Source organism: Caulobacter sp. GW821-FHT09B08, from assembly GCF_059418225.1.
In genome coordinates, this window is the sequence record NZ_JBWKPL010000005.1 from 340401 (window position 1) to 392378 (window position 51978).

52 protein-coding genes (1 of these 52 cut by a window edge) are annotated in these 51978 nt (G+C 69.5%); 25 read left to right on the forward strand and 27 right to left on the reverse strand.

The window, feature by feature from the left end:
- The 6 genes in view from AC07OA_RS16705 to AC07OA_RS16730 are tightly spaced (at most 15 nt apart) and all read left to right on the forward strand, a layout consistent with a single transcriptional unit that may run on beyond the window.
- On the forward strand, nucleotides 1–696 hold the 3' portion of the coding sequence (locus tag AC07OA_RS16705; protein ID WP_494664933.1) for an LLM class flavin-dependent oxidoreductase. It extends 369 nt beyond the left edge of the window; only the last 696 of its 1065 coding nucleotides appear in the window; its start codon lies beyond the left edge, outside the window; it ends in the stop codon at nucleotides 694–696.
- Nucleotides 693–1352 (forward strand): cysteine hydrolase family protein, encoded by a 660-nt coding sequence (locus AC07OA_RS16710; RefSeq protein ID WP_494664934.1) that lies wholly within the window; start codon nucleotides 693–695, stop codon nucleotides 1350–1352. The genes AC07OA_RS16705 and AC07OA_RS16710 overlap by 4 nt, the downstream gene beginning before the upstream one ends.
- A gap of 2 nt (nucleotides 1353–1354) precedes the next feature.
- Nucleotides 1355–2740, forward strand: a complete 1386-nt coding sequence (locus AC07OA_RS16715) for a zinc-binding metallopeptidase family protein (protein ID WP_494664935.1) — start codon at nucleotides 1355–1357, stop codon at nucleotides 2738–2740.
- A 2-nt stretch (nucleotides 2741–2742) separates the two neighbouring features.
- A complete protein-coding gene (locus tag AC07OA_RS16720) occupies nucleotides 2743–3237 on the forward strand; it encodes a flavin reductase family protein (RefSeq protein ID WP_494664936.1) in 495 nt (164 codons plus the stop codon).
- 15 nt (nucleotides 3238–3252) lie between these two features.
- Entirely contained in the window at nucleotides 3253–4065 is an 813-nt protein-coding gene (locus AC07OA_RS16725) for a TauD/TfdA dioxygenase family protein (protein WP_494664937.1), read from the forward strand.
- A 2-nt stretch (nucleotides 4066–4067) separates the two neighbouring features.
- Nucleotides 4068–4874 carry an NAD-dependent epimerase/dehydratase family protein gene (locus AC07OA_RS16730; protein WP_494664938.1) on the forward strand — a complete coding sequence of 269 codons (807 nt, stop codon included), beginning with the start codon at nucleotides 4068–4070 and terminating at the stop codon, nucleotides 4872–4874.
- A 146-nt stretch (nucleotides 4875–5020) separates the two neighbouring features.
- Here AC07OA_RS16730 and AC07OA_RS16735 read toward each other — a convergent pair whose 3' ends face one another.
- The 3 genes from AC07OA_RS16735 to AC07OA_RS16745 form a co-directional block, all read right to left on the reverse strand.
- On the reverse strand, nucleotides 5021–5506 hold the full coding sequence (locus AC07OA_RS16735; RefSeq protein ID WP_494664939.1) for a VOC family protein: 486 nt from the start codon (nucleotides 5504–5506) through the stop codon (nucleotides 5021–5023).
- Nucleotides 5503–6357: an oxidoreductase gene (locus tag AC07OA_RS16740; protein ID WP_494664940.1), complete on the reverse strand. Its 855-nt coding sequence runs from the start codon at nucleotides 6355–6357 to the stop codon at nucleotides 5503–5505. Before AC07OA_RS16740 ends, AC07OA_RS16735 begins: the two co-directional genes overlap by 4 nt.
- A 137-nt stretch (nucleotides 6358–6494) precedes the next feature.
- The gene (locus AC07OA_RS16745; RefSeq protein WP_494664991.1) at nucleotides 6495–7352 is read right to left on the reverse strand and encodes a TauD/TfdA dioxygenase family protein; all 858 of its coding nucleotides are present in this window, start codon (nucleotides 7350–7352) and stop codon (nucleotides 6495–6497) included.
- A gap of 276 nt (nucleotides 7353–7628) precedes the next feature.
- Between AC07OA_RS16745 and AC07OA_RS16750 the strand changes: the two genes are divergently transcribed.
- Genes AC07OA_RS16750 through AC07OA_RS16765 form a run of 4 tightly spaced genes read left to right on the forward strand, consistent with a single transcriptional unit; the run spans nucleotide 7629 to nucleotide 11690 of the window.
- Nucleotides 7629–8852: an aromatic ring-hydroxylating oxygenase subunit alpha gene (locus tag AC07OA_RS16750; RefSeq protein WP_494664941.1), complete on the forward strand. Its 1224-nt coding sequence runs from the start codon at nucleotides 7629–7631 to the stop codon at nucleotides 8850–8852.
- Nucleotides 8849–9640 (forward strand): 4,5-DOPA-extradiol-dioxygenase, encoded by a 792-nt coding sequence (gene ygiD, locus AC07OA_RS16755; RefSeq protein WP_494664942.1) that lies wholly within the window; start codon nucleotides 8849–8851, stop codon nucleotides 9638–9640. The genes AC07OA_RS16750 and ygiD overlap by 4 nt, the downstream gene beginning before the upstream one ends.
- Nucleotides 9641–9652: 12 nt before the next feature.
- Nucleotides 9653–10729 (forward strand): acetamidase/formamidase family protein, encoded by a 1077-nt coding sequence (locus tag AC07OA_RS16760; protein ID WP_494664943.1) that lies wholly within the window; start codon nucleotides 9653–9655, stop codon nucleotides 10727–10729.
- A 10-nt stretch (nucleotides 10730–10739) separates the two neighbouring features.
- Nucleotides 10740–11690: a helix-turn-helix domain-containing protein gene (locus AC07OA_RS16765; protein WP_494664944.1), complete on the forward strand. Its 951-nt coding sequence runs from the start codon at nucleotides 10740–10742 to the stop codon at nucleotides 11688–11690.
- Here the strand turns inward: AC07OA_RS16765 and AC07OA_RS16770 are convergent.
- The 3 genes from AC07OA_RS16770 to AC07OA_RS16780 form a co-directional block, all read right to left on the reverse strand.
- Nucleotides 11687–11875 carry a hypothetical protein gene (locus AC07OA_RS16770; RefSeq protein WP_494664945.1) on the reverse strand — a complete coding sequence of 63 codons (189 nt, stop codon included), beginning with the start codon at nucleotides 11873–11875 and terminating at the stop codon, nucleotides 11687–11689. The genes AC07OA_RS16765 and AC07OA_RS16770 overlap by 4 nt on opposite strands.
- Before the next feature lie 65 nt (nucleotides 11876–11940).
- Nucleotides 11941–13068, reverse strand: coding sequence for an aldose epimerase family protein (locus AC07OA_RS16775; RefSeq protein WP_494664946.1), 1128 nt, complete (start codon nucleotides 13066–13068; stop codon nucleotides 11941–11943).
- A gap of 262 nt (nucleotides 13069–13330) precedes the next feature.
- A complete protein-coding gene (locus AC07OA_RS16780) occupies nucleotides 13331–14080 on the reverse strand; it encodes an SDR family oxidoreductase (protein ID WP_494664947.1) in 750 nt (249 codons plus the stop codon).
- Between the two features lie 134 nt (nucleotides 14081–14214).
- Here AC07OA_RS16780 and AC07OA_RS16785 point away from each other — a divergent pair, with 134 nt between their 5' ends.
- Nucleotides 14215–15132 carry a LysR family transcriptional regulator gene (locus AC07OA_RS16785; protein WP_494664948.1) on the forward strand — a complete coding sequence of 306 codons (918 nt, stop codon included), beginning with the start codon at nucleotides 14215–14217 and terminating at the stop codon, nucleotides 15130–15132.
- 161 nt (nucleotides 15133–15293) lie between these two features.
- Here the strand turns inward: AC07OA_RS16785 and AC07OA_RS16790 are convergent, their stop codons facing one another.
- The 4 genes from AC07OA_RS16790 to AC07OA_RS16805 all read right to left on the reverse strand — a co-directional run bounded on the left by AC07OA_RS16790 (nucleotide 15294) and on the right by AC07OA_RS16805 (nucleotide 20610).
- Nucleotides 15294–15572: an HU family DNA-binding protein gene (locus AC07OA_RS16790; RefSeq protein ID WP_494664949.1), complete on the reverse strand. Its 279-nt coding sequence runs from the start codon at nucleotides 15570–15572 to the stop codon at nucleotides 15294–15296.
- A 258-nt stretch (nucleotides 15573–15830) separates the two neighbouring features.
- Nucleotides 15831–16034 carry a hypothetical protein gene (locus AC07OA_RS16795; RefSeq protein WP_494664950.1) on the reverse strand — a complete coding sequence of 68 codons (204 nt, stop codon included), beginning with the start codon at nucleotides 16032–16034 and terminating at the stop codon, nucleotides 15831–15833.
- A gap of 11 nt (nucleotides 16035–16045) precedes the next feature.
- Complete coding sequence (locus AC07OA_RS16800; protein WP_494664951.1) at nucleotides 16046–19822, reverse strand: LamG-like jellyroll fold domain-containing protein; 3777 nt, start codon at nucleotides 19820–19822, stop codon at nucleotides 16046–16048.
- A 152-nt stretch (nucleotides 19823–19974) separates the two neighbouring features.
- Complete coding sequence (locus AC07OA_RS16805) at nucleotides 19975–20610, reverse strand: DJ-1/PfpI family protein (RefSeq protein WP_494664952.1); 636 nt, start codon at nucleotides 20608–20610, stop codon at nucleotides 19975–19977.
- A gap of 150 nt (nucleotides 20611–20760) precedes the next feature.
- On the opposite strand from AC07OA_RS16805, the gene AC07OA_RS16810 reads away from it, so the two are divergent.
- Nucleotides 20761–21717, forward strand: a complete 957-nt coding sequence (locus AC07OA_RS16810; protein WP_494664953.1) for a polysaccharide deacetylase family protein — start codon at nucleotides 20761–20763, stop codon at nucleotides 21715–21717.
- A gap of 52 nt (nucleotides 21718–21769) precedes the next feature.
- On the opposite strand, the gene aceB is transcribed toward AC07OA_RS16810, so the two are convergent.
- The 3 genes from aceB to AC07OA_RS16825 form a co-directional block, all read right to left on the reverse strand.
- Nucleotides 21770–23350, reverse strand: coding sequence for a malate synthase A (gene aceB, locus AC07OA_RS16815; RefSeq protein WP_494664954.1), 1581 nt, complete (start codon nucleotides 23348–23350; stop codon nucleotides 21770–21772).
- Between the two features lie 79 nt (nucleotides 23351–23429).
- Entirely contained in the window at nucleotides 23430–23663 is a 234-nt protein-coding gene (locus AC07OA_RS16820) for a hypothetical protein (protein ID WP_425483867.1), read from the reverse strand.
- A gap of 52 nt (nucleotides 23664–23715) precedes the next feature.
- A complete protein-coding gene (locus AC07OA_RS16825) occupies nucleotides 23716–25338 on the reverse strand; it encodes an isocitrate lyase (protein ID WP_494664955.1) in 1623 nt (540 codons plus the stop codon).
- 184 nt (nucleotides 25339–25522) lie between these two features.
- Here AC07OA_RS16825 and AC07OA_RS16830 point away from each other — a divergent pair, with 184 nt between their 5' ends.
- The gene (locus tag AC07OA_RS16830; RefSeq protein ID WP_494664956.1) at nucleotides 25523–26947 is read left to right on the forward strand and encodes a helix-turn-helix domain-containing protein; all 1425 of its coding nucleotides are present in this window, start codon (nucleotides 25523–25525) and stop codon (nucleotides 26945–26947) included.
- A gap of 9 nt (nucleotides 26948–26956) precedes the next feature.
- Here AC07OA_RS16830 and AC07OA_RS16835 read toward each other — a convergent pair whose 3' ends face one another.
- Together AC07OA_RS16835 and AC07OA_RS16840 are read right to left on the reverse strand one after the other, a co-directional pair.
- A complete protein-coding gene (locus AC07OA_RS16835; RefSeq protein WP_494664957.1) occupies nucleotides 26957–28348 on the reverse strand; it encodes an MFS transporter in 1392 nt (463 codons plus the stop codon).
- A gap of 3 nt (nucleotides 28349–28351) precedes the next feature.
- Nucleotides 28352–29098 carry a siderophore-interacting protein gene (locus AC07OA_RS16840; protein WP_494664958.1) on the reverse strand — a complete coding sequence of 249 codons (747 nt, stop codon included), beginning with the start codon at nucleotides 29096–29098 and terminating at the stop codon, nucleotides 28352–28354.
- Nucleotides 29099–29342: 244 nt separating this feature from the next.
- Between AC07OA_RS16840 and AC07OA_RS16845 the strand changes: the two genes are divergently transcribed.
- Complete coding sequence (locus AC07OA_RS16845) at nucleotides 29343–29963, forward strand: TetR/AcrR family transcriptional regulator (protein WP_494664959.1); 621 nt, start codon at nucleotides 29343–29345, stop codon at nucleotides 29961–29963.
- Between the two features lie 19 nt (nucleotides 29964–29982).
- Here the strand turns inward: AC07OA_RS16845 and AC07OA_RS16850 are convergent, their stop codons facing one another.
- Nucleotides 29983–30600, reverse strand: coding sequence for a TetR/AcrR family transcriptional regulator (locus AC07OA_RS16850; protein WP_494664960.1), 618 nt, complete (start codon nucleotides 30598–30600; stop codon nucleotides 29983–29985).
- Nucleotides 30601–30841: 241 nt separating this feature from the next.
- Between AC07OA_RS16850 and AC07OA_RS16855 the strand changes: the two genes are divergently transcribed.
- The 3 genes from AC07OA_RS16855 (at nucleotide 30842) to AC07OA_RS16865 (ending at nucleotide 34010) form a co-directional block, all read left to right on the forward strand.
- Nucleotides 30842–31663 (forward strand): enoyl-CoA hydratase/isomerase family protein, encoded by an 822-nt coding sequence (locus AC07OA_RS16855; protein WP_494664961.1) that lies wholly within the window; start codon nucleotides 30842–30844, stop codon nucleotides 31661–31663.
- Between the two features lie 69 nt (nucleotides 31664–31732).
- Nucleotides 31733–33181, forward strand: coding sequence for an NAD-dependent succinate-semialdehyde dehydrogenase (locus tag AC07OA_RS16860; RefSeq protein WP_494664962.1), 1449 nt, complete (start codon nucleotides 31733–31735; stop codon nucleotides 33179–33181).
- 16 nt (nucleotides 33182–33197) lie between these two features.
- Entirely contained in the window at nucleotides 33198–34010 is an 813-nt protein-coding gene (locus AC07OA_RS16865) for an enoyl-CoA hydratase/isomerase family protein (protein WP_494664963.1), read from the forward strand.
- Here AC07OA_RS16865 and AC07OA_RS16870 read toward each other — a convergent pair.
- From AC07OA_RS16870 to AC07OA_RS16885, 4 genes are all read right to left on the reverse strand, one after another.
- On the reverse strand, nucleotides 33951–35348 hold the full coding sequence (locus AC07OA_RS16870; protein WP_494664964.1) for an amidohydrolase family protein: 1398 nt from the start codon (nucleotides 35346–35348) through the stop codon (nucleotides 33951–33953). The two genes, AC07OA_RS16865 and AC07OA_RS16870, sit on opposite strands and share 60 nt — an antisense overlap.
- A complete protein-coding gene (locus AC07OA_RS16875; RefSeq protein WP_494664965.1) occupies nucleotides 35342–36439 on the reverse strand; it encodes a CoA transferase in 1098 nt (365 codons plus the stop codon). The genes AC07OA_RS16870 and AC07OA_RS16875 overlap by 7 nt, the downstream gene beginning before the upstream one ends.
- 83 nt (nucleotides 36440–36522) lie before the next feature.
- On the reverse strand, nucleotides 36523–38025 hold the full coding sequence (locus AC07OA_RS16880) for a class I adenylate-forming enzyme family protein (protein WP_494664966.1): 1503 nt from the start codon (nucleotides 38023–38025) through the stop codon (nucleotides 36523–36525).
- An 11-nt stretch (nucleotides 38026–38036) separates the two neighbouring features.
- The gene (locus AC07OA_RS16885; protein ID WP_494664967.1) at nucleotides 38037–38315 is read right to left on the reverse strand and encodes a hypothetical protein; all 279 of its coding nucleotides are present in this window, start codon (nucleotides 38313–38315) and stop codon (nucleotides 38037–38039) included.
- Nucleotides 38316–38629: 314 nt separating this feature from the next.
- Here AC07OA_RS16885 and AC07OA_RS16890 point away from each other — a divergent pair, with 314 nt between their 5' ends.
- From AC07OA_RS16890 to AC07OA_RS16900, 3 genes are all read left to right on the forward strand, one after another.
- Nucleotides 38630–39301: an SDR family oxidoreductase gene (locus AC07OA_RS16890; RefSeq protein WP_494664968.1), complete on the forward strand. Its 672-nt coding sequence runs from the start codon at nucleotides 38630–38632 to the stop codon at nucleotides 39299–39301.
- A 163-nt stretch (nucleotides 39302–39464) separates the two neighbouring features.
- Complete coding sequence (locus tag AC07OA_RS16895; RefSeq protein WP_494664969.1) at nucleotides 39465–39782, forward strand: 2Fe-2S iron-sulfur cluster-binding protein; 318 nt, start codon at nucleotides 39465–39467, stop codon at nucleotides 39780–39782.
- 40 nt (nucleotides 39783–39822) lie between these two features.
- Nucleotides 39823–41055, forward strand: coding sequence for an NAD(P)/FAD-dependent oxidoreductase (locus tag AC07OA_RS16900; protein WP_494664970.1), 1233 nt, complete (start codon nucleotides 39823–39825; stop codon nucleotides 41053–41055).
- Here the strand turns inward: AC07OA_RS16900 and AC07OA_RS16905 are convergent.
- From AC07OA_RS16905 to AC07OA_RS16915, 3 genes are read right to left on the reverse strand one after another with little or no spacing between them, the layout of a single operon-like run.
- A complete protein-coding gene (locus tag AC07OA_RS16905; protein WP_494664971.1) occupies nucleotides 41052–42131 on the reverse strand; it encodes a CaiB/BaiF CoA transferase family protein in 1080 nt (359 codons plus the stop codon). The genes AC07OA_RS16900 and AC07OA_RS16905 overlap by 4 nt on opposite strands.
- Nucleotides 42128–42904 carry an enoyl-CoA hydratase-related protein gene (locus AC07OA_RS16910; RefSeq protein ID WP_494664972.1) on the reverse strand — a complete coding sequence of 259 codons (777 nt, stop codon included), beginning with the start codon at nucleotides 42902–42904 and terminating at the stop codon, nucleotides 42128–42130. Before AC07OA_RS16910 ends, AC07OA_RS16905 begins: the two co-directional genes overlap by 4 nt.
- A complete protein-coding gene (locus AC07OA_RS16915; RefSeq protein ID WP_494664973.1) occupies nucleotides 42904–43881 on the reverse strand; it encodes an NAD(P)H-dependent flavin oxidoreductase in 978 nt (325 codons plus the stop codon). The genes AC07OA_RS16910 and AC07OA_RS16915 overlap by 1 nt, the downstream gene beginning before the upstream one ends.
- Nucleotides 43882–44064: 183 nt before the next feature.
- On the opposite strand from AC07OA_RS16915, the gene AC07OA_RS16920 reads away from it, so the two are divergent.
- From AC07OA_RS16920 to AC07OA_RS16940, 5 genes are all read left to right on the forward strand, one after another.
- Complete coding sequence (locus AC07OA_RS16920; RefSeq protein ID WP_494664974.1) at nucleotides 44065–45192, forward strand: acyl-CoA dehydrogenase family protein; 1128 nt, start codon at nucleotides 44065–44067, stop codon at nucleotides 45190–45192.
- Between the two features lie 10 nt (nucleotides 45193–45202).
- Nucleotides 45203–46402 (forward strand): acetyl-CoA C-acyltransferase, encoded by a 1200-nt coding sequence (locus tag AC07OA_RS16925; protein ID WP_494664975.1) that lies wholly within the window; start codon nucleotides 45203–45205, stop codon nucleotides 46400–46402.
- 202 nt (nucleotides 46403–46604) lie between these two features.
- On the forward strand, nucleotides 46605–47366 hold the full coding sequence (locus tag AC07OA_RS16930) for an SDR family NAD(P)-dependent oxidoreductase (protein ID WP_494664976.1): 762 nt from the start codon (nucleotides 46605–46607) through the stop codon (nucleotides 47364–47366).
- A gap of 4 nt (nucleotides 47367–47370) precedes the next feature.
- A complete protein-coding gene (locus AC07OA_RS16935) occupies nucleotides 47371–48153 on the forward strand; it encodes an enoyl-CoA hydratase/isomerase family protein (RefSeq protein WP_494664977.1) in 783 nt (260 codons plus the stop codon).
- Between the two features lie 2 nt (nucleotides 48154–48155).
- Entirely contained in the window at nucleotides 48156–49316 is a 1161-nt protein-coding gene (locus AC07OA_RS16940) for an acetyl-CoA C-acetyltransferase (RefSeq protein WP_494664978.1), read from the forward strand.
- 729 nt (nucleotides 49317–50045) lie between these two features.
- On the opposite strand, the gene AC07OA_RS16945 is transcribed toward AC07OA_RS16940, so the two are convergent.
- The 4 genes from AC07OA_RS16945 to AC07OA_RS16960 all read right to left on the reverse strand — a co-directional run.
- On the reverse strand, nucleotides 50046–50588 hold the full coding sequence (locus AC07OA_RS16945) for a GNAT family N-acetyltransferase (protein WP_494664992.1): 543 nt from the start codon (nucleotides 50586–50588) through the stop codon (nucleotides 50046–50048).
- Between the two features lie 38 nt (nucleotides 50589–50626).
- Nucleotides 50627–50893: a hypothetical protein gene (locus AC07OA_RS16950; protein WP_494664979.1), complete on the reverse strand. Its 267-nt coding sequence runs from the start codon at nucleotides 50891–50893 to the stop codon at nucleotides 50627–50629.
- 1 nt (nucleotide 50894) lies between these two features.
- Nucleotides 50895–51590, reverse strand: a complete 696-nt coding sequence (locus tag AC07OA_RS16955; protein ID WP_494664980.1) for an enoyl-CoA hydratase/isomerase family protein — start codon at nucleotides 51588–51590, stop codon at nucleotides 50895–50897.
- A 181-nt stretch (nucleotides 51591–51771) separates the two neighbouring features.
- A partial coding sequence (locus AC07OA_RS16960; RefSeq protein WP_494664981.1) for an aldehyde dehydrogenase family protein occupies nucleotides 51772–51978 on the reverse strand: 207 nt, incomplete at its 5' end.

Here is a 51978-nt window from a genome sequence, read left to right on the forward strand (position 1 = left end):
ATCGTGGCCGGCGCCTACAAAGGCGAGTTCGACCAGATGGGCGCGTGGGACGACAGCCTGTCCCACGACGACCGCTACGCCCTGACCGAGGAATGGACGACCATCGTCAAGCGCCTGTGGTCGGAAGACAGCGTCGATTTCGACGGCAAGTTCTTCAACATGAAGGACTGCCAGTCCAAGCCCAAGCCGCTGGCTAAGCCGCGTCCGGAGATCGTCTGCGCCGGCATGAGCGACCGGGGCTTCCAGTTCTCGGTGCGCGAGGCCGACGTCTGCTTCATCGGCGGCCGCACGCCCGATGAGCGCCGCGACGCCTCGCTGCGCGCCAAGAAGGTGGCCGAGTCCATGGGCAAGACCATCAAGACCTACGCCATGTGCACCGTGGTCCACGGCGACACCGACGCCAAGGCCGCGGCCATGGTCGAGCACTACAAGGACGGCGCCGACATGGGCGCGATCCTGGCCATGCTGGCCAGCTGGGGCGTGCCGGCCGACAAGCTAGATACCGTGGCCAAGCAGCAGGGCGCCTTCATGACCCACACCGTGGTCGGCTCGCCCAAGACCTGCGGCGATCAGATCAAGGAATATATCGACTACTGCCAGCTGGACGGCCTGATGCTGATCTTCCCCGACTATGTCGAGGGGCTGACCATGTTCGGCGCCGAGATCCTGCCGGACCTGCGGGCGGTCTATTCGTGAACGCCGTGAGCCCCGTTTCCGAGGTTGCCAACGGCCTGGCCGGCTGGATCGCGCCGGGCCGCACGGCGGTGCTGGTCATCGACATGCAGGTGGACTTCGCCTCGCCCGACGGTGCGCTGGGCGCCTTCATCGACATGGATGTGGTCAAGCCCGCCCTGGCGGCGGCCGAAAAACTGGTCGCCGACGCCCGCGCGGCCGGCGTGCCGGTGGTGTTCATCGGTCTGTCGACCACGCCCGAGACCGACTCCGCGGCCTGGAATGAGCGCATGCGCCGGCGGGGCGGCGACCCGGACACCGACGCGGCCCTGTGCCGGGCCGGTCAGGTCGGGTCGGAGTTCTATGGGCCCAAACCCCTGCCGGACGAGCTGGTGGTGCTGAAGAGCCGCTACAGCGGCTTCGTCGGCACGGATCTGGACATGCAGCTGACCAAGATGGGCGTCGACACCCTGGTGGTGGCCGGCCTGACCACCGAATGCTGCGTGGGCGGCACCGTCCAGGACGCCTTCCACCTCGACTACCACGTCTTCGTCGCCGCCGACGCCTGCGCCGCCTACGAGGCGGATATCCACGAGGCCTCGCTGAAGGTGATGGAGCTGAACAGCGCGATCTTGACCGACACGACGGCGATCGCGAACGCCTGGAAAGGGGCTGCTTGAGTATGGCCGACGGATTTCCGCCCATGGGCGCCGCCGCGCCCTACACCGTCACCGACGAGGATCGCGCGGCCATCGCCGCCGCCATCAGCCAGGACGAGATCGTCGAACTGGCCCTGACTCTCGGCAACATCCCCGCGCCCTCGGGCAAGGAGCTTGAGGTCGCCAACTACGTCTACGACTGGATGGCGCGCGAGGGCTTCTCGCCGCGCAAGGTCGGGGCGACGCCCGAGCGGCCCAACATCATCGGCACCCACGGCGGCAAGGGCGTGGGCAAGAACCTGCTCTTCACCGCCCACCTCGACACCGAGGCGCCGACCTGGAACCCGGACCTGGACGCCTACAAGTACAGCCCCGAGACCATCGCCAATCCCGAGTGGGAGAAGTGCTGGCTGGAGGACGGCAAGCTGTACGGATATCCGATCGCCAACGATCGTGGCCCGATGAGCTGCTTCATGATCGCCGCCAAGGCGCTCAAGAAGGCCGGCTACGAACTGGCGGGCAAGATGTACCTGACCGCCTGTCCCGGCGAGATCGGCCCAGAGCCGATCGAGGAGCACCGGGGCGTGGCCTATATGGGCAAGGACATCGGGGCCCACTACCTGTTCCACCACGGCGGCGTCGCGCCCGACTACGCCATCGCCGCCGAGGGCTGCGACTTCGGCCTGACCTGGGTGGGCTGTGGCTATGCGGTGTTCCGCTTCCAGGTGTGGGGGGAGGGGGTGTTCACCCCGCTGCTCGACCATCCCGAAACGGCCGCCAAGCACCCCAACCCGATCTACAAGATCGGCAAGCTGACCGAGGCGATCCACGCCTGGAGCGGCGAGTACGAAAAGAACAGCCGCTACGAGAGCGTCGGCGGCGTGGCCCAGCCCAAGTCGCAGATCGCCTCGGTGCGTGGCGGCATCCCCTTCGCCTTCGGGGCGGGGACCGAGCTGGTGAACCTCTATCTCGAGGTCGGGCTGACCCCTAAGCAGCGCGTGGCCGAGGTCCAGCACTCGCTGGAGGCCATGGTGCGCGAAGCGGGCCTGGGCCGCATCGACATCGAGCCGGTCGTGGTGCGCCACGGCTTCGAGGCCGACGCCCGCGAGGTGGCCCCGCTGGTCGCCGCCGTGGACGACGCCACCAAGCTCAGCCTGGGTCACCCGGTGGCCCTGGCCAACCCGGTCTATTCCAGCATGTGGCGCGACCAGAACGTCTTCAACATGCACCGCATCCCGGCCATCACCACCGGCTTCCGCCGCTGGCGGCCCACGCCCCAGGACCTGGTCGACAGCGCCCTGGTCTACGCCCTGACCGCCTTGGCGGTCTGCGGCCGAGCCAGCCCCGACGAGAGCGCCAAGCGCCCGGCGTCGGCGGTCTATCCCGACAACCCGTTCGGGAACGAATAGGCATGGGCGCCGCAGTCAGAGAACTCGCGCCCGAGCCGAGCGACTTCCGCAAAGCCATGGGCAGCTTCGCGGCGGGGGTGACCGTGGTCACCGTCTGTCACGACGGCCGGCTGGTCGGCACCACGGTCAGCGCCTTCAGCTCGGTGTCGATGGATCCGCCGCTGATGATGGTCTGCCTCAAGCGCGACAGCCGCACCCTGGCGGCGCTGAGCGAGGCGAAGAGCTTCTGCGTCAACATCCTGGCCAGCGACCAGGGCGACCTGGCCTACCGCTTCGCCAAGAGCGGGGCCGACGACCGTTTCGCCCTGACCGCCGTCGAGGCCGGGGTCTGCGGCGCGCCGCTGCTGGCCGGCGCCGTGGCGGCCGTCGAATGCGAACTGCACGCCGCCCATGACGGCGGCGATCACGAAATCCTTGTCGGCCGCGTCCTGCGCGTCGTGGTCGACGAAGCCAAGGCCCCGCTCGTCTATGTGCGCGGCGGCTTCCTGAACGCTTAGTGGAGTAGAGCCGCGATGGCTTACGACGTTCTCGATGTGAAGCCGATGACGCGCCGGATCGGCGCGGAGATCTTCGGCGTCGACCTGGGCAAGCCGCTCTCGAACCGCCAGTTCGAGGAGGTCCACCAGGCTCTGACCCAGTACCAGGTGATCTTCTTCCGCGACCAGGAGATGGACCACGACGCCCACAAGGACTTCGGCCGCAAGTTCGGGCACCTGGCCATCCACTCGGGCGTCCCGGGCCTGGCCGAACATCCCGAGATCGTGGCCATCCACGCCGACGCCAATTCCAAGTTCGTGGCCGGCGAGAACTGGCATTCGGATCTGACCTGCGATCCCGAGCCGCCCCTGGGCAGCATCCTCTACATGAAGGTCCTGCCCGACGACGGCGGCGACACCTGCTTCGCCAGCATGTACGCGGCCTATGAGACCCTGTCGGACAAGATGAAGGCCTATCTGGAAGGGCTGTCGGCCGAGCACGACGCCAATCCGGTCTACAAGGCGATCTTTCCGGACATCGACCGCAAGTACAATTGCTCGGTCCATCCGATCGTCCGCACCCATCCGGTCAGCGGTCGCAAGAGCCTGTTCGTGAACCCGTCCTACACGACGCGGATCATGGGCCTGTCCAAGGCCGAGAGCGCGGCGATCCTGAACTTCCTCTACCAGCATGCGTCCAACCCGGACTTCCAGGTGCGCTTCCGCTGGAAGAAGAACTCGGTGGCCTTCTGGGACAACCGCTGCACCTGGCACCAGGCAATCTGGGACTACTTCCCCGACACGCGCACCGGCTACCGGGTGACGGTGGCGGGCGACAAGCCGTTCTGACCATGACGCCGTCCCAGCGCCGGGTGCTCCTTCTCGGCGCGGCCGGCGGGATCGGCTCGGCGATCCGCGAGGGCCTGCGCGGCCGCTACGGCCTGATGCGCCTGGCCGATGTCGCGCCGCTGGCGCCGGCGGGGCAGGGCGAGGAAACGCTCCGCGTCGACTTGCTCGATCTCGACGGCCTGGTCGCCGCCATGACCGGCATCGACTGCGTGGTCCACATGGCCGGCGTGCCGGTCGAGCCCGAGACCAACGCCTGGGAACAGGTGCTGCCGGCCAACATCGTCGGGGTCCACAACCTGTTCGAGGCCGCGCGGCGGGCCGGGGTGAAGCGGGTGCTGTTCGCCTCGTCGCACCATGCGGCCGGCTTCCATCGGCGCGACACGCCGACGGCCGAGACCCTGGTCCCGCGCCCCGACAGCTACTACGGCGTCAGCAAGGTGTTCGGCGAGGCCATGGGCCGGATGTACGCCGACAAGTTCGGCCTGCAGGTGCTGAGCCTGCGCATCGGCGCCTATCGCGACCGGCCTTCGGACCCGCGCCAGCTGGCCGTCTGGATTAGCCCGCGCGACATGGTCGAACTGGTGAGATGCGGGATCGAGGCGCTGGATTTCGACTATGCGACCGTGTACGGAGTTTCGGACAACACGCGGAGTTTCTGGGACAATTCGGCGGCGGGGTTTCTGGGGTATGAGCCCGTGGACAACGCCGAGGACTGGGCCGACGAGGTGCTGGCGGGGCCGCCGGAGGATTCGGTAGCGGCGCGGTTCCAGGGTGGTTGGTACTGCGCGAAGGATTTCGTGGAGCGGTAGGATGGAGCGCACCCACTTGCCCCCACCTGGCGACTGCGTCGCCTGTCCGCCCCCATAGGGGGCGGAGGACGCGCGTTCTTCAGCCTCCGCCCCCTACGGGGGCGGACAGACCGCGAAGCGGTCAGGTGGGGCAAGTGAGGGCCAAACTACTCCCGCGTATAGCTCTCCGGAATCTGCGGGTTCGCCCCCGCCTTGCCCCACAGCAGGATCTCGTTCCCCCACGGGTCGCGGAAGGCGTGGTTGTAGCCATTGAACTCGGCCCAATAGTGGTCGCGCCACAGCTCGGTCGCGCCCAGCTTCACGGCGGTGTCCAGGATGCGCTCGGGGGTGTCGTCGTCGCCAATCAGCACCCAGACGCGCGGCTTGCGGCCGTCGGTCGACAGATGGCGGGGCTCGACGCCCGACGGCTCGGGGTGGGGGCGGACATTGGCGGCCTTGAAGATGCCGATGTGCAGGTTGCCGATCTCGCTGTCGGTCCCGTCGCCCTTCTTGAAGAAGCCGCCCGGCACCATGCGGTGGTACTCGCCCTCGGGGCGGGCATCGTTCTGCCAGCCGAACACCTCGGCGTAGAACTTGCCGGCGGCCGACGGGTCTTCGGAAGCCAGGTCGACGAAGATCAGGGTGTTGGTCACGGGTGGTCCTCTTGGACAGAAAAGGGGCCGTCGGCGTAGCCGATCGACAGGGTGAGATCTTTCCAGGCGTCGATGTCGGCCTGCAGGCCGGCGGCAGCGTAGCCGGCGTATTTCAGCGCGTCCTCGCCCAGCAGCAGGTGCAGGGGCGGGGCCTCCTCGTCGGCGATGGTCAGGATGGCCTGTGCCGCCTTGGCCGGGTCGCCTGGCTCGGCACCGGCGTGGTCGGCCATGATCCGTTCGGCGTCGCGGGCCAGGCCGTCATAGTCGGCGATCTTGGTCGCGACGATGGCCTTGGAACCGGTGGAGAAGCTGGTGCGCAGCCCGCCCGGGGCGACGTTGGTGACCTTGATCCCCAACTCCGCGACCTCGGCCGCCAGGGTCTGGGTCAGGCCCTCCAGCGCCCACTTGCTGGCGCAATAGACGCCGGTGCCGGCCCAGACGGCCAGGCCCGACACCGAGGTGACGTTGATGATCCGCCCGCCGCGCCGCGCGCGCATGGCCGGCAGCACGGCCTTCAGCAGGGCCAGCGGGCCGATGACATTGGTCTCGAACTGGACCCGGACCTCGTCCAGCGAGGCCTCCTCGACCGCGCCCACCAGGCCGTAGCCGGCGTTGTTGACCAGAATGTCGATCGCTCCCGCGGCCTTCTCGGCCTGGGCGACGCCGGCTTTCACCGCCGCCTCGTCGGTGACGTCCAGCACCAGCGCGTGGCCGCCCAGCAGTTCGAAGGCGTCGGCGTCCGCCGCCTTGCGCACCGTGCCGAACACGGTGTCGCCGCGCGCTATGGCCGCCAGGGCGATCTCGCGCCCGAGCCCGCCGGAGACGCCGGTGATCAGCCAGGTTTTGGTCATGGAAACTCCAACACTCTCAAACTTGTCATCCCGGACCAGGCCCGTAGGGCCGCCGATCCGGGACCGCCGGAAGCTCGGCGCTCAGGCGTCGGTCCCGGATCTTCGCTGCGCTACGTCCGGGATGACAACCGTGGTGGTTAGTAGGGCTTGTCGCCCTTCACCCACAGGCGGTGCATGGTCCGGAAGTACTTGGTGTCGTCGTACAGCGTGCCGGTGTGCAGGGTGCAGCGGTTGTCCCACATCAGAAGGTCGCCCTTCGACCACTTGTGGGCATAGACGAACTCTTCGCCGGTCATGAACTCCACCAGCTCGTCCAGCATCGCCAGGCCTTCGGGGCCGGGCTTGCCGATCACCTCGGTCACCGTACCGGTCGAGGGCCACAGCGCCTTGCGGCCGTCGGCGGGGTGGGTGCGGATCAGCGGGTGCTCGACGTCCGGATTGGCGGCTTCCAGCTCCGGTGACAGGTTCTGCTGTTGGCCGAACTGGCGGGTGGCCATGAAGTGCTTGTAGCTGTGGTGCAGGCTCAGCGGCAGCAACTCGGCCTGCTTTTCGGGCGAAAGAGCGTTCCAGGCGGCGCAGCCGTCGGCCAGCAGGGTGTCGGAGCCCTCGTCGGGCACCTCCACCGCATAGAGCATGGTCAGCATCACCGGCTCGGGCTTGTAGCTGTAGTCGGTGTGCCAGCCGACGCCGTCGTTATGGGCGCCGATCGGCTTGCCGTCGACCACCCGGTTGCTGAGGATGAAGATCTTCGGATAGCCGGGCAGGGTGAAGCGGGTCTGGGTGTGGTCCTCGGCGTCGCCGAACCGGCCGATGAAGCGCATCAGGTCGTCGGGCGTCATGTCCTGGCCCGGCACCACGACCGCGCCGTGGCGGTGGAAGGCGGCCACCACCTTGTCGATCTCGGCGTCGCTCGCGGCGGTCAGATCGAGGTCGTGGATGCGGGCGCCGAAGCCGGGCTTCAGTTCCGAGATCGTCAGGTCGTCGGCGAGCGTCATGTCCACGGGCGCGGTCCTTTGAAAGCGTTCTGAATCCAACCCTAGGCGGGGTCTTAAGCCGCGTCTTGCCCATACGCGCCCGACCGCTTTCCGTGCGCCTGCTGCAAAGTCGCCGGGCGCCGCAAGCTTGCGCGACTTTTGCTCATTTCCGCCCGAGAACCCGGCGACGCCGCCCGCCGCCCGGGCGACGACCAACTTATCGTGCGCGCTGGTGCAAGACCCTGGGGCGCGCCGAGCCTAGCCTTCGTATCGATCTTGCGAAGGAGCGCAGCCGCCATGGGCCTCACGCCCGCCCCCCATCTCGACGACGCCTTCTTCGACGGCCTGTCGCGCTCGATGCTCGACGTCGGCGCGGCCGAAACCCTGCCGCCGGCCTGCTATACCGACGCGGCCTTCTACGAGTTCGAGAAGGAAGCGCTGTTCAATCACGAATGGCTGTGCGTGGGGCGCACCGACTGGGTGAAGGAGCAGGGCGACTACTTCACCACCACGATCATCGGCGAGCCGATCATCGTCACCAAGAACCGCTCCGACGAGATCAAGGCCATGTCGGCCGTCTGCCAGCACCGCGCCATGCTGGTGGCCGAGGGGCGCGGCAACACCCGCGGCTTCGTCTGCCCCTATCACCACTGGGTCTATTCGCTGAACGGCGACCTGGTGAACGCGCCGGCCATGGAGCGCACCTGCGACTTCAACAAGAAGGCCATCAAGCTGCCGACCTTCAAGGTCGAGGTCTGGCTGGGTTTCATCTTCATCAATTTCGACGCCGACGCGCCACCCCTGGCCCCGCGCCTGACGGCCGTCGAGGGCGCCATCGCCAACTACGACCTGAGCAACGCCCACGGCCTGACCCCGCCGATGACCGGCCAGTTCGCCTGGAACTGGAAGGTGATGTTCGAGAACAACAACGACGGCTACCACGCCAACAAGCTGCACCGCGGCCCACTGCATGACTTCATCCCCAGCGAGCTGTGCAGCTTCCCCGAGGCGGGCGAGGGAGACGCCGGTTTCCTGCGCTACAACGGCACCACCCATCCGGACGTCAGCTTCAACCCGACGCAGAAGGCGGTGCTGCCGATCTTCCCGGGCCTGACCGACGAGGACCGCAACCGCGCCACCTTCGCCAATATCCCACCGACGCTGTCGCTGGTGATGACCAGCGACATGGTCATCTACCTGATCCTGCGGCCCACGGGCCCCGAGACCATGGAGCAGGACACCGGCCTGCTGGTCGCGCCCGGCGCCACGGAGGTGGACGGCTTCGAGGAGCGGCTGGAGATGATCATGACCTCGGCGGGCAAGATCATCGCCCAGGACATGCATGTCGACGAACTGGTCCAGGTGGGCCTGCGCTCGCGCTTCGCCGTGCGCGGCCGCTATTCCTGGCAGGAGGGGGCGCAGGTGCAGTTCAACCGTTGGCTCACGCCGCGCTACCAGAAGACCTGGGCGGCCCAGAAAACCGCCCAAGAGAAGGTTTCGAAAGCTGAGGTTGCCGCATGAGCCGGATGCCCGTCGTCTTCTTCGGTCACGGCAGCCCGATGATCGCCCTGGAGACCAACGACACCACCAAGACCTGGAAGGCCATGGGGGACGCGTTCGGCAAGCCCAAGGCCATCCTCTGCATATCGGCCCACTGGCTGACCCGGGGCGTGGGCGTCACGGCCATGACCGCCCCGCGCACCATCCACGACTTCGGCGCCTCGTTCCCGCAGGCCCTGTTCGACGTGCAGTATCCCGCGCCCGGTTCGCCCGAGTTGGCGGCGCGGGTGCGCGACCTGCTGGCTCCCCAGCCGGTGGCGCTGGACCAGCAGGCCTGGGGCTTGGACCACGGGACCTGGTCGGTGCTGAGCAAGGTCTATCCCGACGCCGACGTGCCGGTGGTCCAACTCAGCATGGACGCCTCCAAGCCGCCGGAATGGCACTTCGAGCTGGCCAAGCGCCTGGCGCCGTTGCGGGACGAGGGCGTGCTGATCGTCGGCACCGGCAACATCGTCCACAACCTGCCGGCCATGAACTGGGGCGAGCGCCACTGCGCGCCGTACGACTGGTCGCTGCGGTTCAACGACTACATCAAGCAGGCCGTCGTCGACGACGCGCCCGAGCGGGCCGTGAATTTCGCCGCCCTGGGCCAGGACGCCGCCAAGTCGGTGCCGACGCCCGACCACTACTGGCCGCTGCTCTACGTGCTGGGCGCGCGCCTGCCGGGCGACGTGGCCAGCTTCGCCCCCGACCATATCGAGCACGGCTCGCTGAGCATGACCTCGGTCACGCTCGCCGCCGCCCACTGACCGGAGACACCGATGCCCTTCATCTGCGAACCCGGCCAGACCCGCCCGGACGTCCTGCCCACCGCCCTGCACACGCTGAAGGCCACGCCGCAGACCATTCACTGGGGCTACTTCGATCCTTCGATCAAGCCGTCGCTGCGCATCAAGAGCGGCGACCTGGTCAGCGCCGAAGCCATCACCCACCACGCCGGCGACGCGCCCGACCTGATGATGGACGAGGCGGTCACCCGCATCTTCACCGAGGTGCCCGAGGACGACCGCAATCCCGGCGTCCACATCATGACCGGGCCGATCTATGTCGAGGACGCCAAGCCTGGCGACGTGCTGGAGGTGCGCTACCTGCGCATGGTCCCGCGCAACAACTACGGCTCCAACCTCGCGGCCAACTGGGGCTATCTCTACAAGGAGTTCGGCGAGAAGGAGCGGGTGACGATCTACGAGCTGGATCAGAACACCAACACCGCCAGCGCCCTCTACGCCTACGACTTCGAAGGCAAGTACCTGATCCCGGGCACGATCACCAACTGCCCCGAGTGCGACCGCCAGCCGGCCCTAGGCGGCGTGCGGGTTCCGGCCCGGCCGCACCTGGGCACGGCGGGCGTGGCCCCGGCCGTCGACGGCCGCGTCAGCACCATCCCGCCCGGCGCCCACGGCGGCAACATCGACAACTGGCGGATCGGCGCAGGGGCGACGATGTACTACCCCGTCCAGGTCGAGGGCGGTCTGTTTTCGATCGGCGACCCCCACGTCAGCCAAGGCGACGGCGAGCTGTCAGGCACGGCCATCGAGAGCTCGCTGAACGTCCTGATGCAGATCGTCCTGCGCAAGGATTTCGTCGCGCCCGGACCTCTGCTGGAGACCCCGAAGTGGTGGATCGTCCATGGCTTCCACGAAGATCTTAACGTGGCCATGAAAGACGCCTCGCTGAACATGCTGACCCTTCTGTCCGACCACGTCGGATTGTCGAAGAACGACGCCTATTCGCTGATGAGCGTCGCGTCCGACTTCGGCGTCACCCAGGTGGTCGACGGCAAGCAGGGCTGCCACGTGCGCATCCCGCGCGACATCTTTCCGAAGATGAAGGGATAGGAGCCTGTCGATGAAGGCCTGGTCGTTCAGCACCGACAGCCATCCCCGCGCCGAACGGGCCGAGGCCTGGCGCGAGGCGATGAGCCGGCTGGGCCTGCCGATCGAAGGACTGCCCGACGCCGAGCCGGCCAGCGCCTCGGTGGTGTGCCTGACATCGCCCCTGGGCATAGAGTTCGCCCTGGTCGAGGCCGGGGCGCAGGCGATCACCGGACGCCTGTCGGGTCAGCCGGCGGCCGTCTGGCTGGCGGTGCTGCTGAGCGGCGAGGCCACCCTGGTCACGGACGACCTGGCCGACGAACTGGCCCCCGGCGACATCGCCTACGGCCCCACCGGCCAGGCCGCCGCCCTGCGCCTAGAGACCCGCTGCCGGCTGATGTTCGTCCGCGCCCCGCGCGTGGCCTTGGACCATCGGCTGATCGCGCCGGTCAATCTGCGGGTCGGGCGGCTGGAGTGCGCCAGCGGCGTGCCCCACATCCTGTCGGGCCTGCTGCGGGCCACGGCCGACGGCCTGGAGGACCTGACCGTCGACCAACTGCGGCCGGTGGAACTGGCCCTGACCGAGTTCCTGTCCATCTGCCTGGTCGAAGGCGGGGCGGCGACCGACATCCTGGCGGCCGGCGGCGGCGCGCCCACGGCCCACCTGCAGCGCCTCTGCCAGACCATCGAGACTCTGCTGCCGGACCCGGACCTGTCGCTGCGCCGAGTGGCCGACGAGGAGGGGGTCTCGCCCCGCTACGTCCAGAAGCTGTTCGCCAGCGCCGACGAGACCTTCAGCCACTATCTGCGCACGCGCAGGCTGGAGCGCTGCCGCACCGACCTGTCCAGTCCACAGCACGCGCGGCTGTCGATTTCCGAGATCTGCTTCCGCTGGGGCTTCAACGGCTCGGCCCATTTCAGCCGGGCGTTCCGCGACCAGTACGGCGTCTCGCCCCGCGAGTTCCGGCAGAGCGCGGCGGCCTAGGGGCGGTCCGGCAGCGCCTCTTCGTCGTTCCGGAAGCGGGGCAGGCCGGCGGCGGCCCGCTCGGCGATCGCCGTACCGCCCGCGTCGTCCGCGGCGATGTCGCCCTGATCGTTCAGGTCAGGCTGGGGTTGGCTCTTGAGCGCCTCGACAAGTCTTTCGGCGTCTCGGGTCGCGGCGTTGGGCATGGCGATCTCCTTCCGACTGGATAGGAAATAGAGCGCGACCGGCGGCGTCGGGTTGCAAGAAACGCCTATTTCGCCACGCCGAACCGGAACTCGGTCGTTTGCCGGAACACCTGTCCCGGCCGCAGCACGGTCGAGGGGAAGTTGTCGTGGTTGGGGCTGTCGGCGAAGTGCTGGGTCTCGATGGCCAAGCCCGCGCCCTTGTCCAGCGGACGCCCCTGGGCGTCCTTCAGCGTACCGTTCAGGCTGTTGGCGGTGAACAGCTGGACGCCCGGCTGGGTGGTGGCGACCTCCAGGGTGCGGCCGCTGGCCGGGGCGGCCATCCGCACTGCGCGGACCAGCTTGCCGCGTCCGCCCCCGTCGACGACGAAGTTGTGGTCCAGGCCATTGGCGAACTTGATCTGCGGATCGTCGCGCGCGACCGCCTCGCCCAGGCGTGTGGGCCGGCGCAGGTCCAGTCCCGTGCCCGCCACAGGCGCGATCTGGCCGGTCGCCAGCTTGCGCGCGTCGATGGGGGTGAAGGCCTTGGCCCGCACCTGGACGGTTTGGTCGTAGACCGTGCCGCCGCCGGCCAGGTTGAAATAGACATGGTGGCTGAGATTGACGACGGTCGGCTTGTCGGTGGTGGCGCGGTAGTCGACCCGCAGGACGTTCTTGCGCGTCACCGTATAGGTCACCTCGACCTTCAGGGCGCCGGGATAGCCGCCTTCGCCGTCGGCGGCCGTATAGGCCAGGGTCACGCCGGCCTCGCCGTGGCGCTGGAACGGGGTGCCGGCCCAGATCCGCGTGGCGAAGCCGGTGGCGCCGCCATGCGAGGAGACGCCTTCGGCGCTGCTGGGCAGGTCGTGGCGCACGCCGTCCAGGGTGAAGCCGCCGTGCGAGATGCGGTTGGCGTAGCGGCCCAGCAGGGCGCTGAAATTGGGCTTGGCCTCGTAGGTCTTCAGGTCCGGCAGCTCCAACGCCACGTTGGCGAGCGCGCCCCGGCGGTCGGGAACCACGACCTGGGCGATGATCCCGCCATAGGACAGGACCTTGACCGCCATGCCGTGATCGTTGGCCAGGGTGAACGCCTCGACGGGCGTCCCGGCGGCGGTGACGCCGTAGGGCGCGCGCGTGGCCTGGGCGGCGAGGGCAGGGCCCGCGGAGGTGATCAGCAAGGCCAGGGCGGCGGCGATCCCGCGAGCTGCGATGGCCATGGCTTCCTCCCGTTCGCCCTTGTCGGGCCTGTTCGTGGAAACCGGTGTCAGCCAAACGGCGGGCGAGATCAAGAGCGCTATGCCGGGCGGTCGCTGGGGAACCGCGCCGAACGTGCAAAACGGGGTCTTCAGCGACAATCGTCCGGCGGCGATCCAGGGCAGGATGGCGGCGGATCGGACCCCGCACCGCCTCCCCGACCCCTGGTCCGGTCGAGAGGCCGCTTTCCGCCCCGCATCGGGAAGCGGCCTCGATTTTTGCCGGCTAGAGCGTGCTCATGCCGCCGTCGATGACCAGCTCGGCGCCGACCGTGAAGGCCGACTCGTCGGAGGCCAGGAACACCACGGCCTTGGCCACCTCGCTGGGCGTGCCGAACCGACCGGTCGGGATCTGGCCTTGGATCGAGCCCGCCACTTCCTTCAGCTGTTCGTCCGAGAAGCCCAGCTTGCCGTAGAGCGGCGTCTGGATCGGGCCGGGGCTGACGGTGTTGACCCGCACGCCGCGCGAGACCAGTTCGCCCGACAGGGTCTTGCCCAGGCTGATCAGGGCGGCCTTGCTCGCGGCGTAGACGCTGGAATTGGGCATGCCGATATGGGCGTTGATCGAGCCGTTCAGGACGATCGAGGCCGGATTGGCCAGGATCGGCGTCAGGGCCTGGATCAGGAACAGCGGACCTTTGACGTTGATGTCGAACACGCGATCGACGCCCGCCTCGTCCCAGGCGTCCAACGGCTTAAGCTCGGCGACGCCCGCATTGATGAAGACGGCGTCGATCTGACCGAAGGCGTCCTTCAGCTTGGCGGCCAGGGCCTTCTGGTCGGCCACGTCGCCGGCGTTAGAGCGCAGGACGATGGCGTCGGGACCTAGGGCCAGGCGGGCCTCTTCCAGGGTGGCGGGGTTCGTGCCGGTGACGGCGACGCGCGCGCCTTCGGCGATGAATTGCTTGGCGGTTTCCAGGCCGATGCCGCTGGTGCCGCCGGTGATCAGGGCGCGTTTGCCGGTAAGACGGGTCATTGCTCTCGAGCTCCAAAATGATCGCCGCAGAAGGGCCGCGATCCGATGAAGCACAGATAGGCCTCAGGGAAATTGGATAAACCGGCCAGGATGTGACAAGATCATTCAGCTTTTGAGAATGATGAGGTCGCGACGTGGATCGTCTGCGCGCTTTTGAGATGTTCGCCGCCGTTGTGGCCAAGGGCGGCTTCGCCCGCGCGGCCGAGGCGCTGGACACCTCGCCGGCCAATGTCACCCGCTATGTCAACGAACTGGAGGCGCATCTGGGCGCGAGGCTCTTGAACCGCACCTCGCGCAAGCTGTCGCTAACGGAAAGCGGCGAGGCGCTGTACGAGCGCTGCCGGTCGATCCTGGAGGAGGTGGCCGAGGCCGAGGCGATCGCCGCATCATCGGCGGTCCAGCCCAAGGGGCGACTGCGGGTCAACGCGCCGCTCAGCTTCGGCGTCCGGCATCTGGCGCCGCTGTGGCCTGTCTTCCTGGAGCGTTATCCGCAGGTCGAGCTGGACATCGCTCTGATCGACCGGGTCGTCGACATCGTCGAGGAGGGTTACGACCTGGCGATCCGCATCTCGCGCGCCGGATCGGCCAATCACGTGGGGCGCAAGCTGGCGACCTCGCGCAACATCGTCTGCGCCTCGCCGGCCTATGTCGCCGCCCACGGCGCGCCCGCCACGCCGGCCGAGCTGAAGGATCACGCCTGCATCGGCTACGCCTATTCGGCCTCGGCCGACGCCTGGAGCTTCACCGACGCGGCGGGGCGGCCCCACATGGTCAAGGTCGAGCCTCGGGTCCACACCAACAACGGCGACACCGCCCAGGCCCTGGCTCTGGCCGGGCAGGGGATCACTTGGCAGCCGACCTTCCTGATCGGCGACGACCTGCGCGACGGGCGGTTGGTGCGGGTGATGCCGGACTACGAAATGGCGCCCATCGATATCCTGGCTGTCTACCCCAGCCGCCGGCACGTGCCGGCCAAGGTGCGGGCGATGATCGACTTCCTGGCCCAGGCCTTCCGAGGAGACGCGGTCTGGGATCGAGGCCTGCCGGCCTGAGCGTCGCGACGAGGCGCTGAAAGGGATCGTGGCGGCAAGGCCGCCGTGCGGACGCCCGAGAGGCTCGAGGGCGATCCGAAAGGCCGCGTCGGCGAGGCGACGGGCGGGCGCTGAGGAGCGCCGGATGAGCGGCCGGCCGAGACCGGCCGCTCGCCGAGGGATTAGCCGTTGACGGCGTCCTTCAGTTGCTTGGCCGGCGTGAAGGCGACCTTCTTGCTGGCGGCGATTTCGATGGTCTCGCCGGTCGAGGGGTTACGGCCGGTGCGGGCCGGCTTGGCCTGGACCTTGAACTTGCCGAAGCCCGGGATCGAGACTTCTTCGCCCTTCACGGCGGCGGTCGTCAGCGACTTGAAGACGCCGTCGATGATGGCCTTGGCTTGAGCCTTGGTCAGCTTGTCGTCGGCGGCTACGGCGGCGTCGACCAGATCCGAAACGTTCATAAATCAGCTCATCTGCTGGGAATCAAAAGAGAACCAACCCTGCCGGGCCAAACGCGCTTTGTCACCTCATGATGAGGGCAGGGGTTAAAGCGTCGTCCGAGCGGGGCGAGTGCGCCTTTGCTGGTCAGAAAAGCCCGCTGCGTCAATAGTTTGTGCGACCTTCGCGCGGTTTTTCGAAGTTCGCGAGAACGTCTCGCCGGCGCGAACGGAAAATTGTGCGGCGCAGCATGTCGCCCGAAACTGCCGGAATCGGTCCGATCAGGCCGCGCGGGCCACCAGTCGCTCGTAGCGCTGCAGGATGCGCTCCAGCGTCGAGCGCTTGATCGGCCGGCCGTCGCGCAGCTTGGTCCAGGTGGTCTCGCTGATCGCGTAGCAGTCGAAAAGATGCTCGCGCGTCAGGGCCGGCAGGCGGGCGCGCAGGCGCTGGACGAGGTCGTGCGGGACGGTGAGGGTTTCGGCCATGGTCGGATCAATCAGGGGGCGATGACGGTGTTGTTGAGCTGGGTGATTTCCAACGCGCCGGCGGGCGGCAGGATGCGGACGCGGTAGCCGCTTTTCCAGCCGGCCTTCAGCGTGACCCGGGCGGTCTTGGGCTTCAGGTCCAGCGGCGCGGGCAGGACGGGCGTCGTGGCGCGGGCCAGTTCCTTGCCCGAGGCGTCCTCGACCACCACCACCGAGGCCGGCGCCGGCTTGGCGCCCAGGCTGTGGACGGTGACGGTCAGGCCCGACTTGCCTGCCTGGACGTCGTCGCGGCCGATCCCGAGGTCGGCGCGTTCGGTCACCGGTATGGCGGCGGGCGTCTTCAGGGTGAACTCCCAGGTCGTGGTCTTGCTAGGCGCGAAGATCATGTCCACGCCGGTGGTGCGTTCGAAGGCCACGGAGGCCTCCGGATCGGCGGCGCCGTCGACGGCGCGCGTCACGCTCCATTGGCCGGCCGCGACATCCCAGCCCGTCATCACGGCATGCAGCGGCTGGTCGGTCAGGTTGTAGCCGGTGACTTTGAAGCTTTTCTGTCCGCCGGTGACCAGTATGCCGACGTCCTCGGCCGCCGTGGGCGTGTCGAAGCGCCAGCTGACCAGATGGCCGGGGAACATCTGGTTCCGCCGCAGAGCCATGCCGCCCAGGCGCGAGCGCTGCAGGATGTCGCTGAACAGCTCCACCCGGTCCGACCACCAGTGGGCCTCGGTGACCATCCACATCCGCTGCTCGGCGGTGGTGATCTCGTCGGCATAGACCTTTTCCAGCCAAGCGGTGTCGCCGGTCGAGCGCCAGGCCTGGTAAAGCAGGAAGGGATCGTCCGAGCCCTTGTCGGCCATCGACTTGATCAGCGGCGTGGCCTGGGCGCGCAGGCCCAGCATGTCGAGGACGTCGCTGTTGAGCTCGTCCAGGCCCCGGCCGGGCTGGCGGGTGATCTGGCCCATGAGGGGGCGCAGGTACTTGTCGTCGCCGGTCCAGCGCCAGGCGGCCCAGAACAGCTGCATGACGGCCACATTGCCCCGACCCTTGCCGGTCAACTCGCCGCGCGCCTCGCCGGTGGCGGCGTTGATGTCTTCCGGATAGCGCCAGGTCCCGTCCGGATCCTGCTTGCCGTGGGCCAGATGCCCGTCGGCCAGGTCGATCACCAGCTTGCGCATGGTGGGATCGCCGTTGAAGTCGCCCAGCAGCAGGCCCGGATGCAGGATCAAGTAGGAATAGGGATGCGACCAGCCCCACGGCCCGTCGCGCGACACGTCGGTGGCCGAGAAGTAGCGGCTGAGCACATGGACGTGACCGTCCTCGCCCTTGTTCATGACGATGGGGTAGGCCCGGGCCGTCTCCATCATCCGCTCGACGACCTTGGGATCGCCGTAGCTTGTGTACATCGCCTCGGCCTTGAGGTTGATCGCCTCCTCGTACGAGTGCAGCTCGTCGGTCTTGATGGCCGACAGGCCGTTGGGGATCATGCCGTTGCGATAGGCCGCGTCGAGCAGGGCGCTCAGCGAGGCGGTGGTCTTGTCGGGGATGTCGCCCATCAGGGCCAGGGGCGGCCACTGGGCGGTCAGGTCGTCGTCGTCCGAGATGCCGCCGCCGAAGTCACCGTAGCTGTCCTGGCGGTTGTCGATCCACCACTCGATGTACTTACGCACCCGCTTGAGGTCCTCGACCTGCAGGAAGGCCCACTTGGGAACCCCCGCCGGTGCGACCGGCAGGGTAACGGGCACGCCCGGCTGTTCGGGATTGAGCTCGGCCCACATCTCGCGGCCGTGTTGGTTTGTGGGATCGACCCGCAACAGGTCCGACAGCTCCAGGTCCAGCCGCGCATAGCGGGCCAGGCGCTTGGTGACGTCCTTTTCCTCGACCAGGAAGGCCAGGTTGTCGCGCGCCTGGGCCAGGCGGTCGGCGACGTGCTCGGCCCTGGCGTCGGCCGAGGGCTTGAACTTCAGGCGCACGGCCATGCCGTCCAGCGCCTTGGCGTCGAAATCCGCGCCGGCCCCGGCGATGGTCAGATAGAGGCTGCGGCCCTCCGGCAGCATCCGGTCGCGGGTGTCGAGGAAGACCGTGCGCGCCTCGCCCGGCTTGACCGAGACATTGACGTCCAGCAGGTCGCGGCCCGGCCACAGCGGGTCCTTGACCTTGATGTTCAGCGGGAACAGCCCGCCGTGGGTTGGCTTGACCTTCAGGGCCGGGATGTCGATGGCCACGCCGTCGAGCCCCGCGTCCATGCCCTGCCAGCCGTACTGGAACTTGCCCACCGGACCGCCGGGACGGGCCAGGCGGAAGTCGGCGGGGATCAGCACGTGCACGATGGGTTGGGCCGGACCGGCGGCGGCCGAGCGGGGCTTGCTGGGGGCGGAGGCGGGGAGGGCGGCCACGACGGTGCGCTCGCCGGGCGCGTAGCGTCCTCTCACATAGGTCGAGAGCTCGTCCAGCGTCGGATAGGCGGCCGGGTCGGCGCCCGCGCGGACCGTGTAGCTCAGCGTGAACTCGTCCGGCTCGGCGGCAGCCGTGACGTTGTAGGCGCCCAGCTCCTGGATCGGGGTCTCTTGCACGACGTTGTCGAACCGCAGCTTGCCGCCCTTTACGGCGGCGAACTGGTTGAAGGTGCGCAGTTCGCCCTTGGCCCGCTTGGCCAGTGGCGTTTCCTTGCCGGCGGCGTCGATGGTGGTCAGTGAGCCGTAGGCCGCGCCCTGGAACTCCAGGCGGTTATAGGGTTCATCGGGCAGGGTGAAGGTGACGGCCTTGCCGCCCTCCACATAGACGTTCCAGTCGGGCAGCTCGAAATAGTCGTGGCGGCCGGGGAGCTTCGAACGATTGTAGACGCCGGGCCAGGTGGTCTCGGGGATGCCGTCCGAGCCCAGGCTCATGCGCTGCCCGCGATCGAACTGGTCGGTGAATTCGACCTTGCGGATCGTGGTCCTGGCGTCGGCCAGGTAGGGCGGCGGATCGGCGGGACGGTTCCAGCCGTAGCGGTAGAGCCAGGTCTTGGCGTCGGTCGCGGCCGGAGCCGGGGCGGGCTCCTGGCCTGCCGCCAGGCCCGCGACCGCTGTGGCGTCCAGGGCGTGGTCGTAGACGCGGATGTCGTCGACATCGCCGCCGCGCACGAACTGGAAGGCGCTCTGCACCTGGTGGGGCGAGATCACCCGGCTGTGCGGGCCGAACTGGTCCAGCCCCGCGTCGAGGGCGGCGGCCTGGACCTTGGAGGCCACCGGCCTGCCGTCGACATAGAGAGCGATCCCCTTGGCCTCGTCCCAGGTGAAGGTGACCAGGATCCACTGGTCGGGCCGGGGCGCGTCGGCCTTGGCGCTGACCCGGACCCGCGAGAGGTTGTCGTCGGTGACGAAGGCGTCGAAGCCCTTGCCGTTCCAGTCGATGCGCAGCCAGGTCATGTCCCAGCTGGTATGGTCGGCATAGCCGACGCGGAACAGCGGGAAGGCCGTGGGACCGACCGGGTCGCGGGCCCGCCAGTAGAAGCTGAGCGTGCCGCGCTGGGCGTAGATGTTGCCCGGCGCCATCCAGCTGAGCGTCTCTTCGCCGGCCGCCTCGATATAGGCGCCGCGCGCGGGGTCGGTCTTGATCTTGACCTTGTCGGCGAAGTTGGGCGCGGCCACGCCGCCGGCGAGGTCGGCGGTCAGGCCCTTGTCGCCGGTCAGATGGAACAGCAGGCCGTTGTCGGCGGCGGGTTGGATAGGGGTCTGGGCGAGGGCGGGCGCGGCGTACAGCGCGGCCGACAGCAGCAGCGCGGCCTTGAGGGTCTGTCTTGCGCGGGCCATGCGCCCTCCCGTCTTCGCTCGTACCGAGTCTGTTATGGAAACCGGTGTCATTCAAAGCGGCGCCAAAATCAAGGCGCCGACGACCTGGGCGGTCGCGACACGATCGCGCAAGCATGGAGCGCATGTGGGGCGCTCGCCCCAGGTGGCGTCGCCTACCAGGTCACCGGGCAGGTCGGCGGCGGCGGGGGTGGCAGCGTCCCGTTCACCGGCGGCTGCGGGAAATACTGGGTGGTGACCTGGACGCTGGTCGCCACGTCTTCGCCGAACAGCATCAGGATCAGTTGCAACGCCTCGTCCAGGCCCGACGAGATGCCGCCGCCGGTCAGGCGGTTGCCCGAGACCACGAAGCGCGGATTGCTGGTGTCCACCTCGACCTCGCAGAAGCTCTCCAGGCAGGCGACGAAGGCCCAGTGGGTGGTCGCCTTGTGGCCGTCCAGCAGGCCGGCGCGGGCCAGCAGCAGGGCGCCCTCGCAGACCGAGCAGACCCAGGTGGCGTTCGGCGCGATCTGGCGCAGATAGCGCAGGTAAGGGTGCTCGGGATCGCTCATGATCCGGCTCAGGGTCACGGTATTGCCGCCGGGCACCCAGAGGATGTCGAGGCTGGGCGTCTCGGCGAAGCTGGCCTGGGCATCGAAGCGGATGCCGTTCAGCGACATCACAGGTTTGCCGTCTTCCGAGATCAGCACCGTCTGCAGCGGTTGCTGCTTGCCGGCCCAGTAGAACATCTCGGCGGGGCCCGCGACGTCGAGCAGGTTGACCCCTTGATAGATCGGAATGCCCAGTTTCATCCTTGCCGCTCCCTCGACCTTTGCCGTCGGGGGCAACCTTTGCGCGCGGTGTCGGCTTCGATCAACCGTTCTTGGCGTCGCCTTGCGGCGCGAGGCGGGATCGGCATAACGGTAGCGTTATCATTCGCCCGAGAGCGAAGCGGAGGACGCATGGACATCAATGGACGAACGCAAGGCCGCGGCGTGTTTTGGCGGTGGTTCGCGTCCCTGGCCTTCGCTGGGGTCCTGGCCGGGCCGGCCGCCGCGGCGCCCGCCGGCGTCAAGATGGCCCTGACCTTCGACGACCTGCCCACCCACGGCGCCCTGCCGCCGGGCGTGACCCGCATGGACGTGGCCGGGCGGCTGCTTGCCGCTTTCCACGATGCGGGGACGGGGCCGGTCTACGGCTTCATCAACGGCGTGGGCGAGGAGCGCGAGCCGGACTCGGTGGGCGTGCTGTCGCTGTGGCGCGCCGCCGGCCACCCGCTGGGCAACCACACCTGGTCCCACATGAACTTCAATTCCAACAGCCTGGCGGACTGGGAAGCCGATCTGGTCCGCAACGAGCCGCTGCTGGAACGGCACATGGCCGGCCAGGACTGGCGCTGGCTGCGCTATCCGTTCCTGGCCGAGGGCGAGACGGGCGAGAAGCACGTGGCGGCCCGCAAGGTCCTTAAGGCGCGCGGCTATCGCATCGCCAGCGTGACCACCGGCTTCGGCGACTATGCCTGGAACGAGCCCTATGCCCGCTGCATGGCCAAGGGCGACGCGGCGGCGGTGAAGGTGCTGGAGGACAGCTATCTGAAGGCGGCCAAGGACGGGCTGGACTATTCGCGGAGCCTGTCGGCCAAGCTCTATGGCCGCGACATCCCCTATGTGCTGCTGATGCACGCGGGCGCCTTCGACGCGCGGATGATGCCTCGGCTGCTGGCCCTGTACCGCGCTGACGGCGTGGAGTTCGTGTCGCTGCAGGAGGCCGAGCGCGACAGCTTCTACGCGCCCGACTTCAAGACCGAGGCGACCTCCGAGCCGACCAGCCTGGAAGTCGCCATGAAGGCCAAGGGCCTGCCGCTTCCGCCCCAGCCCGCCGCGTGGGGCGGGGCGGATCTCGACGGGATCTGCCGCTAGAGCGTGGCAGCCGAAAGTGTGAGCGGTTTCGGCGCCCGCCACGCTCCAAAGGCTAGTCGATCAGCTCGTAGGCCGGCAGGGTCAGGAACTCCTCGAGGGTGTCGTTCAGCACCATGCGCGAGAAGAGCAGGGCGGCTTCCTCCAGGCGGGGCGAGGCGAAGTCGCGGCGCAGGCCGGCCATCTCGTCGGTCAGCAGGCTGACGAACAGCTCCGAGGTCATGTCGCGGCCGTCGCCCAGGGCCGCGCCCAGGCGGATCCACTGCCACAGCTGGGTGCGGCAGATCTCGGCGGTCGCGGCGTCCTCCATCAGGTTGTAGAGCGGCACCGCGCCCCGGCCCTCGATCCAGGCCTGGGTGTAGCGCACGCCCACGCGGATGTTCTCGCGAACGCCGGCTTCGGTGCGCACGCCCTCGTGCAGCTCCAGCATCTGGGGCTGGGTGATGACGAGGTCGGCCAGTTTCTTGTCCAGCTGGTTGGGCGTGGGCATCAGGCGGTCGAAGACCTCCATGGCGACCGGCACCAGGTCGGGGTGGGCCACCCAGGTGCCGTCGTGGCCGGCGCCGGCCTCGCGTTCCTTGTCGGCGCGGACCTTGGCGAAGGCGGCCTGGTTGGCGGCCTCGTCGCCCTTGATCGGGATCTGGGCCGCCATGCCGCCCATGGCGAAGGCGCCCCGGCGGTGGCAGGTCTGGATCAGCTTCAGCGAATAGGCGCCCAGGAAGGCCTTGCCCATCACCATGGCCGAGCGGTCCGGCGTCAGGAACGCGGGCGTGCGGCCCAGGCGCTTGATGAACGAGAAGATGTAGTCCCAGCGGCCGCAGTTCAGGCCCGCCATGTGGTCGCGCAGTTCGAAGATGATCTCGTCCATCTCGAAAGCGGCCGGGATCGTCTCGATCAGCACCGTGGCCTTGATCGCGCCGTTGGGGATGCCCAGCGCGGCCTGGGCGTGGACGAACACCTCGTTCCAGAGGCGCGCCTCCAGGTGGCTCTCCAGCTTGGGCAGGTAGAAGTAGGGGCCGGAGCCTTGCGCCAAGGTGGCCTTGGCGTTGTGGAAGAAATACAGGCCGAAGTCGAACAAGGCCCCGCTGACGGGCAGGCCATCCACTTCCATGTGCTGTTCAGGCAGGTGCCAGCCACGGGGGCGGATCTTCAGGACGGCCGGGTTGGCTCCCAGCGCGTAGCTCTTGCCGGACTTGGGATCGACGTGGGCCAGCTGGCCGCTCCAGCGATCCTTCAGATTGACCTGGCCTTCGACGACATTGGCCCAGGTGGGGGAGGTGGCGTCCTCGAAGTCGGCCATGAACACCTTGGCCCCGCAGTTGAGGGCGTTGATGATCATCTTGCGGTCGACCGGGCCGGTGATCTCGACGCGACGATCCCGCAGGTCGGCCGGGATCGGCGCGACGGTCCAGTCGTTCTCGCGGATGTCGGCGGTGTCTTCCAGGAAATCGGGCAGCTCGCCGGCGTCGAACTTGGCCTGGCGCGCGACGCGGGCGGCCAGCAGCTCGCGGCGGCGGGCGTCGAACCGGCGGTGCAGGTCGGCCACGAAGGCCAGGGCCTCGGGCGTCAGCACCTCTACGGCGCGGCCTTCAATCGGACCGGTGACCTGGATGTTGGCGGCGACGTCGAGGGGCATGGCGTATCCTGTAGCTCTGTGGGGGTCTCCCGGGCGCGAAGCCCGGGAGTGAAGCGTATCGACTAGGTAGTCTTGTAGATCAGGCGCTCTTGGCGGCGCCATTGGGTCGCACGGTCGGGACGATCTGGTCGCCCCAGTTACCGGCGCCGTCGTGGTGGCGCGAGGTGCGCACCAACTCGACGGAGTAGCCGGCCGCGATGGCCCGCTGCACCGCCTCGTTCAGGCGGTGGGCGGCCTCGGCCACCCGATCGACCGCGCGTTGTTCGGCGGAGGCGTTCGGCATGGCGGCGGGAGCAAATTGCGTGGCGGACATGGTGGAATTCCTTTGATCGGGTGGTTGGGGGAAGGGAGAAGCGGTTCGCCGACTATTCGGCGGCGAACTGGTTCATGGTGTTGGCGTGGCCGCCGGCCTTCAGGGCGCGCTCGCCGGCGACCATCTCCTTGAAGGTGTCGCCCAGGTCCGAGCCGACCTCGTGCTGGTGCTTCACGGCCGAGACGCCGCGACGGATTTCCTCGCGCTGGACGGTGTTGACGTAGGCCTTCATCCGGTCGGGACCGAAGTAGCCGCGCGACAGCTCGTCCATGCTCTTGGCCGTCAGGTGGAAGGTCGGCAGGGTGATCAGGTTGTGGAACACCCCGGCCCGGGTGGCGATGTCGGCCTGGAAGGCGGCCAGGCGGGCGTCGGTTTCCTGGCCCAGGTCGCTGGCGTCGTACTCGGCCGACATCAGCGAGTTACCGTCCGGATAGCTGTCCTTGTGGATCTTGCCCTCGGCGATCCACTGGTCGCGGACCTGGCGGCGCAGGTTCAGGGTCCAGTTGAACGACGGCGAGTTGTTGTAGGTCAGCTTGGCGTTCGGCACGACCTTGCGGATCTCGGTCACCATCGAGGCGATCTCGTCGACATTGGGGGTGTCGGTCTCGATCCACAGCAGGTCGGCGCCGCCCTGGGTCAGCGAGGCGATGCAGTCCTCGATGACGCGGGCCCGGCCGGTGCCTTCCTGGAAGGCGAACAGGCCGTTGGGCATGCGCACGGGCTTCTCGAACTGGCCGTCCTTGTAGATCGCCAGTTCGCCCGGCAGGATCGGAGCGTCGGCGGTGATCGCCTCGGTCTTCAGCCACTTGATGTAGTCGGAGGCCAGGTCGCCCGGCTCCTGGCTGACCGGGATTTTCTGGGTCAGGCCAGCGCCCAGGCTGTCGGTGCGGGCGACGATCACGCCCTCGTCGACGCCCAGTTCCTCGAAGGCCAGGCGGCAGGCGCGCAGCTTCTCGATGAAGTCCTCGCGCGGCACGGTGACCTTGCCGTCCTGGTGGCCGCACTGCTTGGCGTCCGAGACCTGGTTCTCGATCTGCAGGCAGCAGGCGCCGGCCTTGATCATTTCCTTGGCCAGGATGTAGGTCGCGTTCTCGTTGCCGAAGCCGGCGTCGATGTCGGCGATGATCGGAACGACATGGGTCTCGAAGCCGTCGATGGCGGCGATCGCGGCCTTTTCGGCGACCTGATCGCCGGCCTCGCGGGCGGTCTTCAGGGCCTTGAACAGGTCGTTGATCGCCACTTCGTCGGCCTGGCGCAGCGAGACGTAGATCTCTTCGATCAGGTCGACGACCGAGGTCTTCTCGTGCATCGACTGGTCGGGCAGGTGGCCGAAGCGGTTGCGAAGGCCCGCGACCATCCAGCCCGACAGATAGACATAGGCGCCCTTGGTGGTGCCGCGCAGGCGCTTGACCGACTTGATCATCTGCTGGGCGTGGAAGCCCGACCAGCAGCCCAGCGACTGGGTGAACTTGCTGCTGTCGGTGTCGTAGGCGGCCATGTCGGCGCGCATGACGCCGGCCATTTCGCGGGCGATGTCCAGGTGGGTCGAGAAGGTGTTCTGCAGCTTCAGCTGGATGATGTCGTCCACGGCGATGCCGGCCGGCGCCACGCCTTCGGGATAGCGGGCCAGCAGCTCCTGGCGGTGTTGGGCGTAGGTCTTGCGCAGCGTCGTCATCGGTCTTGATCCCACATTAGGCGCCGATCCGGCCCGGCCGCGGGAGGTGCGGAAAGGGCGGTCGGACAAGGAAACGTTCTGATCGGGGAGGTAACGCTGCACTGCGGAATCGGTCGAACCTAATGAGGCTGATTTGTCACAAAGACACTTTGTAAAAATTGTAAATCCGTGACAAATTGACCGGATGGCGACGAACGACAAGAAGCTTTTCCTGGGCGGCCGGCTGAAGCGGCTGCGGCGCGACCTGGGCGTCACCCAGAGCCGCATGGCCGAGGACCTGGGCGTTTCGCCCAGCTATTTCAATCTGTTGGAACGCAACCAGCGGCCGGTCACGGCCCAGATCCTGCTGCGGCTGGCCGACGCCTACGACCTGGACCTGCGTAGCCTGGCGGCCGACGATCCGGGCGGCGGCGCCAGCCTGGACGAGGTGCTGGCCGACAAGATGTTCGCCGACCTGGGCGTCAATCGCCACGAGTCCGCCGAGGTGGCCGAGCTGTCGCCCGCCTTCGCCGAGGCCATGACGCGGCTCTATCGCGCCTATCTGGATCGCGGCCGGCTGATCGACCTGGGCGCCTTCGAGCGTCCGGACGGGGCGGGGGCGGCCTCGGCCCATTCGCCCACCGACTGGGTGCGCGACTTGGTCGGCTCGCAGCGCAATCACTTCGCCGAGCTGGAGGCGGTGGCCGAACGGATCGTGGCGGCCATGAAGGCCGATCCCCAGGACCTGGGTCCGGCCGTCCGCGCCCGGCTGCTGGAGCAGTTCGGCGTCCAGACCCGGGTCATGCCGGTTGAGACGATGAGTGGTTCGCTGCGGCGCTACGACCATCACCGCAAGCGGCTGATGCTGTCGGAGACCCTGGCCCCGGCCAGCCGTATCTTTTCGGTCTGCTACCAGCTGGGCCTGATGGAGGCCGGCGAGACCCTCACGACCCTGACCGACCGCTTCCAGGCGCCCGACCGCGCCACGCGCCAGCTTTTGAAGGTCTTCCTCGACAACTACCTGGCCGCGGCGATCATGACGCCGTACGAGCCGTTCCTGTCGGCCATGGAGGCCAGCGGCTACGACATCGAGCGGGTCCGCTCGCGCTTCGGTATCAGCTACGAGCAGGCGGCCCAGCGGCTGACCACCCTGAGCAAGCCCGGCTCGCGCGGGGTGCCGTTCTTCATGGTGCGGCTGGACGCGGCGGGCAACATCTCCAAGCGGTTCGCGGCGGGCCCTTTCCCGTTCTCGCGCTTCGGCGGCGCCTGCCCGCGCTGGAACGTCCACGACAGCTTCAAGACCCCGGGCCGGATCATCACCCAGGTGATCGAGACCCCCGACCGCGAGCGCTACTTCACCCTGTCGCGCACCGTCCGCCGGGTGTCGGGCCTGCAGGCGGGGCTGGAGGACGAGCTGGTGATCGGCCTGGGCTGCGAGCTGAAATACGCCGGCAAGCTGGTCCATGCTCGGGGTCTCGACATCGCCGACCCTCTGGCCGTCGAGATCGGACCGTCGTGCCGGATCTGCGAGCGTCCGGCCTGTCCGCAGCGCGCGGCGGCGCCGATCAACCGCACCCTGCTGGTCGAGGAAAATAACAAGGCGCTTTCGCCATTCCCGTTCGTTAGCTGAGCTTGGGCTTCAGCTGAGTTCGGGCGCGGTCGCCGTCGTACGCAGCCGTAGGACGCTGGCGCCGGCCGCCAGGCCCGCGACCAGCGCCGCCGTCGTCAGGGCCGCCGAGGTCGGGCGGGTCTTGTCCAGGTGGAAGAAGGCCGCCATGGCCACCGCGCCGGTCGACTGGCCCAGCAGTCGGGCCGAGGCCAACAGCCCGCCCGCCGCTCCGCTGCGCCGGCGCGGGGCCGAGGTCTGGATGGCGCGGTTGTTGGGCGACTGGAAGAGGCCGAAGCCGGCGCCGCACAGGGCCATGGGGATGGCGACGGCCCAGTCGGCCGCGCCGTGCGGCAGCAGGGCCAGCGAGACCAGGCCCGTGGCGAACAGCGACAGGCCCACCCCGCCCAGCAGTCCCGCCGGATAGCGGTCGGCGAGGCGTCCCGCGATCGGCGCGATCACGCCCACCGCGATCGGCCAGGGCGTCATCAGCAGACCGGTCTCCACCGCGCTGCGGCCGAACAGGGTCTGGATGTGGAAGGGCAGGGCCACGAAGGCCAGCATCTGGGCGATGAACGACAGGGTCGAGGTGGTCAGGGCCAGGCGCAGGGCGCGGATCTTCAGCAGGTCGATGGGGATCAGCGGCGCGGTCTGGATGCGTTCGCGGCGCACCAGCAGCACGCCCGCGACCACGCCGGCCAGGGCGAGCGCACCGGCGCGCGGACCCTCGCCCCGCGCCAGGCCCTCGACGCCCAGGAACAGGCCGCCGAAGGTGGCGGCGTTGAGCAGGACCGACACCAGGTCGATCTTCGCGCCGGACGTCGGGGTGGCGGGCAGGGCGCGCCGGCCCAGCAGGACCGCCGCCACGCCCAGGGGCACGTTGATCGCGAACAGCCACGGCCAGGTCGAGGTGGCCAGAATGGCTGAGGCCAGCGTCGGGCCGACGGCCGCCGAGACCGCGATGACCACGGCGTTCAGCCCGATGCCTCGGCCAAGTCCGGTCTGGGGATAGGTGAAGCGCACCAGGGCGCCGTTGACGCCCATGATCCCGGCCGCGCCCAGGCCCTGGATCACCCGGGCGGCGACCAGTTGGCCCAGGCTGTGCGACAGGGCGCAGGCCAGCGATCCGGCGGTGAACACCGTCAGGCCCAGGACGTAGACGCGCCGATAGCCGATCTTGTCGCCCAGCGAGGCCAGGGGCAGCAGGGCGGCCACGATGGCCAGCTGATAGGCGTTGATCACCCAGATCGAGGTCGCCGGATCGGAGCCCAGGTCGCGGGCGATGGTGGGCAGGGCGACATTGGCCACCGCGCCGTCGAGCACGGCCATGGTCATGCCCATCCAGATGGCCAGGATCGCCCAGTAGCGTCGGGGCGTGGGCAGGCCGTCCTGTTCGGGGACGGCGGGGGCGGGGGAGGCGATCACGGTCTAGTCCTCGATCTTGGCGCCGCCGTCGGCCTTGCCGCGGGCCCAGTAGCCGGCCGCCTTCATCCACTCGCGCGGATGGCCGCGTTCCTCGATCATGTATTGGCGCAGGGTGCGGGCCACGCCGCCCTCGGCCGCGATCCACACGAAGCCGTCGCCGGGCGGCGGCGTGAAGCTCTCCAAGGCGGCGCGGATCTGGGCGGCGTCGTCGCCTTGGCCATCGCGCACCAGCCAGGTCAGGCTCAGCGCGGTCGGCGATTGGAAGCTCATGACCTCCTCGGCCGTCTGGACGATCGCGATGGCCGCGACGGGCGTGCCGGGGTCCAGTTCCTCCAGCCGGCGGGCCAGGGCGGGCAGGGCGGTCTCGTCGGCGACCAGCAGGTACCAGTCGAAGTCGTTGGGCACGACGGTCGAGCCGCGAGGCCCACCGATGTCCAGGGTGTCGCCGACCTTGGCGGCGGCGGCCCATTGGGTGGCCGGTCCGGCCTCGTGCAGGGCGAAGTCGATCCACAGCTCGCCGCGCACGGTGTCGAAGGCGCGGGGCGTGAAGTCCCGCATCGCCACGCCGCCGTCGTCCGCGGCGAAGAACAGCTTGATGTGATCGTCCGGCGCGGCGCTGGCGAAGTCGTGCAGGTCGGGCGAGGTGAAGCCGATGCGCAGCATGCGGGGCGTCAGGCGCTCCAGGCTGGCCACGGTCAGGGTGCGGCGGCGAACCTCGTGACGGACGCGGCGCAGTTCGTGTCGTTGCATGGGTGGTCTGATCCTGTCGGCGGGCGCGGCAAATCCCACACCCTTTGTGATGCTATTTCGTTATATCGAAATTATAGATATATCGAAACCGGATCTGGTCAAGAGGGACGTGTCACATTTTCCGCACGCGCCGCCGCCGTCGGGGCGGACATCGCGGGCGCGCCTTGCGATCTTTCGCCAATGACCCTACTCACGGGTAAGAATTGTCATTCACGCCAAGGCTGTATGACGGGGGAGCGAGTAGATGGCGGTGGCGCTGGTTTCGGAACAGGCCGATTGCGGGCAGGACGCGCCGTGTCGCAAAAGTTCGCGCCGCCTGCAGATCCTCGAGGCGGCCGGCCAGTGCTTCCGTCAGTCGGGCTTCCATGCCGCCAGCATGGCCAGCATCGCGACGGCGGCCGGGCAGAGCGTCGGCCAGATCTACCGCTACTTCGAGAACAAGGAAGCGATCATCGCCGCCATCGTCGACCAGCACCTGGTCGAACTGCGCGAGACCTTTGACCGCCTGGAGAGCCAGCCCGGCTCGACCGCCGACCTGATCGCCGACCGCGTGCCCGAGATCCTGGCCGAGAAGCTGGACCTGGCGCGGGCCGGACTGGTGCTGGAGGTCCTGGCCGAGGCGGCGCGCAATCCCAAGATCGCCGCGATCCTGCGCGCGGCCGACGCCGAGGAGCGCAGCCTCTGCCGCTCGATCCTGGCCCGCGACCGCAAGCCCGACTGGACCGACGCCGAGTTCGAGGCCCGCTGCGATACGCTGCGCGTGCTGTTCGACGGCCTGATCTTCCGGGCGGTCAATCAGCCGAACCTCGACCAGGCGGCCTTGGCCACGGTCATCCGGTCGACCATCCACAACCTGACGCTCTGAGGCGCCAGCGTGGCGTCCCTCAGCGCGGTGTAAGGGCCGCCACGAACAGGTCCGCATAGTGCTCGCCGATCTGGCGAGGCGAGCTGGGGCCCGTCTCCTCGAACCACAGCGCCGCGGCGTTCAGGGCGCCGGCGATGGCGAAAGCGGTCATCTTGGTGTCGGTCGCGGTCAGGGTCCCGTCGCGGGCGCCGTCGTCCAGCACCCGCCGGATGCGGTCGTCCACGGTGCGCTTGATGGCCCGTAGTTCCTGGCGCAGCGGCGGCGACAGGCTGTTGTCGGGCACCCGCGTTAGGCAGCGACCGTAGATCGACAGGATCGCCTCGCCATAGGCGATGATCAGCACACGCAGGCGGGTGCGGGCGTCGGCGGCGTCGCCCTCGGACTGGCGGGTGACCTCGTCCAGGGTGTCCAGCGCCCGGCGGTAGCAGGCCGCCAGCAGGGCCTCCTTGCTTTCGCCGTAGTAGTAGATGGTCGGCTTGGTGACCTTCAGGTCGGCCGCCACGTCCTCCAACGCCGTGTTGTGGAAGCCGCGTTCGTTGAACGCCCGGGCGGCGGCCAGCAGCACGGCCTCGCGCTTGGTTTCCCGCTCCTTGAGTCGGTCGTCGGCGGTTTTCCAGGGCGAGGGCGACGCGGGCATCGATATGTCTTCACTCACGAATAGGCGGCACGGCAAGGACTTCCGATCGGACGCCCGGACGGTGAAGCCTATAGAGCCCCGGCGCGCGGCGCACCTGGGCAGGCGCAAAAAGCGGCGCGAAAACCATCGCCGTGCCGCTAACACGGCGCGGACGGCGCGGAGACGGGCCGCTATCGTGGCGACGCCGCAGACCGTCGGCTAGGCTCCGGTCGCCGCGTCCTTGAGCGGAAGGAGTCCATTCGTGCCGCATTCGTCCGAGGTCCAGGAGACGCCGTTGGCCTTCGAGGTCGAGGACGGCGTCGCGCTCCTCACCCTCAACCGGCCCGCCCAGGGCAATTCGCTGAACCCCGCGCTGCTGCTGGCGCTGGAGGCGGCTTGGGCCCGGGTGAACCAGGATCCGGAGATCGTCGCGGTGGTCCTGACCGGCGCGGGCGAGCGGCACTTCTGCACCGGCGCCGACGTCGGCGCGCTGGAGGTCGGGGTCGGCGGCCTGCAGAACCAGCCGTATGCGGCCGCCAACCGCTTCTCGCCGCGCATGTGCGCCGTGACCAAGCCGGTGATCTGCTGCGTCAACGGCCTGGTCAACGCCGGCGGCCTGCACTTCGTGGCCGACAGCGACATCGTGGTGGCCGCCGCCACCGCCCAGTTCATGGACACCCACGTCAGCGTCGGCCAGGTCTCGGCCCTGGAGTCGATCGGCATCGCGCGTCGGGCCGGCCTGGGCGCGGCCCTGCTGATGGGCCTAGTGGGCAAGGCCTATCGCATGCCCGCCGAGCGGGCCTATGCGCTGGGGATGGTCGACCTGCTGGAGCCCACCGCCGCCGAAGCCCTGGCTCGCGCCAAGGCCCTGGCCAAGGCGATGCGCGCAAATTCTCCCCAGGCCATGGCCCTGACCAAGCGGGCGATCTGGAGCGCCACCGAGCTCGCCGACCCGGCCGCGCCGGTCCACGGCTGGGAGCTCTTGAAATCCCAGTGGTCGCATCCCGATTTCGAGGAGGGGCCCAAGGCCTTCGCCGAGAAGCGCGAGCCCCGGTGGAATCCGGATCCCAACGCCCGGCGCTAGGGTTCTCTCCTGCGTCGCGCTAGGACGGGCGACATCCGTCAGTACGAATTTGCCAAAGGTGATCAAGACATGCGGCCTCAGCTGAACGATCCGGACCTTCTGCGCGAGCAATGCTGGATCGGGGGCGCCTGGACCGGCGAGCCCGCCGTGGCCGTCACCGATCCGGCCACGGGCGAGACCCTGGCCTCGGTGCCCAGCCTCGACGCGGGCGCCGTGCAGGCGGCCATCGCGGCGGCCCAGGACGCCTTGCCAGCCTGGCGGGCCAAGACCGCCGGCGAGCGGTCCAAGGTGCTGCGCCGCTGGTTCGAGGCGGTCACCGCGGCCACGGACGACCTGGCCATGATCCTGACCCGCGAGCAGGGCAAGCCCCTGGCCGAAGCCAAGGGCGAGATCGCCTACGCCGCCGCCTACATCGAGTGGTTCGCCGAGGAGGCCAAGCGGATGTACGGCGAGGTGATCCCCGCCCACCGCGCCGACAGTCGCCTGGTGGTGATCCGCCAGCCTGTCGGGGTGGTGGCGGCCATCACGCCCTGGAACTTCCCGGCGGCCATGATCACCCGCAAGATCGCCCCCGCCCTGGCGGCCGGCTGCACCGCTATCCTCAAGCCCGCCTCCCAGACGCCCCTGACGGCCCTGGCCCTGGTGCGCCTGGCCGAGCAGGCGGGCGTGCCGGCCGGCGTGCTGAACGTGGTGACGGGCTCGGCCCGGGTGATCGGCGGCGAGCTGACGGCCAGCCCGGTGGTGCGCAAGCTCAGCTTCACGGGCTCCACCGAGGTCGGCAAGACCCTGATGGCCCAGTGCGCCCCCACCATGAAGAAGCTGTCGATGGAGCTGGGCGGCAACGCCCCCTTCATCGTCTTCCCCGACGCCGACCTGGATGCGGCGGTCGAGGGCGCGATCGCCTCCAAGTACCGCAACAACGGCCAGACCTGCGTCTGCGTGAACCGCATCCTGGTCCACAAGGACGTGGCCGCCGCCTTCGAGGCCAAGCTGGCCGTGGCGGTCGGCAAGCTGAAGGTCGGCCCGGGCGTCGAGGCGGGCGTGGTCCTTGGCCCGCTGATCGACGAAGCCGCCGTCGAGAAGGTGGAGGAGCACATCGCCGACGCCCTCGAACACGGCGGGCGTCTGGTGAGCGGCGGCCATCGCCACGCGCTGGGCCAGGGCTTTTTCGAGCCCACGATCATCGGCGGCTGCACGCCGGACATGAAGGTCGCCCACGAGGAGACCTTCGGCCCGGTCGCCGCCCTGTTCGAGTTCGAGACCGAGGAACAGGCCCTGGCCATGGCCAACGACACCGAGGTGGGCCTGGCCGGCTACTTCTACGCCCGCGACATCGGCCGGATCTGGCGGGTGGCCGAGGCGATGGAGGTGGGCATGGTCGGCATCAACACCGGCCTGATCTCCACCGAGGTCGCGCCCTTCGGCGGCGTCAAGGAATCCGGCACGGGCCGCGAGGGCTCGCGCCACGGCCTGGAAGACTATGCCGAGCTGAAGTACCTGTGCATGGGCGGCCTCTAGCCGCCTCGGAAGCGGCATGACGGACCTGAGCGACCTGCTGATCGACGTCCCGCTGGAACCGCCGTTCACGGCGGAGGGACTGGCCCGGCAGGTCGCGGCCAGCCCGCACGCGGCAGCCGTCGCCGTCCAGCTGCTGCGCGACCTCGAAGGCCTCGACGTCGAGCGCGCCCTGACGCTGGAATCCCTGGCCTACGGCCTGCTGCAGGGCAGCGCCGAGCACGGCGCCTGGCTTGAGGGGCGGACGCCCGAGCCGGCGCCGCCCGGGCGGGTGGTGCTGAGCCGCGACGGGGCGGTGCTGCGGATCGTCATGGACCGTCCCTGGGCCCATAACGCCATCGACCGGGCCATGCGCGATGGGCTCTTCGAGGCCTTCACGGTCGCGGCTGCCGATCCGGACATCGCGCGGGTCGAGCTGCGTTCGGTCGGTCCGGCGTTCAGCATCGGCGGCGACCTGAACGAGTTCGGCGTCACCCGCGATCCGGCCACGGCCCATGCGATCCGCATGGAGACCTTGCCCGCCCGGCCGCTGTCGCGACGGGCTGAGATTTTCGATGTTCATGTGCAAGGCGCCTGCGTCGGCGCTGGCCTGGAGATCGCGGCGTTCGCGGGACGGGTCACCGCTTCGCCCTCGGCCTGGTTCCAACTGCCGGAGCTGGCCATGGGCCTGATCCCCGGAGCTGGCGGCTGCGTGTCGGTGGAGCGACGGATCGGGCGGCGAAGGGCGACGCTGATGCTGCTGTCGGGCCGCCGGATCAATGCGGCGACGGCGCTAGGCTGGGGCCTGATCGACGCCATCGAAGACCAGCCGCCCGTCGACCCAGGTCCCTAGAACCCGGACCGCGTCCAGCGCCTGGCGGGCCTGCGCCCACGGCCGGTCGATCAGGCACAGGTCGGCCGGCGCGCCGACGGCCACGCGCCGTCTTTGCTCCAGGGCTTCCGGCGCCCGCAGATAGAGGTCCAGCGCCTCTTCCGGGGTCAGGGCTTCGGCCTCGCCGATCGCCTCGCCGTCGCGGGTGCGTCGCGACACCGCCGCCGCCATCGACGCCCACGGATCGGGAGCGCCGTACGGCGCGTCGCTGCCTCCCGCCAGGGTCACCCCGACGTCGCGGAAAGCGGCCAGACGGTAGAGCAGGGGCTGGAGCTCGGGCTCGACATCGGCGCGGTAGACGTCGCCGCGCTCGGCCACGAAATGCGGCTGGCTGCAGACCGCCAGGCCCAGGCGGGCGACCTCGGCGACGGCGGTGTCGGGCGAGACCGAGGCGTGCTCGACCCGGTCGCCGGCCGCGACCCCGGCGGCCTCGAAGGCGGCCAGGGTGAAGACCAGCTCCACCTCGGTGGCGCAGTGCACGGCCACGCCGCGTCCCTGGGCGTGGGCGGCCTGCATAAAGGCCACGGCCTCGTCGAAGTCCGGCAATTCGGCCTCGTGCAGGTGCAGCTTGGCGGGGCCCAAACGGACCGAACCGGTTATCTGCGCCGTGGCCAGATCCAGGCGACCGGCCAGCAGGACCCGCTGGAGCAGGGCGCCTTCGGCTTGCTGGGCGGCGAAGTGGCGGGCCATGACGGCGTCGTTGGCGGGCGACATGTCGGTCAGGCCCGTGACGCCGGCCCGCGCCAGGATCGCGCCCACCGCCGCCAGGCTGGGCGGGCGGCCGCCCAGGGCCTGCTTCATCCAGGCGTCCTCGTCGAACAGCCGGCCCGTGAACCGGCCGCCTTCGCGCTCCAGGCCGGGCGGCGGCGTGTGGTCGGCCAGCAGCAGGTCCAGCGCTCGCGAATTGAGGAACCACATCCGGCCCGACCGGTGCTGCACGCGGACAGGACGATCGGCGACGATCCCGTCCAGGGCCGCGGCGTCCAGCAGGCCCGCGACGCTCTCGTGATAGGCCATGCCCCGCAGCCAGTCCGAGCCCGGCGCCGCGCGCAGGGCGTCGGCGAAGGCGTCTCGGTCCGCGACCTCGGGCGGACCGCAGCGGACCGAGGTCAGGGACGCGGCCAGGGCCGCAGCGTGGATGTGATGGTCGTGCAGGCCGGGCAGCAGCAGGCCGCCCCGGGCGTCGACCGTCCGTTCGCCTGGCCTGGCAGCCAGGACGCCGATCTCGGCGACACGTCCGCCGTCGATCCGCACGTCGGCGACCTGGCCGTTCTCGAGCTGAGTGTGGGCGATCAGCATGGCGGCAGGCTCGCCAGGCACGCGGCGGTGTCGGCGCCCCAGGCGGGCAGGGGCTGCGCGGATCGATGGCGCGCGGCGGGGAAGGGCGTTCCGGCCGCGTCGTTCCAGGCCTTAAGATCGGCCGCCAGACCTTCGGGATCGGCCTCGGCTAGCGCCTGGGCGGCCACGCCGCGCATGGAGAGGCCGAAGCGCCCGCCGCGTCCTGAGCGCCAGGCGCTCCAGGCCGTTGTCGCCGCCTGGATGCCGGTCAGCGGATCGGCGATGGCGTCGCCGACGAAGCCGCTCCGGCCGCTCGCCGCGCGCAGGGCCGCGCTCAGGCCGGCCGCCACGCCGCAGTCGTCGCCGAAGCCGATCCAGTCGGCGGCCGGTCCCTCGGCGCCGTGGCCGGTGAGGGTCAGCCATACCTGGCCGGGCTTGGCGAGGACCGAGGCGACGGCGTCGATTCCCAGTTGAAGCAGAGCCCGAGGCCGGGCCGCCTCGATGACGATGTCGGCTTGGGCGATCAGGGCCAGCAGGGCCCGGTGGTCGTCCGGATCGCGGAAATCGAGCACCACGCTGGCCTTGCCCTGGTTGAGCCGGGCGAACAGCGCCGCATCACCGTCGCGCATGGCGTCGGGCCGGGCGCGGCTCTCGACCTTGATCACCTCGGCCCCGGCCAGCCACAGCAGGTGTCCGGCCAGCGGACCGGCCCACAGGGCGGATAGGTCCAGGACCTTGGGGCGTGCGGACCGTGCGACGGCGGGCGCGCCCTCCGCCAGGATCGTGCAGGCCGGTCCCGGTGGGCTGTCCTCATGCTCGGTGGCGATGGCCAGCCCCATCGACCTGCCGCGCTCCGCCAGGGGCACGGCCTCGCATCGCGCGATCAGGGCCGCGATGGCCGCCTCGTCGGCGATATCCAGGTCGTCGGTCTCGAACAGGGCCGGCAGCAGCTCGCGGTCGGCGGGGCGGGCGAGGTTCAGGGCCACGGCGCCGTCAAGCGCGTCGTAGAGGCGGCACCCGCCGCCGGCCGAGACGCGGCCGGGAATCCGGAAGCCGCCCAGCGCCGCCCGTTCGCCCAGCAAGGTCGCGCCGTCGATGCCGGCCAGGCGCACGCCGTCTGCCTCGCGGGCCAGGGCCTGGACCCATCGGTCGGCGACGCTGGCCAGCGGGATCGGGGGGGCGACGAGGCCGGGTTTCAGAAGAGTTTGCGTACCTCTCGCCTCAGCAGCTTGCCCATCTCGTTATAGGGCAGGGCGTCGACGAATACGATGTGTTCGGGCACGCGGGAAGAGCGCAGCCGGCCCCGGATCAGGGTCTTGAGCTCGTCCTCGCTGGGCGCGCTGTGGCCCTCGCGGGCGGCCAGGGCGACGCCGACGGTCTCGCCCCATTCCACCGAGGGCACGGCCACGGCGGCGGCGTCGGCCAGGGCCGGGTGGGTCAGCAGCACGTCCTCGATCTCGCCGGGCGAGATGTTCTCGCCGCCGCGCACGATCACGTCGTCGGCCCGGCCGGCCAGGAACAGATAGCCCTCGTCGTCCAGCCAGCCGGCGTCGCGGGTGGGGAACCAGCCCTCGGCGTCCAGGGCGCTGCGCTCGCGATACTCGCCGGAGACCTGCTCGCCCCGGACATAGATCTCGCCGCGCTCGCCGGGCGGGAGAGGCTTGCCGTCCTCGTCGCGAATCTCCAGCTCGATGGTCGGCAGGGGGCGGCCCACCGAGCCCAGGCGGGCCCGCACGGCCTCGTCGGTCGCGCCGTGGGCGGCGCGGTGCTCTTCCGGGCCCAACAGGGCGACGGTCGAGCTGGTCTCGGTCAGGCCGTAGGCGTTGGTGAAGCCGCAGGCGGGGAACAGCTCCAGCGCCCGGCCGATCAGCTCCAGCGGCATGCGGCCGCCGCCATAGGCCAGGGCCTTCAGCGAGCTGACGTCGGCGCTGGCGCCCCCCTCAGCGCGTTTGGCGTCGATGCGGCCGATGATCCGCGACAGCATGGTGGGCACGACGAAGGCGTTGCTGGCCCGCTCGGCCGCGATCAGGGCCAGCCAGGCGTCGGGTTCGAAGGCCGGCAGCAGCAGGATGCGCCGCAGGGCATAGATCGAGCTGAGCAGGGCGGCGATGCCGGCGATGTGGTAGGGCGGCACGCTGACCAGCACCGCGTCCTCCTCCGGCGCCGAGGCGAACTCGACCGTGCCCAGGATGTAGGACAAGAGGTTGGAGTGGCGCAGCACGGCGGCCTTGGGGGCGGCGGTGGTGCCGCTGGTGAACAGCTGGACGGCGACGGTCTCGTCGCCTTCCTCAAGCTCGGGCCCCTCGGCGCGGGCCTCGGCCTCGGCGACGAACTCGGCCCGGGCCTTGACGACGTGGCCGACACCCGGGCTCAGGCGCTGGATCTGGGCGGCGTCGCCGACGATGTAGGCCGGGGCTACGCGGCCCAACAGGGCGGCCAGGTCGGCCTCGGCCAGGCGGTAGTTCAGCGGCACATAGGGCACACCCGCCAGGGCGGCGCCGAACAGGGCGATGGCCGCGGCCTCGCTGCTCTCGTCCAGCAGGGCCACATGGCTGCAGCCGCTCTCGCGGATGCCGCGCGCCGCGCCCACGGCCGCGCTTCGCAGCGCCGCGTAGGACCAGCGCCGCCCGTCGCAGACCAGACCGATACGATCCGGCTCCGCGTCGGCCGCCATCTGCAGGATCAGCGAGATATTCATGGGAGCAAGACTCAGTCGGAGGAGGGCAGCGGCTTGGCTTCTTTGGTCTGCAGCGCGACGCCGTCGAGCGACAGGTTGCCCTTGCCGGCCTTCACGCACAGGAACTCGACCGTGCCGGCCTCATCGACATAGCGCTTGCCGATCTGCGAGCCGGCGGAGAAGGCCGGGTCGATCTCGCCACGCTCGGCGGGACGCTTGTCGGCCATCGGCGCGCCGCCGCATTCGACGGTTCCGGCGCCCGCGCGGATCACCATCACCTCGGTGTCGCAGACGCTGCTGAGTAGCTTCATTCCAGGCTTCATGGCCGTCCTCGGTATTGATCAGGCGAGCGTCTCGGGCGCCGCTGGGCCAAGTTCTCTTCTTCTGTTCCTATTGCTTCGCCCGGGCGTATCAAGCGCGGCAACGTCGCAGGCCGAAGGCATCGCGGCGACGATGAGAGTAACGGCCCCAGCATCCCCGCGCCCTGGCGATATTAACGCTCAAGTCGAGACCTGGTCATCGCTGGGAGGATATGGTCGGTGACCCGGCCAAGTCTTCGCGAGGCCAGCCGGCCGCCGGTCGAGACGACGGCGATATGTTGGACGCGCGGCGAGGGGAGCAGGACATGACGGGCACGGTGGCGGTCACGGGCGCGGCGGGCGCGCTGGGTCGGAAGACGGCCGAGGTGCTGGCGCGGGCCGGCTGGACCGTGGTGGGCGTCGACCTCGCCGACGGTCCGTTCGAAGGCATGGCCCTGGGGCTGGGCGGCGTCGACCTGACCGACGAGGCCGCGATGAAGGCGGCGGCCGACCAGATCGAGTCGCGGTTCGGCAGGCTGGACGGCCTGGTCAACATCGCCGGCGGCTTCCGGTGGGAGCCGGTGGTCGGCGGCGAGGTCGCCACCTGGGACCGCCTCTACGCCATGAACCTGAAGACCGCCCTGGTCGCCACTCGCGCGCTGGAGCCGCTGTTGCGGGCCTCGCAAGGATCGATCGTCAACGTCGGGGCCGCCGCCTCGATCAAGGCGGCCATGGGCATGGGCGCCTATGCGGCCTCCAAGGCCGGCGTCGCCCGGCTGACCGAGGCCCTGGCCGAGGAGCTGAAGGACGTGGGCGTGCGGGTCAACGCCGTGCTGCCCAGCATCATCGACACCCAGGCCAATCGCAGCGACATGCCGGACGCCGACTTCACGCGCTGGGTGACGCCCGAGGCCCTGGCCAATGTCGTGGCCTTCCTGCTGTCGTCCCAGGCCTCGGCCGTGACCGGCGCGCTGCTGCCCGTGACCGGCCGGGTCTGATCGGGATCAAACCTACGGTATGGCGATATCTTACCGTCGGTAAGACGGTTCCGCGCCGAAACCATCGCCGCCGCCTTGTTCGCGGGGCGGGCATGGTGCATTCGGCAAGACTTGTGCTGCTTCCGCGACCAGTTTGGTCGCGGCTACATCGGAGAGCTTCATCGTGCCAAAGCTGATCGTCGTCACCCGCGAAGGCGAGGAACGCGAGATCGAGGGCGACACCGGGGTGACGGTCATGGAGATGATCCGTGACGCCGGGTTCGATGAGCTGCTGGCCCTGTGCGGCGGCTGCTGCAGCTGCGCCACCTGCCACGTCCATGTCGATCCGGCCTTCGCCGACAAGCTGCCGAAGATGACCGACGACGAGAACGACCTGCTCGACAGCTCGCCCCACCGCGACGAGCGCTCGCGCCTGTCGTGCCAGCTGCGTTTCAGCGACGCGCTGGACGGCATGAAGGTGCAGATCGCCGAAGAGGACTAGGCCTCGGCCCAGCGGCCGAAGAAGACCATGGAATTGTCGAATGCGTAGCGAAACGGACGTCCTGATCGTCGGCGCGGGCCATGCGGGCGCGGCCTGCGCCATCGCCCTGCGCCAGGGCAAGTTCGAGGGCCGGATTCTGGTCGTCGGCGCCGAGCCCGAGCTGCCCTACGAGCGTCCTCCGCTGTCGAAGGAATATCTGGCCGGCGACAAGACGTTCGAGCGGATCATGATCCGGCCGGACAGCTTCTGGGCCGAGCGGCAGGTGACGTTCCAGTTCAACACGACCGTGGTCTCGGTCGACGCGGCCGCCCATACGGTCACGACCCAGGCCGGGGAGGTCATCGGCTACAAGCATCTGGTCTGGGCCACCGGCGGCGCGCCGCGCGAACTGCCGGGCGCCCATCACCTGAAGGGCGTGCACACCGTCCGCACCCGCGCCGACGCCGACCGGATGATGGCCGAACTGCCGGACGTCGCTCAAGCGGTGGTGATCGGCGGCGGCTATATCGGCCTGGAGGCCGCCGCCGTGCTGTCGAAGTTCGGCAAGAAGGTCGTGCTGATCGAGACGCTGGACCGCGTGCTGGCCCGCGTGGCCGGCGAGGACCTGTCGCGCTTCATCGAGGCCGAGCACCGCGCCCATGGCGTGGACGTGCGGCTGGGCGTTGGTGTCGACCGCGTCCTGGGCGACACCGTCGTCACCGGCGTGCGCCTGGCCGACGGCGAGGTTCTGGAGGCCCAGATGGTGATCGTCGGCATCGGGATCATCCCCGCCGTCGAGCCGCTGGTCGCGGCCGGCGCCGAGGGCGGCAACGGCGTGGCCGTGGACGGCCATTGCCGCACCAGCCTGCCGGACGTCTTCGCCATCGGCGACTGCGCCCGGCACGCCAATCGCTACGCCGAGGGCGCGCAGGTGCGGCTGGAGTCGGTCCAAAACGCCAACGACCAGGCCGCCGTGGCCGCCAAGGCGATCCTCGGAACGCCGGTGGACTACGACGCCACGCCCTGGTTCTGGTCCAACCAGTACGACATCAAGCTGCAGACGGTGGGCCTCTCCATCGGCTTCGACCAGGCCGTGGTGCGCGGCGACACGACCGCCCGCAGCTTCTCCATCGTCTATCTGAAGGCCGGCCGGGTGATCGCGCTCGACTGCGTCAATGCGGTGAAGGACTACGTCCAGGGGCGCAAGCTGGTGGTGGACGGCGCCCGCGTCGATCCGGCCCGCCTGGCGGACGCGACCGTGCCGCTCAAGGACCTGGCGGCCGAACCGGTCTAGCGTTCGGCCGCGTTCCAGCGCTCGACCATCGCCGCACCGTCGGCCGGCGCCTGGATCGAACCGGGGGTGCGCGAGAAGCGCGGAACGGGCGCGACCTGCTTGATCCCGTCGTGCTCCACATAGACGCCGCGTCCGGCCATGTGCGGATGATCGGGCGCGTCCTTCAGGTCGATGACCGGGGCGAAGCAGGCGTCCGTGCCTTCCAGCAGGGCGCACCAGTCGGCGACGGTGCGTGTGCGGAAGATCTCGGCCAGGGCTTGGCTGCGTTCGGGCCAATTCTCCGGATCGTTCTGGCGTTCGTGGAGCTCCGCCGGAGCATCGATCAGCTTCAAGAGCTGGGCGTAGAACTGCGGCTCCAACGGGCCGATGGCGATCTCGCCGCCGTCGGCGCACAGGTAGCAGCGGTAGAACGGCGCGGCGCCGCCCAGCAGGTTGGCGTCGCGGGCCATGTCGATCCGGCCGCTGGGCGCCAGGCCCGCCAGCATGCTGATCAGCGACGAGACCCCGTCCACCATGGCCGCGTCGACCACCTGGCCCTTGCCCGAGCGCTCGCGCTCCCAAAGCGCCGCCATGATCCCGAAGGCCAGCAGCATCGAGCCGCCGCCGAAGTCGCCCACCAGGTTCAGCGGCGGCACGGCCGGTTCCCCCGGCTTGCCGATGGCGGCCAAGGCGCCGGTGATGGCGATGTAGTTGATGTCGTGGCCCGCCGCCTTGGCCAGGGGGCCGGTCTGGCCCCAGCCGGTTACGCGGCCGAAGACCAGGCGCGGATTGCGGGCCAGCAGGACGTCCGGCCCCAGGCCCAGGCGTTCCATGGTCCCGGGGCGGAAGCCCTCGATGACCACGTCGGCGTTGGCGACCGCGTCCAGGCACTGGGCGCGGCCGGCCTCGCTTCGGACGTCCACCGTCAGGGTGGCGCGGCCGCGATCGACCACGGGATTGGGCCAGCCGTTGCCGCCCTCGCGGTCGATGCGCAACACCTCCGCGCCCAGGTCCGACAGCAGCATGGCGCAGTGCGGTCCGGGGCCGATGCCGACGAACTCGACGACGCGCAGTCCGCTGAGCGGGCCCTTGGTCATTTGCCTTTCCACTCCGGGGCGCGCTTGGCGGCGAAGGCGGCGGGACCCTCGGCCGCGTCCTCCGAAGCGAGCATGGCCCGTACGGCGGGATAGGACCACTGGCTTTCCATCGCCGAGGGCAGGGGCTCGGCCAGACCCTGCAAGGCGGTGGCCTTGGTGGCGCGAACCGACATCGGGCTGCAGGCCAGGATCTCCTCGGCCCAGCGCATGGCGGCGCCTAGAGCGTCGGTCTCGACCACCTCGTTGACGATGCCCAGCGACAGGCCCTCGGCGGCGGACAGGCGACGACCGGTCAGCATCAGGCCCATGGCGCGCTTGAGCCCGATCTCCTGGGGCAGGCGCAGTATGCCGCCGCCCAGGGCGGCCAGGCCGACCTTGACCTCGGGCAGGGCGAAGGTGGCGTTCTTGGCGGCCACGACGATGTCGCAGGCCAGGGCGATCTCGAACCCGCCGCCCATGGCGATGCCGTTGACCGCCGCGATCACCGGCTTGGTCAGGCTAAAGCGCGAGGTGATCCCGCCGAAGCCCGAGGGCGGCAGGTCGGCGCTGCTCAGCGGCATGGGCGACATCAGGTCGTGGCCCGCGCAGAAGGCCTTGGGACCCGCGCCGGTCAGGATCGCCACCCACTGCTCGTCGTCGGCCTCGAAGGCGTCGAAGGCCTGGGCCAGCTCGATCTGGGCCGCGGCGTTCAGCGCGTTGTGCCGATCTGGCCGGTTGATGGTGACGACGGTGACGCGGCCGACGTTCTCGACCGTCAGGAACTCGTACGCCATCAGGCCACCAGCCCCGCCAGGCGGCCCCGGATGATCGCCTCGGCGTCGCCGACGATGCGGTCGATCAGTTCCTGGCAGGTGGGGATGTCGTGGATCAGGCCCTGGACCTGGCCGGCCCAGATCAGGCCGGCGTCGACGTCGCCGGTCTCCAGGGCGTTGCGGCCCTGGGCGCCCGAGACGTATGGGCGCACGTCCTCGAACACCGCCCCCGGTTCGCCGCCCAGCGCCACCACCCGGTCGGACACCGAGTTCTTGGCCACCCGGCCGGTGTTGTGGAAGGTGCGGAAGATCAGGTTGGTGGCGCGCTCGTCGTTGGTGACCAGGAACTGCTTGATCTTGTCGTGGATCGGGGCCTCGACCGTGGCGCAGAAGCGGGTGCCCATGTTGATGCCCTCGGCGCCCAGGGCCAGGGCCGCGGCCAGGCCGCGTCCGTCGCCGAAGCCGCCCGAGGCGATCATCGGGATCTTCACCTTGTCGGCGGCGGCCGGGATCAGGATCAGGCCGGGAATATCGTCCTCGCCCGGGTGGCCGGCGCATTCGAAGCCGTCGATGCTGATGGCGTCCACGCCCATCCGCTCGGCCGAGAGGGCGTGACGGACGGCGGTGCACTTGTGGATCACTTTGATCCCATGCGCCTTGAAGTCGTCGACATGCTCTTGCGGCTTGTAGCCGGCGGTCTCGACGATGGTGATCCCGCTGTCGATGATCGCCTTGCGGTACTCGGCGTAGGGCGGCGGCGAGACCGAGGGCAGGATCGTCAGGTTCACGCCGAACGGCTTGTCGGTCAGCTTGCGGCAGCGCTCGATTTCGCGGCGCAACTCGTCGGGCGAGGGCTGGGTGAGGGCGGTCAGCAGGCCCAGGCCCCCGGCGTTGGACACCGCCGCCGCCAGCTCGGCGCGGCCCACCCACATCATGCCGCCCTGCACGATGGGATGCTCGATGCCGACCAGCTCGGTAAAGCGTGTGCGGATACCCATTTCAGCCCCCTCCCAGTTTTCTACTCGCGGGTAGGTGAGCGGGCTCCCCGGGCCTGTCAATATGATCCGGGGGCGGCATCGCGGCGATGATCTGTTGCGCTGCTTGCGGCTTTGGCAGATTGACGAAGGACGCAAAACTCCGGAGACCTACTCTGGAGTAGGTTTCAAACTTCCCGGGTTTTCATGGTCCTCACCGAGACGCAATCGGCCATCCGCGACGCGGTGCGCGAGTTCGTTCAGGAACGCGTGCGGCCGAATTCCGCGTCGTACGAGGCGGCGGGCGGCTATCCGCCGGGCCTGTTCGAAGAGGTGGCGGGCCTTGGCCTGATGGGCATGACCGCGCCCGAGGCGTTTGGCGGCGCGGAAGCCGACTACATCTCCTACGCCCTGGCCCTGATCGAGGTGGCCGCCGGCGACGGGGCGCTGTCGACCATCCTGTCGATCCAGAACAGCCTGATCGTCTCGGCCCTGCTGCGGCTGGGTACGCCCGCGCAGCAGGCGCAGTTTCTGCCCGAGCTGATCGCCGGCCGGATGATCGGCGCCTTCGCCCTGACCGAGGCCGACGCCGGCTCGGACGCCTCGGCCATCCGCACCCGGGCCACGCGTGTCGAAGGCGGCTGGCGGCTGAACGGGGCCAAGCAGTTCATTACCTCCGGCCGTATCGCGGGCCTCGCCATCGTCTTCGCGGTCACCGATCCGGCGGCCGGCAAGAAGGGCATATCGGCCTTCCTGGTTCCCACCGACCGTGCCGGCTACTCGGTCGACAAGGTCGAGCACAAGCTGGGCCAGGCCGCCTCCGACACCTGCGCCATCCGCTTCGAGGACCTGTTCATCGAGGACGCCCTGATGCTGGGCGGGGAGGGCGAGGGCTATCGCATCGCCTTGTCGAACCTGGAGGTCGGCCGCATCGGCATCGCCGCCCAGTGCATCGGCATGGCCCGCGCCGCCCTCGACATCGCCGTCGGCTACGCCAAGGAGCGCGCCAGCTTCAGCAAGCCGATCATCGAACACCAGGCCGTGGGCTTCCGCCTGGCCGACCTGGCCACCCGCCTGGAGGCCGCCCGCCTGATGGTGCTGGCCGCCGCCGCCCTGAAGGACGCCGGCGAGCCCTGCCTGACCCAGGCCTCGATGGCCAAGCTGTTCGCGTCGGAGACCGCCGAGGCGGTGGTGTCGGGCGCGATCCAGACCCTGGGCGGCTACGGCTATCTCGAGGAATACGGGCTCGCGAAGATCTATCGCGATGTCCGCGTCTGCCAGATCTACGAGGGCACGTCCGACATCCAGCGGATGGTGATCGCCCGTGCCCTTTGAGGAGACCGTCATGCCCATCGCTGATCAAGCAGCCGATCCCGTCGTCATCGCCGGCTATGCCCGCACACCCATGGGCGGGTTCCAGGGCGACCTCTCGGGCCTGAAGTCCACCGAACTGGGCGCGGCGGCCGTCAAGGCGGCGGTCGAGCGGTCGGGCGTGGCTTCGGACGCCGTCGAGCGCATCTATATGGGCTGCGTCCTGCCGGCCGGCCTCGGTCAGGCCCCGGCCCGCCAGGCGGCGCTGGGCGCGGGGCTGTCGCAGTCGACCCGGGCCACCACGGTCAACAAGATGTGCGGCTCGGGCATGGAGGCGGCGATCATGGCCTATGACGCCCTGGCCTCCGGCAGCGCCGACGTGATCGTGGCCGGCGGCATGGAGAGCATGACCAACGCCCCCTACGCCCTGCCCAAGCATCGCTCCGGCGCCCGCATCGGCCATGGCGTGGTGATCGACACCATGATGATGGACGGCCTGGAAGACGCCTACACCCCTGGCAAGGCCATGGGCGCCTTCGCCGAGGACGCCGTCGAGCTGTACCAGTTCACCCGCGAAGACCAGGACGCCTATTCGATCCGCTCGCTGGAACGGGCCAACAAGGCTATCGCCGATGGCGCCTTCGAGCGCGAGATCGTGCCGGTCTCGGTCGCCTCGCGTGGTGGACCGGTCACTGTCTCGGTCGACGAGCAGCCCGGCAAGGCCAAGCCCGAGAAGATCCCGACCCTGAAGCCCGCTTTCCTCAAGGACGGCACGATCACCGCCGCCAACGCCTCGTCGATCTCGGACGGCGCCGCGGCTCTGGTCATGACCCGCCAGAGCGTCGCCGAGAAGCTGGGGCTGAAGGTCATCGCCCGCGTCGTCGGTCACGACGGCCACGCCCACGAGCCGGGCCTGTTCACCACGGCGCCGGTGCCGGCCATGCGCAAGCTGCTCGACAAGATCGGCTGGACCGTCGACGACGTCGACCTGTTCGAGGTCAACGAGGCCTTCGCGGTGGTGGCGATGATCGCCGCCCGCGACCTGGGCATTCCCGACGACAAGCTCAACGTCAACGGCGGGGCCACCGCCCTGGGCCACCCCATCGGCGCCAGCGGCGCGCGGATCCTGGCCACCCTGCTGGGCGCCCTCGAAAATCGCGGCCTGAAGCGCGGCGTCGCCAGCCTGTGCATCGGCGGCGGCGAGGCCACGGCCATGGCGGTCGAGCTGGTCTAGAGTTTCCGTTTCGACCGGATGGGGGTCCGGTCGGATGTGGCGCCCGGGACGGCGCCAGCGGGCGAGGCGGTGACATCGGGCCCTAACCCAGTCTCGCCGCCTCGCCACGCACCTTGACCGCGAGGCGGGAGCCTCGAGTCAGGCCATAGCCCGCGCAGTATCAATTGAACGACGCGCTTGGACGCGAAGAAGGACGGAACCGATGGACTTGAAGGGTGTGGGCGCGATCGTCACCGGCGGCGCTTCGGGACTGGGCAACGCCACGGCCAAGCTGCTGGCCGCGCAAGGCGCGAAGGTCACGATCTTCGACCTGAACGAAGAGATCGGCGTCGCCGCCGCCGCCGAAATCGGCGGCCTGTTCGTCAAGGTCAACGTGGCCGACGAGGCCAGCGCCATCGCCGGTTTTGAGGCCGCCGAGGCCGCCCACGGCGTGGCCCGCGTGCTGGTCAACTGCGCCGGCGTGGCGCCGGCTGCCCGCGTCGTGGCCAAGGACGGCTCGCCCCACTCGCTGGACGTCTATCGCAAGACCATCGAGGTCAACCTGATCGGCACTTTCAATATGATCTCCAAGTTCGCGGCTCGCGCCGTGGCCGCCGGGATCGAGGGCGAGGAAGCCGGCGTCATCGTCAACACCGCCTCGGTCGCCGCCTATGACGGCCAGATCGGCCAAGCCGCCTACGCCTCGTCCAAGGGCGGGGTGGTGGGCCTGACCCTGACCGCCGCTCGGGACCTGGCCCAGCACCGCATCCGCGTGGTGACCATCGCCCCGGGCATCTTCCTGACCCCGATGCTGATGGGTCTGCCGCAGGCCGCCCAGGACTCGCTGGGCCAGCAGGTCCCGCACCCCAGCCGCCTGGGTAAGCCGGAAGAGTACGCCCAGATGGTCGGCGCCATCGTCGCCAATCCGATGCTGAACGGCGAGGTCATCCGCCTGGACGGCGCCATCCGCATGGCGCCGCGCTAAGGCCATGAGCGTCGTCCTCCTCGAGCGCGACGGCCCCGTCGCCACGATCACCCTGAACCGGCCCGAGGTCGGCAACGCCCTGGACCTGCCGACGGCGCGGGCCCTGATGGACGCGGTGATCGCCTGCGACGAGGACGACGCCGTCCGCTGCGTACTGCTGACCGGCGCGGGCAAGTTGTTCTGCGCCGGCGGCGACGTGGCCTCGTTCGCGAAAGCCGGCGACCAGCTGCCGGCCTTCCTCAAGGAGATCACCGTCTACGTCCACGCCGCCGTCGCCCGGCTGCTGCGGATGGACAAGCCGGTGGTCACGGCGGTCAACGGCTCCGCGGCCGGGGCCGGGGTGGGGCTGGCGATCCTGGGCGATATCGTCCTGGCCGGCCCGCGCGCTCAGTTCGCCCTGGCCTATACCGGCATCGGCCTGTCGCCCGACGGCGGGACCACCTGGCTGCTGCCGCGCCTGGTCGGTCTGCGCCGCGCCCAGGAGCTGTGCCTGCGCAACAAGCGGGTGCCGGCCGAGGAGGCCGCCGTCATCGGCCTGGTCACCCGGGTCGTCGAGGGCGACCTGATGGCCGAGGCCATGGAGGTGGCTCAAGACCTGGCCCGTGCGGCGACGCCGGCCTTGGGCGTCACCCGCCGCCTGCTGCTGGACGGCGCCGTCGCGCCGCTGGAAGCCCAGCTGGACGCCGAGAGCCGGGGCATCGCGAGCCTCGCCCGCACCGCCCAGGGCAAGGAGGGCATCGCCGCCTTCCTCGAGAAGCGTCCCCCGAACTTCACCGGAGACAAGTGACCATGGCCGAAGCCTATATCGTCGAGGCGCTGCGCACCGCCGGCGGCCGCCGCAAGGGCGCGCTGTCGGGAACCCATCCCGCCGATCTGGGCGCGGCCGTGCTCAACGCCCTGGTGGCGCGCTCCGGCATCGATCCGGCGGCCATCGAGGACGTGATCGTCGGCTGCGTGACCCAGGCGGGCGAGCAGTCCTTCGCCTTCGGCCGCAACCTGGTGCTGGCCTCGTCGCTGCCCGACAGCGTGCCGGCCGTGACCATCGATCGCCAGTGCGGCTCGTCGCAGCAGGCCATCCAGTTCGCGGCCCAGGCGGTGATGTCGGGCACCCAGGACATCGTCATCGCGGCGGGCGCCGAGAGCATGACCCGCGTGCCGATGGGCTCGAACTTCGCGCTGCATGCTCAGGCCGGAGTGGGCGAGGGGCCGTGGTCTCAGGCGATCAAGGATCGCTACGGCGTCACCGAGTTCAGCCAGTTTCGCGGCGCCCAGATGATCGCCGACAAGTACGGCTTCACCCGCGAGCAGATGGACGAATTCGCCTTGGCCAGCCACGGCAAGGCCCGCGCGGCTATCGAGGCCGGCGCCTTCAAGGACGAGATCGTGCCGGTCGCCACCGCCAACGGCGTGTTCGACCAGGACGAGGGCGTGCGCTTCGACGCCTCGCTGGAGGGCATGGCCGGGGTCAAGACGATCCTGGAAGGCGGCACGATCACCGCCGCCAACGCCAGCCAGATGACCGACGGCGCTTCGGGCGCCCTGATCGTCAGCGAGGCGGCGCTGAAGCGCTTTAACCTGACCCCCATCGGCCGCATCGTGAACCTGACGGTCACGGCCGGCGACCCGGTGATCATGCTGGAAGAGCCGATCCGCGCCACCCACCGGGCGCTGGAGCGGGCAGGCATGACGCTGGACGACATCGACCTGTTCGAGGTGAACGAGGCCTTCGCTTCGATCCCCATGGCCTGGCAAAAGGCCCTGGACGCCGACCCGGCCAAGCTGAACGTCAACGGCGGCGCCATCGCCCTGGGCCACCCGCTGGGCGCGACCGGCGCCAAACTGATGTCGACCCTGCTGCATGCGCTGAAGGCGCGGGGCGGTCGGTATGGGCTGCAGACGATGTGCGAAGGCGGCGGCATCGCGAATGTGACGATCGTCGAGCGGCTGTAGATTCATCACTTGCCCCCCTACGGACCGCTTCGCGGTCGTCTTCCCCCATAGGGGGAAGAGCTGCGTGCGTGCGGCGTCCTCCGCCCCCTACGGGGGCGGACAGACCGCGAAGCGGTCAGGTGGGGGCAAGTGGGTGTGATCCCACGCCAATCTGGCCATGAGCTGGTTGGGAAGGGTGCGAAGCGCCCGGGCCTCGCCCGGATGATTTGCAGTTTGAATACCGTTTCGACGAAGTCGGAGCGCTTCGCGCGACCGTTATCCGAAAGCCCGCGACGCTGAGCCCTGTTAGGGCCTCGCCGCCTTGAAGCCTCCGACGGGCGGAACCGGGCCAACGCGCCTGATCCCGGACCGCGAGCGCATCACCGCCCGCCTGCCGCAAAGTCGGTCCCCATCCAACGCCGTTTATTTTCGAGGCCCGGCCGGCACCAGATGGACAGGGTTGTCCTCCGAAGAGAACCACCGACAGAGCTTCCCGCTCGATCGCCCCCGAAAGTCGCAACGGTCGCCGTACGTGCGCCCTTCCCGTGCTTTCAGGTGAGTACAGGATACGGGAGGTCTGAGACCCTGCTGGGAATAAAGATTTAGCGCAGCGATTTCGGGAGCTTGACGCGCCCAGAGCCGGGGACATGCCCTTGCGGCGTGTCCCCATCAACATCCACGGCGCGAGATCGTCATACCCAGCGGATGGGTTTGGGGACACGCCGCAAGGGCGTGTCCCCGGCCGCGTCTCTACCGCCAGAGCATCGCCCACACATGGGGTCCGCCGTCGGGCACGTCCCATTCCTCGAGCAACTCGAAGCCGAGGTGGCGGTAGAAGGTGAAGTTCGCCGCCTTGGAGGTCTCCAGATAGACCGGCATGCCGGCGGCGCGGGCTTGGGCCAGGCCGGCGCGCACTGCCTTCCCGCCCCAGCCCTTGCCCTGGAATGCCGGGGCGACGCCGGCGAATTGCAGGTACCAGTAGGGGAAGTTCGGCTCATGAGCGCGCAGCGTGGCGCTCAGGGCCTGGGCCCGCGTCCGGCCATCGCCGAGAGCGCGGCTGAAGGCGGGCAGGCCGCTGAGCGTCTCCCAGAAACCGGGATGGATCTTGCCCGGCAGCCGCCACAGCGTCACGGCCTCGCCGCCAGGAGAGCGCAGGGCCAGGCCGTGACGCATCGTGCCCCTGATGATCGGGGCGAAGAAGGTGGTCAGGCGGTCGTGGCGGTCGGCGGGATCGGGCAGGATCCAGCTGAGCGCCGGCTCGTCGACGAAGGCGGCGGCCAGGACCGCGACCATCTGGGCCACGTCTTTTCGCTTTGCGGGAACCATGCCGGTCAGCCCGCGCGGCGCATGGCGGAGAGGTTCTGGATCTGGCCGTAGGCGTCGACGCCGATGATCTGGCCGTTGACGATCATCACCCCGTCGTCGGCCCGGCGCAGGCTGGCGGGACGCGCCGCGCCCTGGGCGCGCAGCCAGCGACCGACCCGCCAAAGCGTCTGGCGGCGGCGATCCTCGGGCGCGGGGGCGCCGTCGAAGCCGCCGTGGAGGGCCGCCATGTCGCCCTCGGGGGAGGGCGGCGTGAAGACGGGCGGCAGGGCCATGTCAGGGTTTCGCGGCGGCGGCCGCCGCCTCGACGTCGAGGTGTTCGGTCAGGCCTTGCAGGGCGGCGTGGCGGAGCAGTTGCAGGGCGGCCGCGCGCGAGGCGCGGGTCCCGCTCAGCAGGCCGCCGGTGCGCCGGACCACTTCCTCCAGGAATTCCGGATCGCGCCGGGCGATGCAGTCCTGGGCCAGCATCAATTCGCAGGCCTCGGCGCCGGTGATGGTGCGTCCGGCCAGGACCAGGTCGGTGGCGCGCGAACGGCCGAGCTTTCGCGACAGGAACCACAGGGCGCCCAGGTGATAGGGACCCGAGGGCTTGAGGGTGGCGTGCGGGCGGACGAAGGCGATGTCGCAGGCCAGCGCCAGACCCAGGCCAAGGCCCGCGGCCGCGCCGTTGATGGCGGCGACCACGGGCACGTTCAGCGACTGGAAGGTCAGCAGGGCCTCGCGCAGGGCGGGCATGGCCGCGCCGTCGGTCTCGGCCGGTTCGGGAGCGCAGAAGACTGTGCCCGCGCCGGTCAGGATCAGGGCCAGGGCGCGGTTGTCGGCCACCAGACCATCGGCGGCCTTTTGCAATCCGGTGGCGAGATCGGCGGCCGAGGCGGTCGGTCGCGCCAGGGCCACCACGGCCAGGTCGCCCTGGTAGGTGACGGTGACCGTCGTGTCGGAGGTCGAAGCGCGTGGAGGAGAGATGATCACGGCGTTTGCTCCCATGTCCCGGGCGTTGGATCGCCCCTTTCGCTGTCGAAGAGTCCTTCCAGTCGGCGCCCTTGCCCTTGAGGAAAGCAAGGTGAAATCAGGAAAGCGGCGGTTCGGGACCGAAATCCCGAACCGCCAAAGAGGGGCCGCCTCGGAGAGGAGAGACGGCGCACCGAGGGACCTATTTCATGGTGGGAATGACGAAGGCCGAATCCTCGACCTCGCCTTCGGGCCAGCGGGCGGTGACGGTCTTGACCTTGGTGTAGAACCGCACGCCCTCGGCGCCGTACTGGTTGGTGTCGCCAAACCCCGAGCGCTTCCAGCCGCCGAAGCTGTGATAGGCCACCGGCACGGGGATCGGCACGTTGATCCCGACCATGCCGACATT

Bases quoted from the DNA above. Each gene is read 5' to 3' on its own strand.
- AC07OA_RS16715 (WP_494664935.1), top strand. From the start codon at position 1,355: ATGGCCGACGGATTTCCGCCCATGGGCGCCGCCGCGCCCTACACCGTC.
- AC07OA_RS16720 (WP_494664936.1), top strand. From the start codon at position 2,743: ATGGGCGCCGCAGTCAGAGAACTCGCGCCCGAGCCGAGCGACTTCCGC.
- AC07OA_RS16725 (WP_494664937.1), top strand. From the start codon at position 3,253: ATGGCTTACGACGTTCTCGATGTGAAGCCGATGACGCGCCGGATCGGC.
- AC07OA_RS16730 (WP_494664938.1), top strand. From the start codon at position 4,068: ATGACGCCGTCCCAGCGCCGGGTGCTCCTTCTCGGCGCGGCCGGCGGG.
- AC07OA_RS16740 (WP_494664940.1), bottom strand. From the start codon at position 6,357: ATGACCAAAACCTGGCTGATCACCGGCGTCTCCGGCGGGCTCGGGCGC.
- AC07OA_RS16745 (WP_494664991.1), bottom strand. From the start codon at position 7,352: ATGACGCTCGCCGACGACCTGACGATCTCGGAACTGAAGCCCGGCTTC.
- AC07OA_RS16750 (WP_494664941.1), top strand. From the start codon at position 7,629: ATGGGCCTCACGCCCGCCCCCCATCTCGACGACGCCTTCTTCGACGGC.
- ygiD (WP_494664942.1), top strand. From the start codon at position 8,849: ATGAGCCGGATGCCCGTCGTCTTCTTCGGTCACGGCAGCCCGATGATC.
- AC07OA_RS16760 (WP_494664943.1), top strand. From the start codon at position 9,653: ATGCCCTTCATCTGCGAACCCGGCCAGACCCGCCCGGACGTCCTGCCC.
- AC07OA_RS16765 (WP_494664944.1), top strand. From the start codon at position 10,740: ATGAAGGCCTGGTCGTTCAGCACCGACAGCCATCCCCGCGCCGAACGG.
- AC07OA_RS16770 (WP_494664945.1), bottom strand. From the start codon at position 11,875: ATGCCCAACGCCGCGACCCGAGACGCCGAAAGACTTGTCGAGGCGCTC.
- AC07OA_RS16775 (WP_494664946.1), bottom strand. From the start codon at position 13,068: ATGGCCATCGCAGCTCGCGGGATCGCCGCCGCCCTGGCCTTGCTGATC.
- AC07OA_RS16780 (WP_494664947.1), bottom strand. From the start codon at position 14,080: ATGACCCGTCTTACCGGCAAACGCGCCCTGATCACCGGCGGCACCAGC.
- AC07OA_RS16790 (WP_494664949.1), bottom strand. From the start codon at position 15,572: ATGAACGTTTCGGATCTGGTCGACGCCGCCGTAGCCGCCGACGACAAG.
- AC07OA_RS16795 (WP_494664950.1), bottom strand. From the start codon at position 16,034: ATGGCCGAAACCCTCACCGTCCCGCACGACCTCGTCCAGCGCCTGCGC.
- AC07OA_RS16800 (WP_494664951.1), bottom strand. From the start codon at position 19,822: ATGGCCCGCGCAAGACAGACCCTCAAGGCCGCGCTGCTGCTGTCGGCC.
- AC07OA_RS16805 (WP_494664952.1), bottom strand. From the start codon at position 20,610: ATGAAACTGGGCATTCCGATCTATCAAGGGGTCAACCTGCTCGACGTC.
- AC07OA_RS16810 (WP_494664953.1), top strand. From the start codon at position 20,761: ATGGACATCAATGGACGAACGCAAGGCCGCGGCGTGTTTTGGCGGTGG.
- aceB (WP_494664954.1), bottom strand. From the start codon at position 23,350: ATGCCCCTCGACGTCGCCGCCAACATCCAGGTCACCGGTCCGATTGAA.
- AC07OA_RS16820 (WP_425483867.1), bottom strand. From the start codon at position 23,663: ATGTCCGCCACGCAATTTGCTCCCGCCGCCATGCCGAACGCCTCCGCC.
- AC07OA_RS16825 (WP_494664955.1), bottom strand. From the start codon at position 25,338: ATGACGACGCTGCGCAAGACCTACGCCCAACACCGCCAGGAGCTGCTG.
- AC07OA_RS16830 (WP_494664956.1), top strand. From the start codon at position 25,523: ATGGCGACGAACGACAAGAAGCTTTTCCTGGGCGGCCGGCTGAAGCGG.
- AC07OA_RS16840 (WP_494664958.1), bottom strand. From the start codon at position 29,098: ATGCAACGACACGAACTGCGCCGCGTCCGTCACGAGGTTCGCCGCCGC.
- AC07OA_RS16845 (WP_494664959.1), top strand. From the start codon at position 29,343: ATGGCGGTGGCGCTGGTTTCGGAACAGGCCGATTGCGGGCAGGACGCG.
- AC07OA_RS16850 (WP_494664960.1), bottom strand. From the start codon at position 30,600: ATGCCCGCGTCGCCCTCGCCCTGGAAAACCGCCGACGACCGACTCAAG.
- AC07OA_RS16860 (WP_494664962.1), top strand. From the start codon at position 31,733: ATGCGGCCTCAGCTGAACGATCCGGACCTTCTGCGCGAGCAATGCTGG.
- AC07OA_RS16865 (WP_494664963.1), top strand. From the start codon at position 33,198: ATGACGGACCTGAGCGACCTGCTGATCGACGTCCCGCTGGAACCGCCG.
- AC07OA_RS16870 (WP_494664964.1), bottom strand. From the start codon at position 35,348: ATGCTGATCGCCCACACTCAGCTCGAGAACGGCCAGGTCGCCGACGTG.
- AC07OA_RS16880 (WP_494664966.1), bottom strand. From the start codon at position 38,025: ATGAATATCTCGCTGATCCTGCAGATGGCGGCCGACGCGGAGCCGGAT.
- AC07OA_RS16885 (WP_494664967.1), bottom strand. From the start codon at position 38,315: ATGAAGCTACTCAGCAGCGTCTGCGACACCGAGGTGATGGTGATCCGC.
- AC07OA_RS16890 (WP_494664968.1), top strand. From the start codon at position 38,630: ATGACGGGCACGGTGGCGGTCACGGGCGCGGCGGGCGCGCTGGGTCGG.
- AC07OA_RS16900 (WP_494664970.1), top strand. From the start codon at position 39,823: ATGCGTAGCGAAACGGACGTCCTGATCGTCGGCGCGGGCCATGCGGGC.
- AC07OA_RS16905 (WP_494664971.1), bottom strand. From the start codon at position 42,131: ATGACCAAGGGCCCGCTCAGCGGACTGCGCGTCGTCGAGTTCGTCGGC.
- AC07OA_RS16910 (WP_494664972.1), bottom strand. From the start codon at position 42,904: ATGGCGTACGAGTTCCTGACGGTCGAGAACGTCGGCCGCGTCACCGTC.
- AC07OA_RS16915 (WP_494664973.1), bottom strand. From the start codon at position 43,881: ATGGGTATCCGCACACGCTTTACCGAGCTGGTCGGCATCGAGCATCCC.
- AC07OA_RS16920 (WP_494664974.1), top strand. From the start codon at position 44,065: ATGGTCCTCACCGAGACGCAATCGGCCATCCGCGACGCGGTGCGCGAG.
- AC07OA_RS16925 (WP_494664975.1), top strand. From the start codon at position 45,203: ATGCCCATCGCTGATCAAGCAGCCGATCCCGTCGTCATCGCCGGCTAT.
- AC07OA_RS16930 (WP_494664976.1), top strand. From the start codon at position 46,605: ATGGACTTGAAGGGTGTGGGCGCGATCGTCACCGGCGGCGCTTCGGGA.
- AC07OA_RS16935 (WP_494664977.1), top strand. From the start codon at position 47,371: ATGAGCGTCGTCCTCCTCGAGCGCGACGGCCCCGTCGCCACGATCACC.
- AC07OA_RS16940 (WP_494664978.1), top strand. From the start codon at position 48,156: ATGGCCGAAGCCTATATCGTCGAGGCGCTGCGCACCGCCGGCGGCCGC.
- AC07OA_RS16945 (WP_494664992.1), bottom strand. From the start codon at position 50,588: ATGGTCGCGGTCCTGGCCGCCGCCTTCGTCGACGAGCCGGCGCTCAGC.
- AC07OA_RS16950 (WP_494664979.1), bottom strand. From the start codon at position 50,893: ATGGCCCTGCCGCCCGTCTTCACGCCGCCCTCCCCCGAGGGCGACATG.